Source organism: Acidiplasma sp. MBA-1 (assembly GCF_000949015.1).
GTDB lineage: Archaea > Thermoplasmatota > Thermoplasmata > Thermoplasmatales > Thermoplasmataceae > Acidiplasma > Acidiplasma aeolicum.
The window spans coordinates 57,672-115,342 of sequence record NZ_JYHS01000002.1 but is presented as its reverse complement, the minus strand read 5'-3'; the positions used below and the strand labels follow the sequence as shown (position 1 = coordinate 115,342).

Here is a 57,671-nt window from a genome sequence, read left to right as displayed (position 1 = left end):
ACACAAAGGTTCTTGATGATTCAAAAAAGCCATTCTACAGATGGTTTATAAATGGAAAGACGAATATGTCATATAACTGCCTTGACAGGCATATAAACACGTATAAAAGGAACAAGGTTGCATTTATCTGGGTATCAGAATCGGGGAATGAAAAGGTTGTAACATACTATGGATTATACAAGAGGGTAAATGCATTTGCCAGGGCATTATTAAACCTTGGAATAAAGAGGGGTGATAATGTTACAATATATTTACCAATGATTTTAGAGGCACCGGTTGCAATGCTTGCATGTGCAAGAATCGGTGCGGTGTTCAATGTTGTATTCTCAGGCTTTGGAGAGGAGGCACTTGCACAGAGGATAAATGATTCAAGATCAAAAACAGTAATAACAGCAGATGGTGCATACAGAAAGGGCAAATTAATAGATTTAAAGAATATAGTGGACCGTGCTGCTGATTTAAGCACCGGCATAGACAATGTAATAGTTGTAAGGAATGCAAATAATAAAATAAGCATGGTCAGTGACCGTGATTATTACTATGATGAAATTCTGGAGGATTCATATGTTGAACCCGAAAGGATGGATTCAAATGACCCATTATTTATTCTATACACATCGGGAACAACAGGAAAGCCAAAGGGCATAGTGCATGGCAATGGCGGATATCCTGTGTGGGTTGCAAACACACTTAAATGGGCATTTGATCCAAAGGACGAGGATCGCTGGTGGTGTGCTGCTGATATAGGGTGGATTACCGGTCACAGCTACATTGTTTTCGCCCCACTCCTTCTTGGATTAACATCAATAATATACGAGGGTGCAATAGATTATCCAAAACCTGATAGAATGTGGGAAATCATAGAAAGGTATGGTGTAAACATACTATACACATCACCAACGGCAATAAGGTTATTAATGAAATATGGTGAAAAATATCCGGAATCACATGATTTATCAACTCTCAAGGCACTCGGTACTGTAGGGGAGCCAATAAACCCTGCGGCATGGCACTGGTACTATGAGGTAATAGGCAAGAATCGGTGCCCAATAATAGACACATACTGGCAGACTGAAACCGGTGGCTTTACAATAGCACCATCCATATATCTTGGGCTTCCAGACCTTAAACCAGGTTCTGCAACATTTCCAATGCCGGGCATAGAACCTGATGTGCTGGATGAAAATGGAAAGAGGGTCAGGGATGGTGAAAAGGGATATATGGTAATAAAAAGGCCATGGCCAGGCATGATGCTTACAGTAAATGGTGATGACCAGAGGTATATAGATGTCTACTTTTCAAAATTCAAGAATATATACCTTATGGGAGATTATGCCATAAGGGATTCAGATGGATATTATTGGCTGCTTGGAAGGAGTGATGAGGTATTAAAGGTCTCAGGGCACAGGATAGGTACAATAGAGATAGAGGATGAGCTTGTATCCATGAAAGAGATAGCAGAGGCTGCAGTATTTGGAAAGCCTGATACTGTGAAGGGTGATGCAATAATAGCATTTGTTACATTAAAGGACGGCTATGAAAAATCCTCGGAGTTAATAGAGAAAATAAAGAGGAAGGTTAGAAATGACCTTGGCCCAATAATGGTTCCGGAGGAGATACACATAGTGAATTCACTTCCAAAGACAAGGTCAGGAAAGATAATGAGGAGGGTAATTAAGGCGGTTTACCTTAACCAGCTTCCAGGGGATATAAGCACCCTGGAAAATGAGGCGTCAGTTGATGAAATCAAAAGGGCAATGGATCTAATAAAAAAACAGAGTGGTAATTAATGGAAAATATAAAGGAAATTGATAATGAAAATAAGGCAATGATAAAAATTGCCGAGTCCAATCCAATGGAGGTTAATCAGATAAATAAGTCCCTGCTTGCTGATCCTGCACCCCTTGGACTTGCAGCCTTTGGTTTTACAACATTTTTATTGAGTTTTGTCAATGCCGGAATATTATCCGGCACTGCAGTATCTGTTGTTATGCCACTGGCATTTTCCTATGGCGGATTTGCACAGCTTCTAACCGGTGCATTTGAAATGCGCAGGGGGAACACCTTTGGTTTCACAGCCTTTACATCCTACGGTTCATTCTGGTTCTTTTACGGTCTTCTGGTCTTCTTCAGCTATTTAAAAATTATAACAATTTCTGTGCATGCACTTGGCATAGCCCTGATCCTATGGGGGCTTTTTACACTTTATATGTGGGCAAACGCAATGAGACTAAATTTGGCCCTAAATATGACATTTTTATTCCTGTGGCTTGCATTCATGGCCCTTGGTTTCGGTGCATATTATTCAAATACCACACTTACCAGAATAGGTGGAATATTTGGATTCATCACCGCATTTTTCGCTGTATACACAAGCTTTGCAATAATAAGCAATTCAATAAAGGAAAAAACCCTTCCCCTTGGCTCTCCATGGTTTAAAAAATAATCATTTAATTTTTTTTATTGTTTTTAACAGCATGCCGGTTTTTATTAACGTATCAGGGCTGTCAATAATTAAATGCCTCACTGGATATTTTTGAGGGTCATATGAATCAACATGAAGCTCATAATGATCAGTAAATTCAACAAGATGGATTCCCATTGTGGACTTATATATGCCTGATCTGTAATCACGTATCTGGCCCCTTATCTTTCCAACAGATCGCCTGAAGATTCCAGATTCCTCTGGTTTATTGTCAATATTCTTGCTTATCTCAATTTTCCCCTCAAGCACTGCCAGTGCACATAAGGAGTTCCATATATCATACATGAACATTATAATATAATAAATAATAAAAATCTATTGCAATGAAAAATGTTTAAATATGTTAGTGTAATACTAATTTTATATGTATGATAATAAAAAAGCCACAGAATATGAAAACAGGCTAAAAAAAGGGCAGGTTGGGACCTGGGGTGCCATAGCGGAGGAAATATCAGCAATGGCCCCAGCATGTGATGCAATAGCCTTTGTGGTATCCTCGGCAATTTTCGCATTCTTTTTAACACCATTATCATTTATAATCGCAACATTAACCATGTTTTTGGAGGTAAATACATTATATCATTTATCAAGAAGACATGCCAGCGCAGGGGGGTATTACGGTTATATTGCCAATGCATTTGGCCCTGTTCCTGCAATAAGTGCAGGATTAATGTATCCGATGTACCAGATAGTGAGTACCGCTGCAATTCCGGTTTTCGTTGCCGGTGTTGTGCTGCCGGGCGTTGTTAAATATTTCCTTGGAATTGGCATGCCAGCATGGATATGGATACCATTCATACTTGCATTTATAATTATACCCATAATGATAGCAATAATAGGAATCAGACCACAGATGAAATACATAAAATACGCATCATTTTTTGAGTTGATTTTCCTTGCCACATTATCTGCAATTATAATAATAAAGGCTCCTGATAACACAGTCAATGTATTTAATCCATTTGCGTGGCCACAGTACTCATCATGGTTTGCACCTGAGGGTGGCCCTATAGCAGGTGTTGGCCTTGGCATGATATTTGGTTTAACAAGTTTTATAGGCTACGGTGGATCAGCCCCTCTGGGTGAGGAGGCCACAAACCCAAAGGCCATAACAAGGGCACTGACAGTTGGCCTTCTGATCGTTGGTATTGTATTGACAGAGGTTGCATACGCTCAGATCGTTGGCTGGGGGATACCAATGATGCAAACGTTTTCATCCAGTGGTATTCCTGGAATTATTGTGGCAACTGCATACACAGGTATAGTTGGCGGTGTTTTATTTTCTCTTGTTGCATTTAACTCTGCATTTTCTGATTCTGTTGCAATGCAGGCCAATGCGGGTAGAGTGTATTTTGCCATGGGCAGGGACGGAGTTATACCAAAATTCTTTTCATATATACATAAAAAATATGTGACACCATCAAAGGCCCTTATATTTGTGGCTGTTTCATCCTCAGTTATGGCAATTATATCAACATTTTTAATTGCAATGGGTGCCGGGGTTAATCCATACACACTTTTAACGAGCAGGGCCAGTGATCCGGTTATTGTTAATGCATTAACCGATTCCTTCCAGTTTTTAACAACCATGGCACTTGCCGGATTAATTATTACACACGTCCTTTTAAATACCAGTGTTATGACAATGTTCATAAGATTAAAGGAAAAACATGGAAATATACTGGATAAAATAAAACACTTTACAGAGCATTATGCATTTCCAGCAATTGCCACCGTCATATTCCTTTTTGTTCTCTATGAATCAGTGGTGCCACCAGTGTACCCAATAACAGATGCAATCATAATAATAGGTGTTTATACATTATTTTCAGTAATTTATGCATTTTACATAAAATATAAAAAACCTGATGTTGCAAGGAGGGCGGGAAAGACCGTAAACCTGGTTGATGAGGAGCATAACAAAATTTAAATTCTTTTTTTATAATCCGGTGAGTATTCTATTAATTTTTTTGTATATTCATTTTCAGGTTTATTCATGATAGTATCAGTATCATTTTCCTCAATGATTCTGCCTTTATTAAGTATATAAATATAATCGGATGCGAAGGCCACACGGTTTATATCATGGTCTATATAAATTACAGAAATGGTTTTCCTTATGCTTTTTAAGAGTGAGAGCATATAAAATAAATTAATGGGGTCAAGCATTGAAAAAGCCTCATCCAGAACTATATATTTTGGATCAGGAATAATTGCAATTGTAAATGCAAGTTTCTGCATTTCTCCACCGGATAGTGTATTTACATATTTTGATCTATAATCATCATAATCAAGCCTGGTGGATTCAAATTTTTTTATTGAGCTTTCAATATCCACATTGTTTAATTCTGATGCGGTCATTATGTGCCATTCCACTGTCTTAACCATATTTAATGAAATGTAAGGGTCCTGAAACACATAGCGTATATAATCATATTTTTTCTCTTGGGAATTATCATAAAGAACCTCACCGGAATAATCCCTGTCATAACCAGATATTATATTTGCCAGTGTTGTTTTTCCAGAACCAGATGAACCAGTTATTCCATTTATAATATTTTCCTTAAAAATCGTTGATATATTATCAAGGGCATAAAAATCGGAATATCTAAAATTCCCGGTTTTAATTTTATATTTTTTTGTTAAATTAATTATTTTTATCATCCTTCCACCCAGGATATCTTATGCAGCGGTAACCATGACCATTAATGTTTTTATACGGTATATCGTTTTCACATTCATTATTTATGTATGGACAGGAATTTATAAAAACGCAGCCACCGTGCCTATCATTTTTTACCGGCCTGTAAACCAGATTTTTATTGGAATACAACGGAACATATTTCAGAATCATATCAGTGTATGGATGGAACCTGCATTTTAACAAATCATTAAAGTTTGCATCCTCTATAACCATGCCGTTATACATTATGTATATTCTATCTGCTATTTCAAAAAGTGCATTGACATCATTGCTTGAAATTATTATGGACGTTTTCTTTTTTATTTCCTTAAGAATTTTAAGTAACTTATATGTGGATATTGAATCAAGGCCTGTTGTGGGTTCGTCCAGCATCAGTATTTTTGGTTCCTTTAGCAGTGCCATGGCAATCACAACCCTGTGGCGCATGCCATCACTTAACTGTAAGGCCTTCATTTGAAGTATTGCAGGGTCAAGTGACAGTTCAGAAAATAGTGATTTAACATAATTTTCATCAAATGATTTCCAGTCATATAATTTACCAATCTGGAAATTAATGCTCTTTAATGGTTTAAGGCTGTTAAATGAATCCTGCTTAACATATATTGCATTATTTCTAAATTCTGAATAATTGCCCTTTTCAAATATGCTCTGACCATTGTATATTATATCACCGCTGCTTGAATAAATTTCACCCATTATGGCCCTTAACAGTGTTGTTTTACCTGATCCATTTGGGCCGAGGATGCCTATTATTTCATTTTCCCCAACAGTGAGATTAATATCTTTTATAACTTCATGGTATTTTTTATCCTGATAATAACCTGAGGATAGGTTTTTAATAATAAGCACGGATTATTATTGTAAATGTATATATAAATATTAGTATTATACTAAAAATTAGAATGTTATAACTGAATAGCCCTCATCAACCCTTTTGGCTGTTTCAACACCACCCATAACATCCCTTATTCCATCAAATATTATTTCAGGGTTTAATCCGAGGCCCTTTAAAGAAACCTTGCAGTACATAACATCTATATTTAATTCCTTCATATTATTGATCATATCCAGCATTGGTTTGGAACCGCCTGAATCCTTTAACAATGTTTCCACCCCACGGCCCAGGAACATAAAGGCAACGGTGGCGCCTGCATTCTTAACTGCATTGTATGCAAAATTCATGGCCATGTTGGCCCTGTTTATATCATCCTTTCCTGCTGTTGATATAACAAATAATTTAGCCATATATGGTAATAGTTTAATCGATAATAAATTTTTATTACATTTTTAAATCATATAAATGCAGGCAATTAAATATCAATGTATTAAAAACTAAACAGTATCCCAACGAAAACCGCCATGAGTGTTGAAGCAGCATTGACCTGCCCCTTGGTCATTTTATTTTTATTTTCAAATACCGCACCAAGTATGCTATCAAACTGGCATCCAAGGAATCCTAAAAATGTAATAATCAATATACTTATAATATTTATATTATGAAAATTAAGAACTGAATAAGAAAATGCAATAATAAAGGCACCAAAAACCGCCGCAAGCTCTCCCAGCAATGAAATCCCGCCATTAATTCCGGGCACAATTTTTTTAAAGTTTGTTATTAATCTAACATTCTTATCGAAAACCCCTATCTCAGATGCGAATGTATCTGCATTTACCGACGCAAATGATATGCTGAAGAGTTCAAAATAGGGCAGATTGTATACCTTAAATACGTTAAAAACTGCTATGATTAACCCAATCAGTGCGGCATATATAACATTGGATGCATGGCGTTCCCCATCGCGCCCCTCCTGAAGCTTCATTTTTGCCTTTTGTTGTATCCTATATTTTGTTGCCATAAACGCCGTGGCGGCAAATATAAGCATTAAAATAAGCCAGTAAATTGAACCCGCAAATGTTATAATTATTCCGACGATAAGTGCTGCAATTGTGCCCTTTAGATCAAAAACGTTGAAAACAAGTGAAAGAACAAAGAAGGACGAAAGGATTAATATTGCAGCGACAATATAGTCTACGCTAATTATCATCACCGGTTTTGATTTTATTTTTAAACTTATTTATTGTCAGACACATAAAACATAAATGCAATACAATATGCTTATAAATAATTTTGTTTTGGCAAATTTTTTAAATAATATATATTTTATTAAAATTTATATAGAAAAGTCTTAATATATATAAAAAATATTAATTTATGATGGAGATAAAAGAAATGGAAAATGTATATAAAGATATTAAGAAATTAAATGATATTAAATTGATAGTATTTGATATGGATGGTGTGCTGTTAAAGAACAGAAATTCATGGGATGTTTTAATCGATAAAATATCTGGAAATAAAATAAAAAGAGATAAAATGATTTATACTTTTGATTACCTTTACAGGCATAATATACCCGCACATCTTTATAATTCCTTAAGATCTGGAAATATGGCCAGATATCTTAATCTAAATGATATATCGCCCAATCTGCATATGACAATGGAAGAAATAAAGAAAATGGGCATAAAAACTGCAATAGTTTCCGCCGGTGTTCATGAATTTGCAGAGTATCTTGGCACCATGTATGGATTCGATTATGCAATAGGCAATCAAATAGATACTGAGAACATGAAAATTGTCAAAAATGTTGACCCGTTAAAAAAGGATTACAATGTAAGACTTATACAAAAGACATTTGGAATAGATAAGGATGAAACATTATCTGTTGGTGATTCATTCATGGATTTATCAATGAAAAGGGCGTCCAGATATTTTATAGCATTTAACCCCTCAAACGTGGAAATGTTAAAGTATTCTGATTTTTCAGTCAAATCTAATAATTTATTTGAAATTATAAAAACCATTAAATGGAACATCCATTAGAAAAATGTTAATAATCAATCAAAATAATCTGTTATGGATATAAAGGTTATTGGCACGTGGAGTGCAAAAATAGAGAAAAATAGAAAAAATACATCGTTTTTAATTGATGATCATATACTACTTGATTGCGGCCCACACACTGCAGAGTCAATAATAGATAATGGAATCAAACTGGAGAAAATTGATCTTGTATTAATCACGCACATGCATCTGGATCACTTTTCCGGCCTGCCCGATCTTTTATGGCAGAGGGCATTAAGGAATATTGATGGCGATATAACAATCATGGGTCCACGCAATATTGAAAAATCAGTTTTTACTCTTTTGGATATATTTAATTCGCCTGATGATTTTAAAAAACATTTCTTTTTTACAGATAATTATGAAAATATTGAAACTGGGAATGGAATTCATACAGTTGAGGACATTACATACAGAATAAAATCTGATAAAATTTTATTTTATTCAGGGGACACATCATATTCAGAGGATGTGATTACATCAGGCCATGATTCAGATATTTTTATACATGAGGCTACATTTCCGTCAAGACTTTCATCCGAGGCCCCAAAATTTGGGCATTCATCTGTTAAGGACGCAATAAATGCATTTAAAAAAAGTGAATCCAGAATCTTTATGCCAACACATTTATCAGAATTTTCATACAGGGAACTAATTAAAAATAATAATGTTAATATGATAATACCGGAAGAAAACAGTTTATACAGGATTTAAAAATGAAAATAGGATTCTTTGTAAACCCGCTTGCGGGCTATGGTGGTGAGATCAATAATAAGGGCTCAGATAACCTGAAGCTTGAAAGTATTGAAAAATCTTATTCTCTTGGTGTTGCAAGAAAATTTTTATCAAAAATAATTCCGGGTGATTCCTTATTTTATGTTCCCTATGGTTATATGGGGTCATATCTGCTTGATGAATTCTCATATAAATATGAAATAACATATTATCCAGAATATCCATCATCATCTCAGGATACGGTAAATTTTATTAAATCACTTGTAAATCCAGATTTTGTCTGTTTTGTTGGTGGTGACGGAACTGCCCGGGATATCGTTTCATGCGGCACCGGATTTTTATTTATCGGAATACCTGCAGGTGTAAAAATGTACAGTTCTGTATTTTCAATAAACGCTGAACACGCCGCATCACTTTTTAACAGTCTGGTATCATCAAAAAACTATGAAACAACATACGCTGAGGTAAATGACATAACTGAGGAGGATTACAGAAATGGGAAACTTTCAATAAAAAATTATGGTTTAATGAAAATTATAAAATCAGGCGATGTTGTAATTAATTCAAAGGCAGAGTATTCTCAGGGTTCTGCAGGGGATATAGCAGAGTATATAATTGACAATATGGATAACAATACATATTATCTGATAGGTCCTGGAACCACATGTAAGGAAATACTGTTGAACCTTGGAATAAAGACAAACATACTTGGCTTTGATCTTATTTTAAACAGAAGCCTTGTTGCATCGGATATTGATGAGCCGACAATTTATCATTATGTTAGCCAAAAAAGGACTGTTATGATAATATCACCCATTGGTGGCCAGGGCTTTTTGCTTGGCAGGGGGAATAAACAGATATCAGGGCGTGTTTTTGATTTAATTGGATTTGATAATATAATAATTGTTTCCACTGAGGAAAAATTAAATGATATCAAAGACCTTTATATAGACATCAATACCAGTAAAAAACTTCCAGAGTATGTAAGAATTTTAACAGGTTATGGTTATTTCAAGATTAAGAGGCTTGTGCACTGATTATTATAAATTCAAAATAATGTAAAAAATATATTTATATTTAATAAAATAATCCGGTGGTAAATGGAAAGCAATAAGACCCTGGCGGGCATTTCAAGATACATTAAAAAATCACCGAAATGGTACTATTTCATATTTCCAGTACTTTTTATTTATATTATAAATTTTCTTTTAATAAAAAGCATGGTTAATTTTATTTTTTTATCAATAATTCCATTTTTTGTTTTTATTGCCATGGATGTTATAACAATAAGACTGACAAATAAATCATTTAACTCAAGAAGGATAATATATCTGGATTTTATGTCATTTCTTTCAGCATCCCTATTTCTTTGGATTTTCCTTGCACTTAATTCAATAATCGGCCTTAATATTGTATATTTAATAGGCATATCAACATCAATAGCAGTGTTCCTTCGTTTTTTGATTCTATATGTTTATTATCCAGAAAATATGCATTATGCAATTATACTATCTCCAGATTATTCATACTCCATTTTAATATCCTCACTCTTCATATTTTTGAAAACACCGTACCTGCCCATGTTTTTATTTACAGTATCTTTTTCCTCTGCAATATTTCTTTTATTTTCTTATCTATTTATTACATTAACCACAAAAAAATTCACCAGAAAGTACAGTGCAAGTGTTCCAGAAATAATCAATTTTTTCCTTAACAGATCTCAGGATAATAGTGTTGGTGAATCATTTTTTGGGAAAATATATAATAAAAGGGTAAAAATACCAGTTAAAACAGTTGATATAAAGGACTGTGAAAAAAGCAAGGTTATTTTAATATTTCCGTATGTCCATCCCGGCCCATTTGGAAACCTCTGCAGCAGCAATCTTCCTGAAAAATTAAGCCACGAGCTTAACATGGATAACATAATGGTATTTCACACCGCAACAACAAACAGCAATAACTGTGGTGGTGAATCAGATATAAAAAATATTGCCGATGCTGTTAAACAGGGTTTGAAGGATATGCACTATTCGGGCACAGTATCTGAAATGAAAAAGATAAATGTTAATGGTTATGAAATATCAATGCAAAAGTTTGGTAATTATGGGTTCTCAGCAATAATTCCAGAAAGTGAGAAATTCGACGATATCTCACTGGAATCCGGATTAAAATTAATCCGCGCCATGAGGGATTCCGGCATGGATGATTTTGCCCTGATTGACGCACAGAATGATTTTACCAAAAATGCCCCTGAACTTGATAACTGTTCCCAGTTTATCCCGGAAATGAAACGGGCCTTTTCAAAATTGTCTGATGCATATCCTGCAAGAATTGGCTATTCCAGAATATCGGCCAGAATTAGTGGGCTGGCGGCCATGGGTATTCAGGCACTTGCAATGGAGATTAATGGAAAATATAATGCAATAGTACTTACAGATTCCAATAATATAACACATGATATTATGGAGAAATCAAGGAATGAGCTTAGTGATATTGTAGATAACCTTGAAATATACACCACTGACAATCACGTTGTAAATGCAAGCAATCTTGATATAAATCCTCTGGGCCTTAACTGCAATCCTGATGATGTGGTGAATCTAATAAAAACTGCTGTTAAAGATGCAATAAATGATATCTCTGACGTAAAAATCGGAATGAAAACAGTTTATACAACGGTTCATATGGGCCGGGAGGATAGCTTCAAAACCTTAATGGACACTGTATTAGGAGCGTTTAGAATTGCAAAATATTCCATAGGCTTTATCCTGATTGCATCCATATTAATTGCCATCTCCTCTGTTAAATATATCCCATTTCTTTTGAGATGAATCTGACATAATAAGATCAAGTATTGCAAATCCTGTTAATGCCTGAACCACAGGAACAGCCCTTAGGGTTATAAAGGGGTCATGCCTGCCAATCACCTGTATTTCTGATGGCTGGTGTGTTTTTAGATTAACAGTTTCCTGTTTCTTTCTTATTGATGATGTTGGCTTCATAACAACACTAAATTCCAGCGGCATGCCGTTTGTAATCCCACCAAGTATACCACCAGAATTATTTGTTCTGGTCTTTATTTTATCACCGTCGTAATAAAACGTATCATTGGCCTGTGAACCGGACATTGAACCAAGCTTAAAACCGGCACCAAATTCTATGCCCTTTAATCCCGGTATGGAAAACATTAAATGGGCTATTGTGCTCTCCACAGAGTCAAAAAATGGCTCACCTATACCCGGTGGAATATTATATGCAATGGTTTTTATTATTCCACCAAGGCTGTCACCATCCTTTATGATCTCAAGAATTTTGTTATAAAGTTTATCATCAAGATCAGGGTCTGGCATTCTGGTCCTGAAGCTGTATGAATAGTCCTCATCAGATATATTTTCATTTTGAATATTAAATCCGCCTGCAGATTTTATATATGAAACTATGCTTATATTAATATTTTTTAATATATGCATGGCAATGGACCCTGCGGCAACAAGAGGCAGGGTCATTCTTCCGGAAAAAAAACCGCCACCCTCGTAATTTCTGTATTCACCATATTTATAATACATTGTAATATCTGCATGCCCTGGTCTGGGATTGTCCCTAATATAATCATAATGTTTGTTGATATAATCCTCATTTCTAAAAATAAAGCCAAGTGGAGATCCATCAGTATAAAATTCCTTAAGCCCTGAGATAAATTCTATTCTGTCTGATTCCTTCCTCTGTGTTGTTATTGAATTTATCCCGGGCCTTCTACGATCAAGCCATTTATTTATATAATCCATATCAATATTAACACCCGCCGGAAGCCCATCCAGTATGCCACCTATGTAAGGGCCGTGCGATGAGCCAAAAATTGTTAGCTTAAGCCTGTTTCCCGCTGTAAACATTAAAACTGTAATTGGTTTAAGCCTATTAACATTTTTATATTTAATTGTAATACATTTTTAAAGCTCCGTGGTGTAGCGGCCAAGCATTACTGGCTCTGGACCAGTCGACGGCAGTTCGAATCTGCCCGGAGCTATGTTTTTCTGTTAATTAGATTATGGCTACATTTTGATACAGGGTTATTTAAGGAGAAATCAGGACTTTATTAGAGGATAAAAATTCTCTGTAAATAAGGACCCGCTGACATGGCACTATGGCTCATTATGTAAATATTCGTATTAACATAATATATTTAATAGTCATAATAAATAATGTGATATGGATTCCAATTTAAACGATATAAAAAGGCTGGCCGATCAGTATAACATTAATCTGGATTCACTAAACGTGGATAAAAACCTGCTGACCATGGACTATATTAAAAAATATATAGCTGAGAATTTTTATCCCCATGTAATTGAAAGAAAGCCAATTACCGGAATAAGGAAGATGATTGCTGACCATCTTGTTTCCGGTTTAAAAGAATCGGCAATTATATCATTGTATTCAGAAATTTTAATGGATGACTTTATGGCAGCATACAAATCTGCAGGCGTATCCATGAATGTTTTACTAATAAAAATTATCAGTAATACATTAATGCATTATCCATACATGAATTCTGAAATAAAAAATAACAAAATAATTACATACGATAGCCATAATATAGGAATTGCAGTTGATTCAAAAATAGGTTTGATAGTTCCAGTTATTAGGAATGTTAACACAAAGGATATTAAAACACTTGATAATGAATACAGGGAATTAATTGCGAGGGCAAAAAATGGTATAATAAAAGAAATTGATATTACCGGTGGCACATTTACAATAAGCAATCTTGGAAGCCTTGGTGTATCATATTTTATGTCAATACCAAACTGGCCACAGGTTGCAATTTTAAGCATTGGTAGTACAGAGGACAGGCCTGTTGTACTTGATGGGAAGATTGAGATAAGAAAGGTAATGACCGCATCAATTACTGTTGACCACCGTGCAGTTGACGGTGCACCTGCGGCCAGATTCCTATCGGAACTTAAATATAATATTGAGAACTTTAGACCATAAATGCAGTTTGATATCGAAAGACTTGAATTAAAAACAGGATTTGGCGTCATTTCATATCTACATAGAAACGGTCAATTTCCATTAATATTACTGCATGGTCTCGGTGGGATATCCAATAACTGGATAAAACTATTTACAAGACTGGACAGCCGTTTTGAAATTATAGCGCCGGATCTGCTTGGCCATGGGAGATCTGCAAAACCAAAAATTGAATACACGCTGGATTTACAGTGCAGTGTTGTGGATGAAATAATAAAAAATACGGTCAATAAGGAGTTTGCACTGGCAGGCAACTCCTATGGTGGCTGGGTGGCGGCCTATTACTCAATTCATTTTAAATCCCCGGATTATTTGATACTTATTGACTCTGCAGGTATATGCTGTGACGGCATACCAATGGAAGGTATTAATGCATTTCTTGATAAACTTAACAGGCTGGAACCTGGCAACGATCTTGATATAATGAAAAATATATTAATTAATTCCAAAAATTATATGATAAAAGCAGATGACCTAAATAAAATTAAATCAAAAACAATAATTATATGGGGCGATGATGACCCAAGAATAAATATTAAACATGCCAAAATCCTCGAGGAAAATGTCAGTAATGGTAAATTATTTATTATTAAAAACGGGGGACATGTACCAATGATCAATAAACCTGATGCTGTTGCTGAAATTATAAACAAAAATATTTTTTAATATTTAAAAAATATAAAATTTAATGTAACTAAATTTGCCATTAATTTTATCATTCAACATCCATTAATGGGTCCCCTGGGGATATTTCCTGATTCATTTCAGCCATTATCTTTTTAACTGTACCAGTGACAGGTGATGGGACCTCAACGGTAACCTTTGCAGCCATAATCTGGCATACCGGGTCCCCCTCCTTCACAGAATCCCCCTCCTTTACATACCACTGTGTTACCACAGCCTTACCAAGTTCCTCAAAGTTCCATATGGATGGCATTTTTATTAGCGTCACATTATCATCTCTTTCACTGTTTTTATTATTTTTTCGCTGCTTGGAAGTGAGAATGATTCCATATTCCTGCTGTATGGCACGGGTATATCCGGATATGCAATTCTTCTTGGTGCGGTCTTTAAATCCTTGAACCCAAGTTCCGATGCAATGGATATTGCCTCAGAGGTGAGGCCATAACTCTCATAATCCTCATCAACAGCAAGCATATATCCCGTTTTTTTAATGGAATTCAGAATTGTTTCCTTATCAATTGGTTTTACAGTCCTGAGGTCTATTACCTCAGCATCTATTCCATCCTTTTTAAGCTCATCTGCAGCCTCAAGTGCCATATGGACTGTTGATCCAACGGAAACAATTGTAATATCATTACCAGTTTTTACTATTTTTGCCTTTCCAATTGGCACCGTATATTCCTCCTCAGGAACCTCAACAACAGAAGATTGCGGATAGGGCATCCATGGAAGTCCCATAAGACCCTTATGGAACATGTAAATTACAGGATTATCATCCCTTATTGCAGAAATCATTAGCCCCTTGGCATCATAGCTATTGGACGGAACAACCACCTTTAATCCGGGTATATGTGCGAATATTGGGAATAGTGTTTGAGAATGCTGTGCAGCATCACCATATCCACCACCAATTGCCGTTGTAATTACTATTGGCATCTTTACATTCCCACCGGACATGTAATAATTTTTTGCTATATGGTTCATAATTGGGTCAAATGTTACTCCAAGGAAGTCTGTAAACATCAATTCAACTATTGGTCTCTTTCCTGCTGCGGCCAGACCTGATGATGCACCTATAAATGCTGACTCACTTATTGGTGTATCCCTGACACGTTCAGGTCCAAATTTTTTATAAAGTCCGGTTGTGGCACCAAAAATTCCGCCGTATACGCCAACATCCTCACCCATGTAAAGTACCGAGGAATCTTTTTCCATTTCCTGTGATATCCCCTCGGATATTGCCATATACATTGGCAATTTTCTACCCCTGGACTTTGGTTCCTGTTCATAATAGCCAGGAGCATAAACATCAGCCAGTGCATCATTACCATCAGGGTCAGGGCTATCCTCGGCGAATTTAACCGCCTGATCTATTTCCTCAAGTGCAGAATTTTCAAGCCTTTCAATTTCATCCTCTGATGCAAGTTTTTCATTTAATATCTGATCTCTCAGGCGTTTTATTGGATCCTTTGCCATTAAATTTTTAACCTCATCCTTTGGTCTGTATACCTCCGGATCACCCTCAAAATGCCCGTAATACCTGTATGTATCTATGCTTATTAGCGTTGGTCCCTTTCCTGATCTTGCCCTTTCAACAGCCTCCTTGGCAGCGAGGTACATCTGTATAGGGTCATTATCTGGAACATATTTTGATGGCATGTTAAAACCAAGTGCCCTGTCAGAGTCTCTTATTAGTGGTGTTGAATCCTTTACATTTACAGAAATTGCCCACTCGTTATTTTCTATAATGAAAATTACAGGCAGCTTCCATAGGGATGCTAAATTCATTGATTCCATGAACATGCCCTGGTTAAGCGATCCATCACCACCAAAGGCAACAGCCACGTTATCCTTTCCATCAAGTTTGAAACTTAATGCCGCCCCAACAGCAGGAGGGAACGAGGATCCAACTATGCCAGCGCAGGCAAAGTGTTTTTGTGGATCAAATAAATGCATATGTCCGCCCTTTCCATGGCCAAGTCCTGTTTTTTTGCCCATGATTTCCGCAGTCATTTTGTTTAAATCAACACCCTTTGATATTGCAGTGTGATGCGGCCTGTGCGTGCTGTAAACGAAGTCATCATCCCTTAATAAAACGGACATCCATGCTGCGGTTGGTTCCTGACCTGCTGATAAATGCATCTCCCCCGGAATTTTACCTGCTGCTATATTAAATAAAGGTTTTTTATCATTAAGATAAATCTCCCTTATTTTTTCTTCATAATGCCTGCTCTTCACCATTGTATAATAAATTGTTAGCATATCCTCACTTTTTATCCCTTCCTGCAAAAATATCACCATAAATATTATATGAGGTTTTTATATAAACATTATTTAAAATACAAAAGTATTCAAAAAATATAATATTAAATTATTAAAAGCACCATTAAGTTTAACTATTAAGTATAAATATTAAATTATGAAAACAGCTGTAATAGCAGGTACTGGATATCTGGGTGAGGCCACAGCATATGAATTTTTAAAAAATAATTACAATGTGATTATCAATTCAAGAAAGGAGGACCACCTTTTAAATATAAAGAAAAAACTGGAAAAATATGGAAGGATAGATTATATAGCACAGGAGCTTAAGGATGATCAATCATGTAAATCATTATCAGATAAGGTTAAAAATATTTCACAGAATGTTGATGCGCTTGTAATAACCATAGGTGGATATATTGAGGATACTGTTGAGGACCTTTCAGGGATTGATGAAATGTTTAAAAATCATTTAAAAATACCAATGCTTTTGATTAAAAACTTCCTTAATTTACTGACTTCAGGTTCTTCTATAATACTGGTAAGCAATTCGGATGTGGATAATAAGAACAGATCAAATCTGCTATCATACACAGTTATAAAATATGCCCTAAATAAATCAGTTAAAATTATTGCTGCTGAGTTGATTAAAAAGGGTGTAAGAATTAACGCTGTGGCGCCAGAATATATAATTCAGAGCTTCATGCCAGAGGAGGATTACACAAAATTAAGGACCCTTGGAGATCTTGAAACTCCCCCTGAGGATATATCCAAGGTGATATATTTTCTGTGCAGTCCTGATGGGTCATGGGTAAATGGTGCCATAATACCCGTTGATGGTGGCCACAGCCTTATAAACTAAATGAAAGCATTTTTACACTTTAATATTTAAAAATTTATAATATATGTTAACATTTTATTGCAAAAAATTCAATTCTTTGAGTTAAAATATTTTTTTATTCTTGAAATCCCCTCTGTTATAACATCATCGGATGTTGCATATGAAATTCTGAAATGCTTTTCAGCTCCAAATGGCAGTCCTGGTGTTATTATTACATTCTGGTTATTTAAAAGATCCATGGCAAGCTCACTTGATTTTATATCCTTATTATACCCCGGAAATATATAAAATGCGCCTTCAGGTTCATAAACATTTATGCCATCAATCTCCTTTAATAATGATAATGCAAGCATGCGTCTTTTATTAAAAACATTCCTCATCTCTATTACATCATCCTCATCATCTAGTGCATTCAGTGCCGCATACTGGGATACTGATGGCGCACATGTAAGTGTTTGCTGCTGTACCTTATTCGCTGCCTTTATGATATCCTCGGGTGCAACCATATACCCTATGCGCCATCCAGTCATTGCATAACTTTTTGAAAATCCACTTAAGGTAACTGTTTTTTCTTTCATTTCTTTTATTGAACCGGGTGAGAACATCTTCCCCTTGTAAATTAAATCCTCATAAATTTCATCCGATATTAAAAATAAATTATTTTCTAATATAAAGTCAGATAACTGCCTTAATGTCCTCTCTGAATATACCTTTCCCGTTGGATTTACAGGATTATTTAACATAAACGCCTTTGTTTTTGGGGATACCATTTTGCGCATTTTGTCAAAATCAAACTCATAATTTTCATCAGTATCAAATATAAGTGCCTTTCCCTCATTTAATTTTATTATATCTGTGTAGGATACATAATATGGTGCAGGAAGCATGACCTCATCACCGGGGTCTATTATTGTATAAAGGGCAAGGTTTAGTGAGAATTTTGTAGGTGTAACAAGCACATTTTTTGATGAAACATCAATATTATTCTTTTTTTTCATTTTCTCCGCAATTTTCTCCCGGAGTTCGGGGATTCCTGCAGATGGTGTGTAATGTGTTTTTCCCTCACCTGCCATTTTATATGAATAATCAATAATTGATTGCGGTGTCTTAAAATCTGGTTCACCTATACCAAAATTATAAATTTTTTTCCCCTCGGCCTTCAATTCTGCAGCCCTGTTTGACATACTTACAGTTGCCGACTCGTTTATTTTATTTACCCTTGCCGATACCATGGATACAAATGCCAATTTCATTTATAATGTTTTTTTATTTTTTAATTTTTTATGAGTATATAATAAAATTATATTTTCGTATTTATACATAAATTTTTATATCCCTTAATTTATTAATTTATATGAATAGTAAAATAAAGTATACGATAGTCGTAGTGGTCGTCATAATCATCATTGCTGCAGGTGCGTATTACTATATAGCCTCCTCGGAATCACACTTTGGTTTCCCAAGCCAGTCCACAGTAAAAGGCATCACCGGAAATTCATACAATGTTTCAAAGGTAATGTCCCAGGGCCCAGCAAAAAATACAACAAAAACCGAAATAGTTTATTACAATACAACAGGTTCATCTCCATCCACGGCTTTTTATGTTTATGAGGCACAATTTAACAACACATCACTTGCAAAATCTGGTTATAAAACTATTCTTACTGAATTGCCCGCTGGGATCAAGTTTATAATGAAGAATCAAACATACAACGGCTTTGAATACAGTGTTATTAATGCCAGTAATGCCAGCTATTTACATGCTTACCTAGGATTTGGATACAAGAAAAATATGGCATTTTTATTCCTTGCAAATATTAGCCTTGCCAATGTGCTCAAAAAAATTGCATACTCAATTATAGATTCAATGACATCTGTCTTTGGGGGATCATATGGATCCTCAGGGAGTTCTTCAGGATATTTAATGGCTGCAAGATTTTAATTTTTTTTAAATTTTAAAAATTTTAATTTTTTTATTTTATTCAGTGGCCTGGGCACCCGTGTCATCGTCCTTTTTTACAGTTCCAAGCTGTAACAACACCTCCCTCTCAGAGACTGTTCCGGTGCATTTCCCAGAGGCATCTATTATTGCAAGCAATGGCACATTATTTTCCTTCATCAATCTTATTGCATCTGTAATGTTTTCATTCTCACCTATATTCACAACCTTTTCTATTCTAATCTGATTAATTTTACCCTTTTCTATTGCTATCTGTGGCAGCAATAATATGTCTATTAAATAAACTGTACCTATGGGCTTACTCTCATTATTTACAACTATTGAGGCGGGCATATTCTTTGATAGCATTTTTTCCATTGCAGACCTCAATGTATCATTTATATTTACAATCACATCTGTGGCAGGATTTCTGGCCTTTGCAACGGTCATGCTGGTAAGATTCTCTGCAACTATTTTCCCCTCCCTGCCTATATCAGGCATGTATGGTGTTTTTGTAACTATTGCCTTTACCTCAGATAAAATAAATCCAATAACGACCCATGTAAGAAATATTGTTGTATAATATGGAACCGTGGAGTATGCAGAATAAACAAGGACTATTGAACTTATTAATGCACCCACAGAGGCAAGAATAAACTCGCGGTAGTCAATTATATAATTCCATAATTTTCTTTCCATTCTGGATATTAATCTTCTTCCACGCCTGTATCCTATCCTCATCAGTGAGAAGTTGGCGCTTAAATGAATAAAAAGTCCTGCCAGTGAGGCAACTGTGCCAAGGAAGATAAACACTATCTCTGGACTCATATACCTGAACATTAGGGCAGGTATAATCATCATTACAATGCTAACTGTAATAACTGAAACTATTGGGTTATTTTTGACATTTTTTGAGAATATTGATGGAATTGTTCTATCATAGCCCATTCTAAACAATGTCCTGGATGCCGCTGACCCAAATGATAGGAATGCAAGAATCGCATCATTTACCGTTGCTATGGCCACCGCATAATATAAATATATACCATATTTTCCAAAATCATAACGTATTATGTCTATAATTGGCAGCTTATCTGAAAATGGTATGGAGTAATGTGTTTGCAGGACGATGTTTGCAAAGGCATATATAACAACAGTTGCCAGAATGCCGCCGGATAGTATCACTGCTATTACACTCCTTCCTATGACCCTTTTGGCATCCTGGGCCTCACCAGATATTGGTGTTATGGTTCCATAACCTGTTGGTATACCCATGGCGAATAAAATACCGAGAAACAGCCCTGCTGATGTTATTGGATACCTTGAAAATGAGGGTGTATAAAAATTCCCGTGGGTTATGAAAAACGATAGAACTACCATTATGGCCATAAATGAAACCTCAAGTGTAACGGCGTATATTGCATACCTTGATGAGGTTTTAATGCCAATTATTAATAATATTACAGATGGTACAGATATAATAAGGAATGAAAAATAAACCGGTATTCCGAGGATTAATGAAATTACAAAAACTGCACCTGCAAGGTATGCAAGGCCGTATAATATTGAATAAAACATATACATCCAGCCTGTATCAAACCCAACATTGGCTGAAAGGGCCTGAAATGCATATGTGTAATATCCTCCAGATGTGGAAAATCTTTTTGATAACTGGTTAACTGAAAGCCCGTTAATAAGAACAAGCAATGTTCCTATAACCATAACAATTGGTGCATCATAGCCTGCAAGTGTGAATGCAAATGCTCCGTATGTAAGTATACTTAATAATGGGGACATCCCACCAAAGGATAAAAAGAAAATATCCTTGAATGTCAGGTGTCTTTGAAGTTCACCGGAATTTGAGTCATTCATTTAAAATCCATCTCTCTTTGCCTAATAAATTTAATGGATAATTATTTTATGCATTTTACCAGAAAATCTGCCAGATCATTTACATTTCCATTTCTGGATAGTGAATAGGAGCATATGGGGCATGCCGTGATAATATTTTGCGATTTCTCAATGAGCTGGTTATACCTGTTTTTGGAGATGTTCATGGATAGGTCTGGATATAGGAGTTCATCAGGTCCTCCACAGCAGTACGTTAAATTTGAATTTCTCTCAGGCTTTACAGCCTTGGCAACACTGGATATAATATTAATGGCACCATTATATTCCGTATTGCCCTGAAAATGGCATGGGTCATGGAATGCAACTGTTTTTCCTGAATTAGTAAACATTGATTTGTTTAAAAAATCTGTGTAATAATAAACATCAATATTAAAATCTGGTATGTATTTTTTATACTCATATCTTAATATATTATATGTATGCGGGTCAACTGTTATTACTTTTTTATAATTTTTTAAAATGTTGTAAACGCCGGTAATATAATCCTTAAAATCATTTATATATCCATAATCATATAAAAGTGTGCCCGGATACGGCTCATTATATCCAAGCACATCAAATGATATCCCTGATTTGTTTAAAAGCTCCACAATATGTATTAATGTGTTATTTGTCCTGTCAAGCATCCTTTTATCAGGCCTTCCAAATCTCGAAAATACCGGAATCACCGATGCCATAGATATCATAATATGAAATAATTTATTTCCTAATTTTTTTCTCATTCTCTCCATATTTTCAGTATACGGCATGAGCTGGTACATTAAACCTGTATAAAGAAGGGTGTCAGATCTCCCATATTTTATATGGCCTAACCATTCATATGATACCTTTTTTAATGGAACCGGACTTTTATATTTTTTAATATTTTCTATTATTAAATTAACCTCAGGCTTCTGAAGTTTTTTGTATTTTTCAGAGATAATAGCCTTTACTATATCACTAATTTTTCCGGCATCAACCCCTGTTGGACAGACCTGAAGGCATACATGGCAGTCCAGGCATGAATAAAATGTATCTGAAACGTTCAGGCTTAAATCATTTAATGTAATTTCCCTAAAAACATTTAGTCCGGTCTGCGCCCTTCCACGTGCTGTTTTTGCCATGTCATATCCTGAACTTTTATATGTTGGGCATACAGAATCACAGAATCCACAGCTGATACATTTTGAGCTCTCATTTTTTAAATCATTTAAAATTTTTTCAAATTCAGTCAAAGAAATTACCCCTGTTTAAAATATTTTTTGGATCAAACATCTTTTTTAGATTTTTCATTATAATAATTGTTTCATCCTGCTTTTTGTATTTTAACTGTTTTAATAACAAATCTTTTTTAATTCTTCCAATTCCATGCTCACCGCTTATTGATCCACCAAGCCTTACAGCCTCAATGTTTATATCATCCATGGCAAGCAAAACGTTCCTCCAGTTTTCATGGTCATCAGGATTTCCACCAATCTGTGGATGGAGGTTTCCATCCCCAGCGTGCCCGCATGTTGCTATGTATACACCGTATTTTTCCCTTGTTTTGTACACAAAATTTATCATATCCTTTAATTTTGAAAGCGGTACAACAACATCACCATCTATAAATCCGGGGAATAGAATTCCAGGGGCTGTAAAGGCAATTCTTCTAACCTCAAAAATATTGTTGAATTCATCCTTATTTTCAGGAATTATAATTTTGCTTGCATTTTTTTCCATGATCTTTTTTATGTCTTCAAGATAGGATTCATCAAAATCTGTATCTGCTAATACCATGCCACCGCGTGTTTCAGGGTATGAAAATCCTCTAATTTTATTTGCCGCCACTATGCCATAATAGTCACTGAACTCAAGTATGAGCGGATTTAATTTTCTAATGGCCAGTATGGCATCCATTGCATCATTTATATTATCATAAAATCCGGCAATGCGGTAAATTTTTTTGGGCATTGCTATGATTTTTAGCCATGCCTTCTTGACAATACATAATGTCCCCTCGCTTCCAGCAATCAGGTCAATTATGTTAAATCCCCCTCTATTTTTATATATGGCCTCACCGAATGTGGTTTCACTGCCATCTGCAAGAACCACATCCAGTTTTAATATCCAGTCCTTAACCACACCATAGCGTGCACATCTCATACCTCCAGAATTTTCGTTTATGGCGCCACCAACAGTTGAAACACTCACACTCGATGGGTCAGGCGGAAAGAAAAAATTATATTTTTTACACTCCTCATTAACCTCCTGAAGTGTTGCACCAGCATAGGCCTCAACATATCCATCCTCAATTGAAACGTTTATTTTGTTAAGCGGCCTTAAATCCATTATTAATGTATTATCATCAGGCACAACAGCGCCTGTTGGGCTTGATCCACCTCCCCTGGCTATAATATTAATATTAAATTCATTTGCTATCTTTATGACCCTGGAAATATTTTTTTCATCTGTAATTTTTACAACTGCCAGTGGCATGTGTTTTAAAGGGTCTATACTACCGCGCTGGTATATTATCAAATGCTCATTATCGGTAAATACATTTTCCTTTCCAGCAGCATCAATTAATTTTTCAATTAATAATTTATTGTCCATGGCTTCCTAAAAATATATAATATACTATTTTTTAAATTTTTGTACAAAATTATTTTTTGTTAAATATTATAAATATTATTGTATTTATTGCATATCAGGGATTTCACGTTTAAACCATTTCCTTTGAATAAATAATATTATTAATTCAAATTTTCTACGGATATATTTGTATTTAGGTTATTGCGTCAAATTATATATTCAGTAAATTTTTAACCAAAATGCTGCAGGAACGGGCGTTAACCATGATGAATATCAGGGATTACATTCACATAAAAATTTATTTGATTAAAAACGATTAAAAATTTAAACCATGATGAAATATTAAATTATGTCAAAAAATAATGAATCCAGCATCAAAACCACGCTTTCAGGTAAAAAAATCGTCCTTGCAACATCAGCCAGCATAAATATATACAGAATTCCAGATCTAATCAAGAATCTAAGGAACGAGGGTGCTGAGGTGTACTGCGGAATGAGCACAGCATCGGCTGAACTTATTAATCCAGATCTTCTGCAGTGGGCCTCAGGCCATGATGTAATAACCAGAATATCTGGAAATATAGAGCATATAACATTGTTCGATAAAAATACTGTTCTTGTAATAGCACCTGCCACATACAACACCATTGGAAAGATAGCCTCGGGGGTTGCAGATAATATCCCATCACTGTTTTATTCCTATGCAATGGGAAATAAAAATCCCGTTGTAATTGCGCCGGTGATAAATAAAACAATGTTAGAAAATCCGGTGAATAAGGAGAATATTAAAAAATTGAATGACCTTGGTGTGCATATGGTTGATTTTACACCATCAGATGACGACATAAAATTGTGGAGTGATAAGATTATAGATTATATATACCGCGCATTGTATGGTGATAAACTTAATGGAAAGAACATTATGCTTGTATGCGGTAAAAGCGAATCCGCTGTTGATCCTGAAAGGGTAATCACAAATAAGTCTGATACATTAACCGGGTACATGCTTGCCAGATACGCCTTCAGATTTGGTGCAGGAATTATTACATATATAGGAAACTCTGAATATAAATTACCGTCATATGTTCAGTTGATTGAAAAAACAGATATAAAGGATATAATAAGGGAGATAAACACCTTCCTCGGGGTTTATAATTATGATTATGTAATAATATCATCATCATTAAGCGATTTTGACGCTGTTGAGAACAAGACCAAGCTTGACAGTTCTGAACCCCAGACCCTATCATTGAAGCCAAGAAATAAGGAAAGGAATCTTATAAGGAAGCTTGATGCAGGTGTTACAATGGTATTATTTACAACGAAGAATGATAAAACATATAACAGCGAGGCTTTTGAAAAATCCGATCCAGATCTTGTTATTATGACCGGAACAGGTGCATTTACCTCAGGTGATGTTTCAGGTGATTACACATTTATATACGGTGAACATAAAGATGAGATAAAATCAATTACAAAAGAAGAACTTGCCATAAATATATATAATTACCTTGAAAATAAAATCAGGAGAAATCAAAAAATGGATTTTAAAATTTAAGTGTATTGTTTATAATTTCGGCAATTTTATCCGGCCTAATATACTGCGGTGTATGCCCTGCACCATCAATAATATATAATTTGCTGTTTTTTATCCTTTCATTCATCATTTTTCCGTATTTAATATCAAGTGTTTTATCCTCAGACCCCCAGATTATAACAGTATTGCAATTAATCTCCATAAGATCATTATCTGTAAGCTTTTCCGTAGAATTCTTATTTATTTCCATTATATTTATTAGTGCATTCTCATTTTTATAATTATGAGTTCTCACAATATTTTTAATTATATCCTTATACGTATCAGGATATTCCTCACTTAATGTCGGGGATATTCCTGCCGAGTCTATTAAAATTAAATTTTCCGGATTTTTTAAAATGGCAATTTTTAAGGCAATCCAGCCCCCATATGAATGACCAACAATTGAGAATTTATCATATTTTTGAGAATTTATGAATTCAATAATTGCATCTGCCATATTTTTAACTGTATACTGTATATCAGGTTTATCAGAGTGTCCGTGGCCAAGCAGATCAATATAGAATGGCATTATTTTTTTATTAATGTATTCATCTGTTTTTAGCCACACATTTCCAGTACTGCCAAATCCATGCAGGAAATATACTGGATATTCGCCGTCCCTGGTTAAATATGATATTTTACCAAATGTTGAATCAAAATACTTTCTTTCCATTTTTACTCCTTTGATCTTGCGGCAATTTTCATGGCCTCATCTATATTTTCAAGCTCCATGGCTATGTCAGATGCAGCATCATAAATATATGAAAGACTTGACTTAAACTCCTTTTTGTCCTTTTTGGTTTTAATTTCATCCATTATTTTATCAATTTTGTCCAGGGATTCCTTTGCAAGACTGAATGCTTCATCAATATCTGTTGATCTTAATATGTTTATTTTTCCATAAACAGCCTCAAAATAATTCTCCCAGTCACCTGAACTTTCTGTCATTTCTATAACCTTATTATAAATATCAAGCGCCTCCTTATAGCCGCCTTTTGTTGATGATAGGGCCTCAGCCTTGGCATTGTAGGCCATGGCTATTAACTGTCCCTCCTTTAATCCCTCAGCTATTTTTATTGCCTCTTCAAAATATTTAATTGCATCATCCCTTTTTCCTGAATCGAGATTTATATAGCCTATATTCATTAAATCCATAATTTTCATATCATCTTCGTTTAACTTATTATGTATATCAAGGGATTCCTGTGCATATTTTAATGGATTTTCTGTATTTTTAGGCTCCAGCGCAAAATATGCCTGTGATAATTTATAGCATATCTCTGCCTTTTCATCACTGGCATCTGTCATTCCATTGTACGCCTGTGTATAATATCTAACAGCATCCATGTATTTTTCCTTTCCCATGGCCTTATCCCCATTCTCTATTAATTCATCTAAATTTTCCATTAGTTACCACCATTATATTTATTTATTAACTCTTTTGCACTGGAATAACTTATGCTTTTATTCTTTATCATTTCATTAACAATATAATCAATATTTTTCTCTGTTGCACCGGCAGCAATGGCAACATTTCTAGCGTGCAGCTTCATATGCCCCTGCTGTATTCCCTCATCGGACAATGCCCTCAATGCTGCAAGATTCTGTGCCAGTCCAACAGAGGCCAGAACACATGCAAATTCCCTGGAATCCCTAACATTTAATATCCTTAAGAATAATGAGGCTTTTTTTGAGGTTTTTGTTGCGCCTCCAATGGTTCCAACAGCCACCGGTATTTTAATGGTTCCAACCAGATTACCATTTTCGTCCTTATAATAATCTGTTAATGGTTTATAACCATCCATGGATGCATAGGCGTGTGCATTTGCCTCCTGTGCCCTGAAATCATTCATTGTTGCAAGTAAAACAGCGTCAATGCCATTCATTATGCCCTTATTATGGGTTACCGCACGGTATATATCCGCTTTTGCCATATGAGATGCCATAATTATTCTATCAACTATTTCATCCCCACCAAGAAGATCCCTGCTAAACACTGCATGTGAATATGCAACCCTTTCTGTAGTAAGGTTACTCATAATTCTGAGGTTAATTTTGCCCCCTGTGATACTCTCTATATATGGTGCAATAAATTCAAGCATTGTATTTATTATATTTGCACCCATTGCATCCCTTACATCTATAATTAAATGCATTATTATATAATCATCCTGCATAAAAATTTTTATATCCCTGGCACCGGCATTCATTGAACTTAGTGTTTTTGATCTTGAGTTTGCCATTTCAAGTATCTCATTTTTATGGCTTAATATATTAATCACCGCAAGCCCCGGGTCCTTTAAGTTATAAATCTGTAATTCACCACGCATTACAGGATCTGAGGCAAATGCAGTAAATCCACCAAGGGGTCTGGCCATTCTTGCACCATTGGAGCATGCAGCAACCACTGAAGGCTCCTCAATGCTCATTGGTATTAAATAATCCCGTCCATTAATTCTGAAATTGGTTGCTATTCCCACGGGAAATCCTATTGTTGATATGGTATTTTCTATCATGTTTTGCAGGTCTTTAATGGAATCCTCATGGGATAAAACTTCTGTTTCCTCCTTGGAGAGCGATGAAAATTCAGAGACTATTCTAATTCTTTCCTCAACAGACATTTTGTGAAATCCATGAATCGCTGAATCCATAGAACTATATACTCATTCATATTAATAATTTTTTTATTGTTAATTTTAATATTTGTTTTTATTAAGCTCCTTCTGGAATTTTGGCACATCCTTAAAGTATACCTCAAGTATGAACGTGCCAACATAATTGCAGTCATCACATTTATAAACCGGCCCGCCAATGCCACCATTTATCCAGTTAACCTTCATGGAGCCGCACTGCGGGCATATTTTAACTATTTTAAAGTCATCTCTCATTATTTATAAATCATATAATCAATATTTAATATTATCCATTTGTATATCAGGATACATTGAAACTGTTTAATTTTTATTATATTAGAACATTTTTAATTGCATTAATTTAAATTTGATAATATAATTACTTATCAATGGCTAGAAATTTTTCAAAAAAGGAGATAAATTTCTCATTTTTAAAAAAATATGGTAATTTCTCGCTTCTTTCCTATTTAATAGAAAATAAAAGGGTTCAGGAAAATTTTGAAAACATTACAGAGGTCATACTAAATTCTGAAATTTCAGCAATTAATACAAAATTTGGCACACCCGCAAAATATGATGCAATAATAGCCCTAAAGCAGGGATATATAAGTGCAAAAAATGGGCTTTTAAGCGCCGCATTTGAAAACAGCAGGTTTTTTCTTGAAAGATTATCGTTGTTAAAAATCATTTCATGCATGGACATGGAATATAATCCATATGAGCAGGCCATTATTAACCGTGACTGGCATGTTTTAATAGATAACAAGTTCACAATATATAGCATCACACAGTTTACCGGCAGGCTTAACCATTATTTTGGCAAAAATTTTATGGCCAGGTCCAGCTCTATTTATTCAACCGGAATTCCACTATGCGGAATACATTCAAAGCATTTTAAAAATTATTCCTATCCAATTAATGAAATTGAAAAGGACTATGCCATTACAATAAACGAAAAGTGTGCAAAATGTGAAAAAAAGGCCACAAGATTTGTAATTTCACTTCCCAAGGCCGGTGCAATTATAGGCCTTCTTGGCTATTACACCGGTGCAGATACACGTGATTTGGGGAAAATATATGCTGATTATTCAAGGGTTCTTCACCCATATGGATTTTATAGCTACTCAGAGGAGAATGTATTTAATCTATGGTCTCTGGATATAATAAGGCTGGTTCATCTTATTAATAAGATAGTTTTTTAACCTTAAACCCTGATGTGGGAAGATCCCGATAACTGCAGGGAATGATGTCACACATTTTGTCCGTCAAAATATGTATGCCTTCTTATGGCCTTTCCATTCCTGAATGTGTATATATCTGCAAATTTTGTATATGAATCACTGCCGTCCTTTAATTTTCCATGGAATTCTCCCTCAACTATTACATATGGCTCACTGACAATTATATTATTTATTGTATGATGCCCCTCAGAAATTATCCTTGTATCCTCATAAAATTTCTTGAAATTTTCCATTCCACTTATTGGTGGATACCCTGGACGTTCGTATACAATATTCTCATCGAATATTGAAAATAACGTATCAAGGTCATTTGCATCAACCGCTGTATAGTATTTTTTTACAGTATTTTCAAGGTTTTCCATGCCTTATTAATTTATTAATCATTTAAAAACTTTTGTTCCCCCCAAACAATAAGATGGAAACAAAAACTTAATGAAATTATAAACGATTACAATTTAAATGTTAAAAAATAAAAGTCTAATCTCAATTGCAGACCTGGAGGATGATGATATAAATGCCATTTTTGAAAAGGCAGATTATATTTCCGGACATATGGATGAGGTTCTAAGGACATCTCCCATGAAATCCAAAATTCTTGCCACATTGTTCTATGAACCAAGCACAAGAACCCGGCTTTCCTTTGAGGCTTCCATGGAAAGACTTGGCGGCTCTGTTATTAGCATGGCAGATTCAAAGACATCATCATTTGCCAAGGGGGAAACGCTTGCGGACACGATAAGAATTGTTGAGTCATACTCTGATATCATAGTTATCAGGCATCCACTTGAGGGTGCGAGCCTCCTTGCATCTAAGTTTTCCTCAAAGCCAATAATCAATGCAGGTGATGGTTCAGGGGAGCATCCAACACAGACATTAATAGACCTTTACACTATTAGAAATGAGACCGGCGGCATAGATGATAGGGAAATTACAATTGTTGGTGATCTTAAATATGGAAGGACAGTTCACTCGCTTATACTTGCACTATCAAGGTATAACGTAAAAATTAATCTTGTATCGCCACCATCTCTTGCACTGCCCAACTATGTTTATAATGGCATAAAGGATAAACTAAACATAGAAACATATAATAATCTTGATGATGTAATATCAGGAACAGATGTTTTATATGTAACCAGAATACAGAAGGAACGTTTTGTTGATAAAAACGAATATTACAAGCTCATAGGTTCATATAAAATCACATTAAACGAGGTCAATAAAATGAAGAATGGATCCATTATTATGCATCCCCTTCCAAGGGTTGATGAAATTGACCCTGCCGTTGATTATACAAAAAATGCAAAGTATTTCCGGCAGGCTGCAAACGGCATACCGGTTAGAATGTCATTAATATCAATCATACTGGGTGATTAGAATGGAAAGAACCTTAAAAATTTCAAAAATTAAGGATGGAACGGTCATAGACCATATACCATCAGGAAAGGCTGTAAAGGTGTTAAATATATTAAAAATTTCTGAAAATACCTCTGTAAGCATTGGCATAAGGGTGCCCAGCAATATGATGGGTTTTAAAGACGTAATTAAAATTGAAAATAAATTTCTCGAAAAAATAGAACTGGATAAGATTTCATTGATAGCCCCAAGCGCCACAATTAGCATAATTAAGGATTATGATATAACTGAAAAATTTAAGGTCGATCTGCCAGAAAGCGTTATAGGAATAGTAAGATGCACAAATCAGAATTGCATTACAAACGCAGGTGAGCCTGTAAGTCCAGAGTTTAAGGTTATATCAGCAAATCCATTAGCCCTAAAATGCATATACTGCAAGAGGGAAATGTCCGAATCTGATGTAATAAACAGCCTGTAATATAAAATTATATGTATAAAATAAAAGTATAAATTTTTATAAAATCTTTATGGTTATGCAAATAACCAGTAATGTTCAAAAAATTGATGGCACAGTTGCAAACTGTTATTTAATAAAAGAAAAGGATATGGACATTCTCATAGATGCCGGAACAAAGTCTTCAGGAAAAAAAATTATAAGCTTTTTTGAAAAGATAAATGAAAGGCCGGATTATATACTTATTACTCACAGCCACATGGATCATATTGGTGGCCTTCTGGAACTTTACAACAAATTTAAACCGGTAATATATGTTCCAGGGCTTGAGCTTAAGGTTATTCAGGGAGCAGATAAACTTCATCCAGCAAATATGTTTCAGAAGATTATATATGCCATGTTTAAAACAGAGCCTGTAAATGATATTAAACCTGTATATGATATGAAAATTCCATTTATGGACTATTATGATACCCCGGGGCATACAATAGGGAGTGTGTCATATCTTTACAAGCCCGGCAATATACTATTCTCAGGCGATGCTGCCATAGAACGGCATGGTGGATTGATTGTGAATAAAAAATTTTCATGGAATTATGCAGATGCCATGGAATCACTTAATAAAATAAACAGAATTAATCCTGATATGGTATGTCCCGGCCACGGCAACCCTGTAGGAAATAAAAAATAAACAAATAAATAAAGCATATTGTAATTCATAAATACCTTGAAGGGATCAATTTACAGGAAAAGGTACATACTCGCATATTCGGAAAATGGTGATGAACTCGATAAATACCTGTTTTACTCCATGGGCATTAAAAGGAAATATAGATATAAAAATTATAGGATATACCTGGCCAACCAGTTCAACCGTAATAACGTGATTAAAAAGATAGAATACCATGGCGGCAGGGTAGAATATGTAAGTGGAACCATAAAAAAATGCAAGAAGATATTGGGCAGTGAAATCATAAAAACACTGAACTAAAAAATATATTTATTCAAGGGCATTTTTTTCCTTATCTGTTATTTCAAGTATTTTTATTATATCAGAAAACAGTTTCCTATCATGTTTTTTTATGAATTTATAAAACCATAGATATTTGGCCATCTCATTTGATGGCATATGGTTAACCAACGCAAGTTTTTCCAGAACTGTTTGTATGTTATATCTTTCAGTATTGCCCTTTCTTGAGCTCATATTTTTAATAAAGGCCGGAAAATTATATTTTACATAGTGTTCATTCCTTTCATTTGCCTCAAAGGATATACCACCCGCAATCTCCATGGAATAGCTGGAAAGCGAATAATCCCTTATTCTCATATTATAGTATATATCAGCCTGTGAAAGTATATCAAATATATTTTTAAGATCCTCAGGGTTTTTGTATTCCATGCCAGCATTTTCTGCAAGCCACTGCATGTAAAAACCTGGAAAATCAGTATCACCATTAATTGCATAAAGAGAATTAATTATATCATTATAATTTCCGGACTTAAATGTCTTTGAAACCACATAGTATATGGATTCCTGCTCATCCCTGTATGCATCCTCTGCATTATTTCCCCCGCGGTAAAGCTCCAGGTCATTCAGTGTTGCCCTCATATCGGGCTCATCCTTTTTTATAATTTCCATTAACTGTGAATCATTTATTTTAATATTCTCATTTGATGCTATATATTTCAGCCTCTCAAGGAGTTTCTGTATATAAATATGATAGTTTCTTTCGCTCCTTTTTTTATAAGGCGTTATTTCCATGCTAATTGATAGTGATATTATTTCCCTTGCACTGCTCTTTCTCTTGAATTCATAAAAATCATTCATTGTTAATATAACCGGATTCAATGTATTTTTAATAATTTCAAGCAGTTCAGAAATCCCACCGCTATCCCCGCCCTTTGCCGGGTCCCTGGATTCAAATATATTATCAGCCTCATCAATTAATATTATTCTGTCAGGATAATTTTGCTCATAATTAAATAAATCCCTGTATTCTGCGGCCATCAATGCCACTTTTTTCATGTTTTCCCTGTTCCTCTGATCTGATCCATTCATCTCTATTAATGGAAGGTTATAGCACCTTGAAATAACGCCTGCCAGAGTTGTTTTACCGACACCCTGGGTGCCATAAAGTATTAAAGCCTTTTTTGTCTCCTCATGTCTCATCCATGAATCCATCCAGCTTTTTATCTGATTCTTGATATCATCAGGAAGTATGATATCATCGAATTTTTCCGGGCGGTACTTATCGGGGAGTGGCATTAATGCACCTTTGAACCCCTTTCCACCTCCCTGTCCGGTGTTAAAAGTGATACGCCCTTATCATCCTCAACTGCAAGAAGCATTCCCTGGCTTTCAAGGCCCATAAATTTTGCCGGTTCAAGATTATTTATTATAACCAGCTGCTTTCCTATCATTTCCTCAGGTTTATAATATTCATATATGCTGGAAATTATCTGTTTTTTTTCATCCCCAAGGTCCACAATTATTTTTAAAAGGCTTCTTGATTTTTCCACCTTTTCACATTCAATTACCTTTCCAACCCTAAGGTCTATATTATGGAAGTAGTCTATTGATATTTTGTCCATATCCTGTATTTTAGAAATTAAATATAAAGTTATTCATTTTTCAGCGTTCTGGATAATTTAAATGGATTTAATTCCCTTATAAAATCAATAATAACCGATTTTTTTATTTCTCCCATTTTTATTGACAGAGAAAAAAATATGGCAATTGATATAATTGAAAATATTAAAAACAAAAATACACTGTAGGGCCTTACATAATATGCAACTAGGTATAAAAAGATAAACTGCACTGATGCAGGAATTATCTGCCTGAAAATTTTCATGTTTATTTTTGATTTTTCTATTTTAATAACATAAAATCTAAAAAGTACAGCCTCAATTATCATTGCAATAAATGTGGCAACAGCGGCACCAATAACGCCAAGTGAGAAAAATGTTATTCCAAATATGCTTTTTGGAATTAAAATAAAATCAAGGATAATATTTGAAGATATTGAAATTAAGGTTATTTTTCCAATGTTAATTGTTAGCCCCCTGACAATTAAACCGGATGTGTACGGTGAATTTATTACATTAAGATAATTCGCCAGTGACATAAATATTAAAAGTGTTGAATACGGAATAAGATTGGCGCTCCAAAGGTTTGCAACGAAAATTCTCAGTGCTATAAATATTATGACCAGTGGCAGGATAAACAGGGATATGGTTCTTTCAAATACTGATATATTATCATTAAAACCATTTTTTGTCTCCTCCCTTGTTAATAATGGTATGAAAAAAACACTCAATGCCATCGAGAATGTGATTATTGGCATCGTTATTCTCTGCAATGCCGCATAGGCCCCGGTTGCGGAGGCATGCCAGAAAAACTGTATAAGCACCTTGTCTATATTTCCGCTTATAGTTGCAATTATGGATGAGGCTGCAAGGGGCAGTGCCAGGGTTATGTATTTTTTTATTATTGTTTTTTCAGGTTTTTTAATATGCCAGGGCCTGCCCAAAAAATATGAAACAATAAAAAAGATAAAGTATGAAAAACTGTATATTATTGCAAATATAATTGCAGCACTTACATGCATAAATATGGAAATCCTGAATTTATACATCAACCCCATATAAATGAAGGCGGAGTTCCTGAATACAGCCTCAACAATCTGTGGCAGCATCATACGTGCAGCCTGCATTTTTGCATTAAAAGTTATGTAATAAAAATCCTTTAACCTGTTAAAGGCAAAATATGGTATTAAAATTAGAATTGAATAATATTCAACCGGGCTCTGAAAACCCCTGTGAAGCACATCAACCCATATATATAGTGCAGCAAGTATTATTAGCACTGTTCCAAATGTTGTTATGAATTTCAATGTCAGGAATGAACCATTGTATTTTGCCCTGTCCGGATCATTCATGGACATAAACCGCAGATGGGCAGAATTAAATCCCAGATCCGAAAAAATACTTAAAACTCCAATGAATGCCAGTGAAAAACTTAGAAAACCCCACTGCTGAAGACCTATAAACCTGATTATAAAAAAAAGACCTATGTATCCAAATAGCGAATTTATAATCTGGCCTTCCAGTATCAGCGGGGACTTTTTTGCAATCAACGTTACGGTATTAGAATTCAGTAAGTTAAAGTTTATGGTTAAATTTTATTTATCAATTCTATTAAAGCACTTTCATACTTTTCTGCTATTTTTCCATCCGAATTAAGGTATTCCCTTGAAAATACTGATGGCTTCGGCATAAGAATTCTGGTTTTTCCATCATTTTCTATTAAAACAAGCTTGCATGGTATAAAAGCGCCTATGTCAATTGAATCCCTTATCAACTCCACTGCAGCTGGTGGAAAGCAAACGTCCAGTATATAATATGGATTTAATTTTTCCTTCATTTTAGAAAAAATCTCCTTAACATCTATATATGACATTATTACCCAGTTGTTTTCTTTTAAAATTTTATGCAGCTCTCCAAATACCTGTTCAGCATTTTTATCCACTGTTCTTTCATATGAATACATAAATTGAAATTATAGGATGATATTTAAATCATTATTTTATTACATAATATTTATTTATTTCTTTTCGTCATCCGATATCATATATTGAATCTTTTTGCCCTGTTTTATATATTTATATAATGATGACCCTGTATCACTGTTTATTCTTAGTTTTATCATTCCCTTGGATGATGATCTTGCCTGCATTATTAATATGCCGTCAACATAGATTTTGACAGGTTTATTTCTTGATCCAATATCAATGAATATTGTTTTATTTTTAATTTCAAAAACCGCATCCTGCAATACATTTACGTCCTCATCAAGGGTATCAACATCAAGCTTTACCCCAAATATATTTTCAAAATTCGATATTGTTTCACCCTTCTTTCCTATTAACTTTGGTATTAATGTGTCCGGAATTTTTATGATTGCACGGTTATCAGAAATTAGGTCAACAGAAACCTTCTCAGTGTTAAGGAATTTTGATATTTCATCCTTTATTTTTCCTGCAGCAAGAGAATAAAGCGGATTTTTGCCCTGAACCTCGCCAACCGGAACAACCACAACCTGATCCCCGAATGTGTATATCTCACTTACCGGTTTATTCTTCATGAAGTCCTTAATAACTATGACAGGCCTGGCCAGATCCTCCTGATTAAGCCCATATGGCACCTTTACAACATATTCAGTGGTTAATACCTGTGATATCTTACCGCTTTCTATAAAGAGTATTGTATCTATAACCTGTGGTATTAAGCCCAGCTCGATTCTGCCTATAAATCTCTGAATTGCATCGGTGGCCTTTGTGGCATGCACAACGCCTATCATTCCCACCCCTGCAAGCCTTAAATCTGCAAAAACCTTAAAATCTGATGTTACCCTCATTTCATCAAATACTGTGTAATCCTCCCTTACCAGTAATAATATGTCACCGGTTTTTTCCATATCCCCCTCAAGGCTTGTATACTGTGTTATTTTATCACATACCTGCAAATCCCTTGGTTTTTCCATTGTTTTAACGATCTTTTTCTTTGATGCATAAAATTCAGCAAGTGCAGTGACAAAGGTACTCTTGCCTGCACCCGGGGAACCGGCAACAAGAATTCCGTTGGCCCTGTTTTCCAGCCTTTCATATAATTTTTTATCTATATTATAATCACTTATTGTTGTTTTTTTAACCGGCCTGACCGCTGTTATTTCAAGTGAATCTGAAAACGGGGGCCGTGTTATGACAATTCTTATGTTTTTTAGCTGTATAACAGTGGCACCGAACATATCCATTTCTATAAATGATTCATCCTCGAATTTACCCCTTTTAACAATATCACTTGCAATGCTTTCCAGCTCCTCCTTTGTTACAATGTAACTTAATTCCTCAAGTACAATGCTTCCAGGATACCCATTTTTTAACAATGGCTTCATATTCGCCTTCAAATGAACAGATGTTGTATTCTCCTCAAAAAATTCCTCTATTGTCTTAAATTCCTTTTCAAGTGATTTAAGGTATTCAACATTAATACCCTTAATTATTGCAATATCCCTCTGTATGTTGTCCCCGGTTACAAGGGTGGCGTTATATTCAAGCGCCACATCCCTTATTATATTATCAATTTCCCCACTGTGAGCCCTTCTAATCTGCCAGTCCTGTGGCCTTTTTCCATATATTTCTATGTAAATTTTTCCAGCATTTTCAAGCTCCCTCAACCTTTTTAGCTCCTCGAGGGCAGCGAATCCTATGGACCTCCCCTCATTTGCCTGATGCTCAACCTCAGCAAGCATGGCCTCGGGAAGTATTACCCTGGAACCCTCATGATCCTTAATGAAGGAGGTAAACCGACCGTCAATAATAACCGATGTATCAGGTACGTAATCCACATACTTTAATGGTATATTATTATTTAAATAATTTCCCATAATAATAAAAAATCATGTTATTATAATTTCATAATTTTTTAATATCATCAGGATATATTGATACAATGCAGGGCACCGGAATTAGTTACAGCGAATATCTGGTTTTAAAATATTTAAAGGAAAATGGAGAAAAATCAGAATATGAAATTATTATAGATGGTCTTGATCAGAGAAATATATCAAGCGCAATATCCTATCTTATTGCCAAAAATCTTATAAAAAGTACGGAGAGAAAAAAAACAACCTACATTGTAACAGACGAGGCAATGGGATATCTAAAAGATGGTTTTCCTGAGGAAAAATTGTATAAATACCTAAAAAATGCTGGAAGGGCAAAATTAAGCGATATTAAAACCATGTTTAAGGATTGTTTTGGAATTGCATTATCAAATCTGGCAAAATATGGAATAAAACCTGTAAATGGTGAGCTAATATACAGGGATACCAGATTATTGGATTATGTTGAAGACCTTAAAAAGGGAATAAATGAAATAATTTCAGGCAGCGTTCCTGATGCAGGTATCATAGATTTTTTAAAAAAACGAAATCTTATAAGGGAAAAAACAAACATTGATAGAATAATAAGCATTAATGAAAATGGCTTAAAGGTTCTTTCAGGTTACACAGGCAATCAGTATTCAGGCCAGCTGACATCCGAAATGATAACATCTGGAAGTTATAAAAATATTGTTTTCAGGCCATATGATTTGAATATGAGGCCGGAGGAAGCCTCAGGTGGGGGCCTTCACCCTCTTACACAGCTAATAAGAAACATAAGAAGGATATTTACAGAAATGGGATTCACAGAAATGCATGGACATTTTATAGAATACACAGCATGGAATATGGACATGCTTTTTATACCACAGGATCACCCTGCCCGTGACCTTCAGGATACATTTTACCTTGATTCAGACAGATTACCGGAATTTGAAAATCCTGAAATAATTGACCTGGTGAAAAATGTCCATGAAAATGGCTATAAAAGTTATTCTGGCTGGAATTATAAATGGTCTGAGGAAGAGGGCAAAAAAATTATTATGAGAACTCACACAACAGTAAATACAATAAGATACCTGTATAATAATAGAAACCCACCACAGTATATATTTTCAATAGAAAAGGTATTCAGGCATGAAAGTGTTGACTGGAAGCACCTTTCTGAGCTTTATCAAATAGAGGGTGCAGTTTATGCCAGGGATGCCAACCTGTCAACATTAAAATGGCTTTTAAGGGAATTCTACTCAAGGCTTGGTTTTAATAAAATAAGGCTTATTCCATCATATTATCCATACACAGAACCCAGCATGGATGTTGTTGTTGAAATAAACGGAAAGGAGGTTGAGCTTGGTGGATCGGGCATATTCAGGCCCGAGGTCACAGGGCCAATAGGCTTAAAATATCCAGTTCTGGCCTTTGGTCTTGGCCTTGAGCGACTGGCAATGATTTACTATGGCCTGACAGATATACGCGATATATATAACAGTGATATAGAATGGTTAAAAAATTATAAAATAAGATTATACTAATTATTTTAAGAGGCATTTTTTAATTTGTCTGACTCCTTTTTGTTTTTTGGAAGCAATGGCAGGAGTATAACGGAAATTATTGCAAATATAAGCATGTATACAAATGAGGTAAACAGTGTCACCTTAAGGAACAGAAGCAGGGTTACTATGGCTATACCAACTGACCCGCCAACTATGTTTCCAAAACTCCATATAAGCGCATTTGACTCTGTTGAGAATTCCGATGGTATTACCTGTGCAACGTATCCAAGGAGCACCGGGAAGCCACTGAATGCAGCAAATACATATAATAGATAAACCACTGTTAGCAGGGCAAATGTATGAACAATTAAAAAAATGCCAAAAAATATTGTTGATAAAATTGTGGTTAGTGCCACAGTGAATCTTCCACCGCGTTTTCTTACCATTGACCCAAAATATGGCTGGCCGGCAACTGCACTTAAAAAGCTTATTGAAACAACATCACCCATTAATATTTTCGAATTAAGGACATCATCCAAATAGTCTGGGACAAATGTAACAGTACCCATCATAAATATTGACCTTATAAATACTATTAACGTAAGGGCAATTAAGAATTTTTTATAATCACCGAGTTTTGGTTTTTCCCTGGTGATTTTGGTGACCTTTCCCTCATCAATTTTATATTTGCTTCTTCTGAAAAAGCTAAGGCCTGCCAGTATAATAAAGGCTGAGGCAAATGTATAGACGCCTATTATATAAAGTCCATTTACCTTACCAAAGAAATCAATTGAATATACAAGTATAAACGGTATCACTGCCCTGCCTATGCTTCCAAAGGAACCATTATAACCCATTGCTGTTGGTGACCTTTTTTTCCCATATGTGAATGAAAGTATTGATGCGCCTATCGGATGATAAAATGCCTGTCCTATGCCAAGAAGAACGGCTGCAATAAGTATGGTATAATCAATTATGTTATGGCTTACTATAAAGGAAACACCAAAGAGCATTACCGATGTTGCCTCAATAAAAATGCCTGTGAATATAAGGAAACCATCATGATCAATCCTGTCAGCAAGCCTGCCTATTGGTGAACCCAGGAACCCTGAAATTAAATTATATACAATTGCCATTGCACCTAGTAATGGAACGCTGACCCCAGGAATTAACTTATAATACGCTATTAAAGTTGGAAATAACAGGAAATTACCATCGTTTGTAAAATGACCAAGGGATGTAAATATTAAAGATCTTAAATCCTCCTTCATGGATAAGTAATTTATCTATATTATTTAAACTATTTGATTGATAAAAAGTTTATTCATAAATTATTTGAAATAATCCTCTATATTCTTTTTCTGTTTTGGTTTTTCCTCCCTGACCTCAGTGAAATTATCAGTTAGCTTGGCCTGCGGATCCTTAAATATTTTTATCTCCTTATCCAGACTCTCAAGAACCCTGTTAAGTGTTTCCTGCAACCTCTTGGAGTAATATTCATAATCCGGCCTGTAATTGAATGACATTCCGTCAATAAACGGTTCAACCTCCTGCGGTGTCTTTTTGGAATTTGTGACAATCCATGAAACCTTCATTCCCGGAATAAATGTTTCCCCACGTTCAATCATTTTTCTGGCAGCATTTACATTTGCCATTGAATCTGCATTCTTATATGTGGAGAATTCCTTTACGCTTCTGGATATTACAAGCTTTTCAATATCAACATCGCCGTTTGAAACCTTTTTAATTAAATCCTCAGCATATTTTTTTGCCCCATCAATGTTACGGTCAAGAACAAGCTCAAATACATTATTTAATGCCTCGCTCTGGAGATCAAATGAATCGGTTCTCCTTGTTTCATATCCCCTGACAAGTATTTCGCCCCTTTTATCCTCAGGGTATACAATTTTCCCTGCATATCTTTTTTTTGCCCCATGTGAAAATAATGGGTCCATAATTTTTTCAAATTCCAGTGTAAGATTATTTTCCTTAGAGATGCTTGAACTTAAATCATTTCCAAATTTAACTGCCTCATCAAGTGTTTTTTTGCCAGACTCAATAAAAATGGAATCTGTATCGCCATATATTACCCTTAACTTTTTATTTTCTAGTTCTTTTATTATTGTCGTTATTGTATCTCGGGCAAATGCGGTGATGGCACTGCTGATCTCCCTGTTAGTAAATCTGTAAAATGACGTACCCAGAACGCCATAGAATGTATTCATAAGAACCTTTATTGCAGCCTGCAATCCATCAAGGTATTCATAATTCTCCTTATCGGTTTTCATCTGTTTTTTTACAGAGTCTCGATCCTTCATTAATTCTTCCAGTATTTGAGGAATCAGCCCTTTTTTAACCTCTGGGGAAAGAAATCTGGCACCGTTCGGTGCAACAATTGTACCCTCAGGGCTTAATGTTGTAAAACAAATATTGTACTTTATTATCATTGATGGGTACATGCTTTTAAAGTCCAGAACAACAACCATATCATATAAACCCGGCTCTATGCTGTGAACATATCCACCCTCGTAGGTTTCATTTGAGGCTGATCTTGCGCTCATTGGAACAGCAATATTTAACCTGTCTGCTCTCCTAATTAAAATTGAATCCACATAGGTACTGGTGCCGCCGTTTGTAACATCATCCAGTGGAAGCATTGATACCGTGGACATGTATAAATTCCTGTCGAGTATCCTTATTTTTCTGTAGATTTCCAGTGCAAGGTAGGCATCCTTAATGCAGTATTTTATTACATCATCCTTCCGGTTCTTCCATTCATCCTCTATATTTAATCTGTCAACGTTTTCCTTGCCCTCATTTAAAAGATAATTTGCAACATAGTTTAGGCTTTCATGCTTTGGCTTTAAAACCTTTTTTACCTCCCACCATGCATCATCAACAACCCTGCCATGGAGCCTCCAGAACTGGTTCATTATTCTTCTTGGTGGAAGAAAATCACGGCCGATATTGAAGCTTAAATGATGCTCCCTCATCCTCTCTTCAAGTAAGGGCAGGTCATAGCCATCTATATTGTATCCGGTTATTATATCTGGGTCCTCATCCTGTATCAGTTTATTAAAATTCCTTAATATGGATTCCTCATCAGATGATATGGAGCCCTGCCTTATGGACCCATTAAAATATATTGCATAACCAATGACATATATTTCCTTGGATTTTATTGAATTCTCAATATCAAATGATAATATCTTAAGATCGGGATTAAATGGTTCTGCATTTTTTATTTCATTTATTTTTATAACATAATCTGTCGTATAATTATTTTTTTCATCGTCTAATTCTTCCCCATCTATTTCTACTGATGGACCCAGATCAAAATCATAAAGAAACCTGTGATGGAACGGTATATCTGCAGCAAGAGCCTCACAGCTGCATATTTTTCTCATTTCAGGTACCTTCCAGGGAGATTTTATGTATATTTTTTTTACATTCTGGTTCCGGCCATCAAGAAACAATGTTTTATCCTGCATATCCAGAAACTCAGGATTCTCCTTAATTTTTTTAATGCATTCATCATCTGGGTTAACATAATAGAAATATGGCTTAAATCCAAAATATAAAGCGGTTACAGATTTTCCATCAGCAGTTCTTCCATACAATTCCACTGTAACATCGCTCTGCCTGTATGAGGCGGTTATTAAACGCATTTTTAAATTCATTTATTTCATATTCATATTTAAAATAAATAGTTTATTATATTGGGTCTTCATCAGTATTCGCAAGTTCCCTTATTCTGTTTATCCCGTCAAGGCAATTTGTTATTATATTATAAACTGTTTCCGGAACATCATCCTTCCAGTCCAGTCCCTTGATCATCTTCTCCCTTATTCTGGTTCCAGACCATGATTTTCTGTTAAGCAGGGGAAGACTCCTGACCTCGTATTTTTTCTCATAAAACAATCTTTTAACCAATGGATTATTTGTATAAACCCTTGAAAATGGCGGTGTTAATGATTCAACATGGGCAACCCACATTGGATTGGAGTTTACATCCTCTATTGGTACAATATAGAAATTTTTTATGTTGTTTGCCTCCAGTGTATTTGATATCATTAAGTATCTTTCACCTGCTGTAAATGGATTTGTAAGTGTATGTGAGAACTGTGCGCTTCCGATACCTATGATAACATGATCATTATCCTTAAGTATTGTTTTTATGATTTCCAAATGCCCCTTATGAAATGGCTGAAATCTTCCAATAATAAAGGCTGTCATTTAAACATTATGATAAATATATAAATAAAATTTCCCACTTATTTCCCATAAAAAATATGTGATTTAATAAATATAAATTATATTTTATTCTTATATTTGGCCGATTTCTTTAATAATTCCTTTGAACAATCGGATATTGTTGGTTTGTCTGTTGATTTTAGCTTATTTAATAAATAATTTTTAATGCATTCTGTTTCCTCTCCGCCTGAAATATATACCTTTATTTTATTATCCAAAAAATTAAGTCCGGGCTCTCCAATTCCAGGCACTATTAATGTGTTCACACCATACTTAAACAGTGTTTCAAGCATTGGAAGGCCACCATCGGATTTTATCTCCAGGGCAGGATTTTTATATTTTTTAATAAGATTGCATTTATTCCTGTTATCAGATATTTTAAAGATATGGACCTCCCTGGCCTTCCCCGGCATGTCAACCATACCATCTGTAACAGGCATTGCCAGTATTTCCATGTTTAGAATATAAGTGTTATTGGTTTAAATACTTTATGCATAATTTAAAAATCTTCATTAATTTTTAATTACAAACACATATTGTTTTGGCGCATTAATTTTTCTATATTATAATTTTTATATAGTATTTTATTACTTTGGATTATAGCATATAATATATAGAAACCCTTTTATAGTATGAAATCTATATATATAGATATTATGAAACAAAGATTCATAATAATTGTACCTATAATAGTTTCATTACTGTTTGTTATGATGGCATTTTCAGGAAATTTTGATAATAATAGGAACATCATTAATAATGAAAACCCATCCAATAATTATGTTAGGATATGAAATATTACATTCATGAACATTTTTAACATATCAAATAATGGAATAATATCATTTAATAATATTAATAAAACTAATATTAACAGTATAAACAATTATGAAAACAATGATATTAAGAATAATAATATAATACCACATAAATATAATTATATAAAAACAAACAATACAAATTATTTATTACAGTATTACAATAATTCCAATATAAGATATACAATAGCATTTACAGATACATTTAAAGATTACAAGGTCGAAATAGGTGATATAATATACAATAACAACAATGAAAATATTTCATACATATATGCAAATATTGTGCCAATAAATTCATCAAAAATATTATTGGGAAATGAATTTACATTAAATTATAAATCAACATATAATAATGAAATGAAAAACTTAATAAACAGTATGGAATTAATTTCATTTACTTATATGAATTCCAATAACAATACACTAAATAAATTCGGAATAGAATATTCATATATTGCATTGGCAATGAATAATATACTGAAGTTAACAAATAATAACATAAAAAATATGGAAATAAATAAAACTTAAGGAATAGCTATGGCCAATAACAGGTGGTTTGCAGTATGTATTGTTGGTTATATAGCATTAATCATGATTGTTGAACTTTATGTACTTCTGACATTGGGCTCTCTTATAGAAGCACTGGTTGGTTTGGTTTTTGCTACACTATCAGTAATACATAGTTCTTATAATGGCTTTAATATATCAGTGATAAAATGGAAAAGATAAAAAAATCTTTGTATTTTAACATGGCTTTACTAATTTTAATGGTTTACGAGTTAGTAGCTGCAATACTAACTAAATGGCTTTTAGGTATATATCTTGGAGCTTTTATAATTATAATATATTCGTTTGCTTTAATATACTATATTTACAAAATAAAAAAGAATAATAATAAAATAAATTAATGAAAAGTGATAAAAATGGATAAAATAAAATATTCTATATATATTGCGATATTTCTAATATTTTCAATTTCTTATGAATTAATATCATCAATAGTTTCAAAACATAAATTAGGTATAATTATTGGCTCAATACTTTTAATAATAGATTTTTTGTTATTAATATATTATACCATAAAATTACAAATCAGAAATCATGAAAAACGATAATATAATATTTTTACTGTAAATTCAAAATGACTCTTTGCAATATCATAAATCCATCATGAAATAATGATAAAAAATTTTAATTGCCAATTATGAAAAAATATCTAAAGTCAAAAAAATTAAATGCTATGTATCAATATCGAATAACAAGGGCACGTGGCCTAGCATGGATAGGGCAACAGCCTCCTAAGCTGTAAATCAGGGGTCCAAATCCCCTCGTGCCCGCTCAGGATTCCATTCTTGGTGCCAGCAAAAATCTCCCTTTAATTCTGGCATTTTCATTTCCAGATCCGAGATTAAACTCTATTGTTAATGGATAATCACTTTTAAATGATATCTTGATATCCTCATTTGATGATATTGACTTAACAAGTTTTAACAAATATTCAAGAGGATATGATGATTTTATTGGTTCATTGCATACAAGTTCCTTAACCATGTCCTTTGGCAAAATCATCTCACTCTCATCAGCATCTGATGTTGACTTTGCATAAAAGTTATTTTTATCAAGGGTTAATCTTATTGCATCCGATACATCCTCGGCTGCCCTGAGTCCCTTCTCAAAATCGGCCTTTGTTAACACAACATAATCATCAGATGCAATCTGCGGAACCCTGGGATTTGTTATCTGATCGTTATCTATTAAAGAAATGCTTTTAATTATTGTCCCTATTTCAAATTTTAGTTTATCTTTATCCTTTGTTATTATAACAGTATCAGCAGACGATGCTAGTTTAATAACAGACCTTATTTTTTCAAGGTCAACTGATATTTCCTCATCCGCAGGCACGTCATATTCAGAAAATACAGTTTTTGGGACCTCTAATGACACCATTGCCACATGTGCAGGGTCAACTGCATTAACTGAAACACCTGAAATACCAATTTTAAATTTAGCCTCTGTAACCACAGTACCAAGCATATCTACTATGTCCTTGAGATTTTTTATGGAAATACTCATTCTTGTCATAATCATCTATCATTAATATAACCCTTATAAATATTTTTTTTGTTAAAAATAATAAATGATTAAAAAGAATAAAAATATAAAATTTTATTAATAGATTCCCCTAAGCTTCATTGCGTCCGCAACACGCTTGACTGCTATTGTATAGGCAGCAGTCCTTGGGTCAACATTGTATTTTTTATATGTTGCGAGGACATCCTGTGCGGCCTTTGTCATCTTGGCATCAAGTTTCTTATAAACCTCCCCCTCAGTCCAGTAATCTCCAGTAATGTTCTGTACCCACTCAAAGTATGATACGGTTACCCCACCAGCATTGGAAAGAAAATCTGGCATTAAAAGCACACCCTTCTTAAAGAATATTTCATCAGCCTCTGGCGTTGTTGGACCGTTTGCAAGCTCCAGGATTATTTTGGCCTTTACCTTATCTGCATTGGCACCTGTAAGCTGGTTTTCTATTGCTGCAGGTATAAGCACATCAACGTTTAGCTCAAGAAGCTCCTCATTTGTTATTGTTTTGCAGTTTTTAAATCCCTCCACCTTTCCAGTTTTTTCTTTATATTCAAGCAATTCCTGGAAATCTATTCCATCCTCTGAATAAATGCCGCCCATTGAATCGGATACAGCAACAACCTTTGATCCAAACATTTCTTTAACAAATTTTACAGCAAACTGTCCGGCATTTCCGAATCCCTGAACGGCGACTCTTGCCTTTGAAAGATCAAGTCCTATTGACTTTGCAGCCTCCCTTAGGACATACATGCCTCCCTTTGCTGTGGCATCACCCCTGCCCAGTGAACCACCAATTTCCACTGGTTTTCCTGTAATAACACCGGGTGCTGAATGCCGTACTATCTTCTCATATTCATCCATCATCCATGCCATTATCTGCGGTGTTGTGTAAACATCCGGTGCAGGTATGTCTATATCCGGCCCTATGAAATTTGCAATTGCATCTATATAACCCCTGCTTAATCTTTCAAGCTCACCCCTGCTCATTTTTTTGGGATCGCATACAATACCTCCCTTGGCACCACCGTATGGAAGGTCCAGAAGGGCTGTCTTCCATGTCATCCATGCTGATAGGGCCTTAACCTCTGAAAGTGTCTCCTTTTCATAGTACCTTATTCCACCTTTCATTGGTCCCCGGGCATTGTTGTAATGAACCCTAAAGCCCTTAAAGACCTTGGTTTCTCCACTGTCCATTTTTACAGGTATGGAAACCTCAAGTATCTCCTTTGGAGAACTTAAAATTTCAAGAGCCTGTTTATCTAAATTTATCACGCTGGCAGCCTTTTTTAGCTGCTTGAGAGCTATATCAAATGGGTCTAAATCCTCCATTGTAACACCATACATGAATTGTTCAGAAGTAGTTTAATCTTTTTGTGGGGGAATTAAATTGACCTATTATAACGAACATGAAATAAACATATGACATGATAAAAAAATATTCTCATCATTTTTTATATAGACCATGATTTAATAATAAATCAAGTCCATCCCATGATTTTATAATAAAATATAAAATGTATTATAATATAAATTAATATTCAACTGTGGTGTAATCATGGAAGATGATGAAATAATTAAAAATCTTGTATTTGATAATCAACTTTTAATGGTATTGCAGCATTTTAATCTGGCAAAACTGGATTATGCAAAAAATATAAAAATTTATACAAGCATACCCCAAATGAATGTAAATATTTATCTGGAGCGCCTTGAGAACATGGGGTTAATAGAAAAATATTCCGGTTCTTCAATAAAAAGAACTGAAGCAAAGCTTAAAAAAACAAATGAGGTGCATAAGCATCATACATATTATTTACTTACAAATAAGGGGCATTATATTCTGAAAAGCATAGGACCCCGGGAATATATAAAATATCTTGAACTTCCCTGCCTTAAGATGCTCGCATATAAAAAGAGAAGAAATGATGACCCATCAAAAAGGGCAAAGCTTATTAATATGGGGCTTCTAGATAAATATGGTGAAATTACCCCCATCGGGGAATCCGTTCTGGACCTAGCAAAGAGAAGGCAGATAAATCTGTCTGATACTTAAAAGTTAAATATAAATTTTAAATAAGGTCTGTAGGCGACTGTAGTGTAGCCTGGTATCACAGTGGCTTCCCAAGCCACTAACCCGGGTTCAAATCCCGGCAGTCGCATTATTATAAAGGTTTAATGCTTTAACCAATACATCATTAAATTTTTTTATTTATATACTCTGGATCCAGATTTTATAATATAAAAATAACATTATATAATTTATATCTTATAATTAATAGAGAATATAATTAATCGGAGATGTTATAGAACAGTTAAAAAGAATTCCAAGCAATTCAATAGACCTTGCTATAACATCTCCACCATATTGGGGCCAAAGAGATTATGGCATTAAGGGTCAGATAGGTATAGAAAAAGAACCGGAAGAATACATAAACAAACTCTTAATTGCTTTTGATGAGTTTAGCGGAACCTAGTATTAAACTCAGAGGGCCAAGCAAATTTTATTATTTTAAGTTCTCAATTTAAAATGAAATATCCGAACCTACTATCATTATCAAAATCCACCGCTATTTTATCAGTACTTTTATTGCATTCTTCTGGAAGGCTATCAAGCATGCTTATTAAATCATCCCTGCTGGTTATGGAACCATCGTTTGCTGAAACAAAAGCCACAATATATGCAGGGTCTGGTTTTGCACTCTTTAGTTTGTCAATATCGTTTACAATAGAAGAAGAATTATAATTCTTGAAATAAAAGTCAAGTTTAAAGGAATTTTATTTATTTATTTGATTGCCTATTAAAAGATGCTTTAATTCGATCCAGCAACAATCCCCATTTAATTTTATTTTAAAGTCTGCTTTTTTTCTCTTTCCTGGTTCTTGATTAGGTATTTTTACCTCTCTATTCTTATTAGTCAATTCATGAACATTGCCATCAAAATATTTCATTAATTCTCCTCTAAACCATCCCTCTATCTGAATTTGAAGTTTAGAAAATAATTGTAAATATTCCTTTTTACTGTTAATCAATTCATTATAAAACAAACTTATCTCATGCTCGAATTTATTATTTTCCATTATAAATGATAGCATAATTTATAGGCATAAAAAACTTTGCAATATCATAAATTTCCTCATTTTACATTCCAAAATTTTAAAACCGTTCAATAAAGATTTATATAACAAATGGATATATTTATAACAGATAATCTCAGCATGGAATCATTATTAAATGAATATTATAAACCGATTACTTATGTTTTTGATAGAAAAAGTATTTTCTTTATATACTTTTGAAAATGAAAGCACTTAGTGGTATAATTCTACCTAAAACATCTTTCAATCTTTAAAACTCCTTTATAACGTATCTAAATTTTACAAATAAACGTATATATTTAGAAGGCCTTAAGGTATTATTTCCACAAAACAAATAGCAACATAAAGATCAGGGAGTATATTAGGAGAAAATTAAATTAATTTTTGAGAGATTCGATTGCGGAAATAAGGAATGTACCAGATATTAGATCTAAAGCATACCTCTTAACTTGGTTAGATCCCTTATTTTCCTATTTCATCCTTCTATTATAAGCAGTGAAATTTATATGATACTTTCAGATGTATTCTTATGAATTCATTAAGATTCAAGGAAACGTTTTACGTTGATTATAGCCTGGCATATACTATCATTAAACAGTATGGCCTTACAAGCAGGGATAAGGACAAAATAGAAGGCATGAAGATGGATCCAGGCATTAAAGATGCGATATACAAAATACTGAATATAGCTTGATTTATTATAAAACTATGATTATAAAAATATGCGAAAATTTATATATAGACATAAGATAATTTATTATGATTTCATCAGAAACAAAAGAGCCATTATCTGTAATTATAAAAGAGTCCTTATTTCGCAACTATTCAGCTGCAGAGTATCTTATTAAAAAATACAATTTAACAAAAGCGGATAAAGAAAAAATAGATAAAAACATTACAGATGAAAAACTTAAAAAAGCTATATATGAAATCTTGGGCATTAATTCTGGTAAGTATTGATTTCTATAAATTATCTGTTAAATTTTTTATAAAATTATTCTTTCACAGTCTTTTTGGATGGAACTGCATAAACTCCGGAAGCAGTATCTGCCCTCATTGAATTTATTGTCATTTTAATATTCTTATCATTGTTTAAAATAGATTCTATAAGCCTGGACCTGCTTATACCCTCACCATCGGCTAAAACATCTATTGCGTTTTTAAGCTCTTCATTTATTGATATGGATATTTTTTTTATTCCTACCACAGTATTACATCCAATGATATTATTTAAATATTATCATCTATCTTCTTTTTCATTGGAAACAACAAACCCCAGTCCTCATCGTAACAAGGATCAGCATAAATCTCAAAACCACGGCTTTTATAAAATTCTACCTTATTCTCCACAGCCTCAAGATAGATTTCCTTAAAATTCAGCTGTTTTGCTATGCTTTCTGCTTTTATCATCATGCTTGTGCCGGTGCCTGTCCCCTGCCTTGTTACATCTACTTCAATCATCTCTATAGTAAACTTTTCATCCATAATAATTTCAATTACACCTACAGGAATATTCTTTTCTGTTTTAACAACAACAAGATAATTGTCATATAAAGAATCATTATAAAAATCATTTAATGTATAATCATCCATAGTTGCATTCCCAGATTTGATTGTGTACCTGCAATCATTTTTATTAATTATATGGTAAGTTTTTCCAAGATGCAAATTATGATATTTTGTATTTGCCATACGATTAAAGCAATTTCGGATATATATTTATTTCAATTCATTCCTGAATCTATTTAACATCTCTGGATCCTTTAATATTTCCTCAAGAACATTTTCAATTAATTTATATTTAAATGATTCCGGTGCATTCTCTATCATCTTCTTTGCAATTCCTGGTATTATATTAGATTTTTCTATTTTATCCTCTATTTCCCTTTCCCTATTTTCATATTCTAAAGCTAATTTCTCATCGAATGGAAGCCAGCAGTTATGGCAGTACTTTGCATTTAAAGGATTTAAATAATCACATCTCGGGCATTTCTTAGGTTTTTCCTCTATTTCATTTTTCTCATTGATGTTTATTCCATAGGCCTTTAAAATTGCATTGTCCTGATCCCTCATTGATAAATGCACATATATGGATGTCATTTTTGAACCATGGATCCACCCCATTTGAGATTCCAAAGGAGATTCCGGAACCTTGGATGCCAATATGGAAGCCCTGGTATGCCTGAACAAATGTGGATATATCCTTTTGTCTATTCCGGTCCTGGCCTTTAAATTCAATAATAATTTCCTGGCATCATAGTATTTCATTTGTTTATGCATATTCTGCTTCTGCAATCCAGTAAACAGGTATTCATCGTTATCATCCTTTGACTTTAAATAATCCTTTAAATATGCTATGGAATCGCCTATTATCCTCACGTTTCTATTTCCTGTCTTTCCATGCACATTTAATATTAATCCGTATTCGTCAAAGATTACATCCCTCATTCTTAAGGTTAATATTTCACCGATCCTGCATCCAGAATCGTATAATAATGATACCAATGCCTTATCCCTGGTGTTATTGCATGCGCCTATTAATCTCTCAATGTCATATCTTGTTATTAAATCCATTTTTTTATCATGGCTTGATTTATGGTTGAATTTAATATCCATAAAATCAGGCAATGACTTGTAGTACCATTTATAAAATCTTTTCATGACATTTTCATAATCCATTATTGTTTTATCAGTGTATATTTCCTTGAACCTTAAAATCATGTCGATAATATCCTCCTTGCCAGGATTTAGGAATTTATCCTGCAAATTATTGTAGATGACCCTCAGCCTTGTTAAATAGAAATATTCCCTGTGCTGGGTTATGCCTGTTATCTTTATTTCCTTGACAAATGAGATAATTGTTTTCCTTTCTTTTTCAGGTATTTTATTTATTCTTTTATATTCTGCATTAAGATCCCTGTCAATAGAGTATATATCCATAATGTTTTATTGTCTGGAACGGTATTAAACCTTTAGGCTAAGTTTCGGCACTCGCATTATTAGAATTTTTATTTATCCATTATCCAGATTTTATTAATATAAAAATGGTTTAAATTGTCTTTAAATTAAAATAAACGCACCGATTCCATTAGGAAAATAATAAAATTATATTCCCATCATAATATCAAATTAATTACACTTAATCTTTTGGTTCAAGTTTTTCCCTCAATATAGATGTCACATATTTTGCTGCAACCTTAAATTCAAGTTTTGGTGGCATTGGTGTTTCATTTGTTTCTGTTACAACGTCAAGAACCACAGGACCATTATATGAAAAGAACTCATCCAGTTTGGAATCCAGTTCAGACACACTGTTAACCCTTATACCTTTTATTCCCACAGATTCAGCAAGCTTTGAAAAATCTGGATTGTATAAATCGACGCCATATTCTGGATATCCCATAACCTCCTCCTCAAGCTTTATCATTCCGAGTATATGATTATCGTACACTATTAATTTAACAGGCAGGTTGTATTTTTTCATCGTTATTAACTCCATTGATGTCATTGCAAAGCTGCCATCTCCTATTATTCCGTAGACCTTTTTGCCTGATGCAAAGGCCAGCCATATGCTTCCCGGTATTCCCGCACTCATTTCAATTAATTCATTATAATAAAATTTTGATAGTAAATCCGGCTCTATTATGCCTGCATTTTCATCCAGTATTGCTGTTTTTATTGAATCTATATCCATTATATTCTTTGTCTCATTATCTATATTTATATTAAAAAATTCTGATAAATCATCGTATATTATCCTTGAATTTGGATATTTTGAAACAAAATCATTTCCGTATTCTTTATCAAATAAAAATAAATAACCGCAAAACTTCATTCCAATATCAATGTTTAAATCATTCTGCAAATGCCTATAAAAATTTATCGATGCCTATGCCATTACCTGGTTTTCTCTTAATGAGAAAAAATCCCTGAATGCAGCAGCACTTTTTGCTGTATTACCCTGTGAGAATGTTTTAAATTTATCCACAATAAGTATTTTTAATGATGGATTATCCTTTTTAAATGGTATGCAGAGCTTAATCCTGTAATTCCGGCACCTATAACAATAATATCATATTTCATAGTAAAGAAAAATCAAAACTTTATATAAATATATCCTTAAAGAATTTAATAAAAAAATATAATTTTAAAATAAAAAATAAATTTATTATATTAATTTAAATAATTATGGAATTACATTTGTGTTATAATCTATAAAAATTCTGTTTCCTGTTATTTTAAATCCAAGGTTTTTATATAAATTAACAGCATTATTATCTGATCTTACATATATTATTATATTTTCAGTTTTATTTGAGCAGTATTTTACCATTGATGAAATTAAAGATTTTGCATAACCCCTATTCCTGTAATTAATTAACGTGTATATATTTCCAAAAACATACGCCTTAAATGATTTTGCAGCTATTATTCCTGATGAGACAATTTTATTTTCGTAGAAATAGCCAAAAACATCAAAGTTTTTTATATAGAATTCCTGATCTATTTTAATATTTGCAGTGTTTATAAATTCCTTATATTTAATAATATCATCATTATTTAATTTTCTTGAATTATTATCATTATTAAAAATAAAATCCTTTATTTTTAATCTCATTATATATTCATTATAATATTTTATTTTATATTTTGATTTTATAATATCAAGATTCTTTTCATCTATTATCATTATAAATTTGTCATAGTTTATATTATTAATAACGGCCTTGAATGAATCCCTGTTTCCATAAAACCATATTATTTTATTATTTCCATTGTATATAACCAATATGCCCTTTATTATATCATTTTCATAAACTATTTTTATTTCAGAATTATCATTATTTAAATCGTATATAATATATGCATTTTTGTATGGCTCCTTCATCAAAAACTCTTCGGCCTTATATTTATTTTCATTACTTAAATTAACTATTTCAATCATTAAAAGAATATATAATTATTATATTTAATTATTAAAAAAATTAATCCTTTGGCTCCAGTTTTTCCCTTAATATTGATGTTACATATTTTTCTGCAACCTTAAACTCAAGCTTTGGCGGCATTGGCGTTTCATTTGTTTCAGTTATAACATCAAGAACAACAGGGCCATCATGGGAAAAGAACTCATCCAATTTAGAATCAAGCTCTTCTATACTATTAACCCTTATGCCCTCTATTCCTACTGATTCCGCAAGCTTTGAAAAATCTGGATTATATAAATCAACGCCGTATTCGGGATATCCCATGACCTCCTCCTCAAGCTTTATCATTCCAAGTATATGGTTATCATATACTATTAATTTAACAGGCAAATTATATTTTTTTGCTGTTATTAACTCCATTGATGTCATTGCAAAGCTGCCATCCCCTATTATTCCGTAAACCTTTTTTCCGGATGCAAAAGCAAGTCCTATTGCTCCTGGAATGCCTGACCCCATTGTTCCAAGCCATGAAGAAAAATAAAATTTATTTTTATTTTTTGCCCTAATAAATCTGTTTGTCCATAATGTCACATCGCCGGTATCTGTTATTATTATTGCGTCGTCCTCAATTCTTTTTGATATCTCATTTGTTAATACCTCTGCCCTTATAGGATTTCTTTTGTCATTTATCATTTTATTAAGGCTAGCAAACCATTTTTCCCTTTCATCCTGAAGTTCATTGTAATATTTTTCATCCTTTTCATTAACATTTATGTTATCAATAAAATATTTTATATCACATAAATATGAATAATTTGCCTTCATAATTTTATTTAAATCATCTATATTATTATTTACCTGTATATTATTGACCTTTTTTAAAAATGATGTGTACGGAAATATTGTTCCAAGGAATATCATTAAATCACAGTTTTCTATGGCCTTTACTGATGGCCTTGTTCCAAGCAGGCCTATGCCGCCCATTACCTTTTTATCATCATCATTAAATGTTCCCTTTCCATCAAGTGAATAAACTATAGGAGCACCTATTTTTTCCGCAAAATTATTTATTTCATCATGATAATTTCTAGAACCACCACCTATGAATATTAATGGCCTTTTGCTTTCATTTATTAATTTTGCTGCCTCTTCCATGCCATCTTGTTTATAGCTTACAGGATTAATATAATATGACAGGTCCTCCTCAGCTGCATTTTCCCTTAATATATCCACAGGCATGTCTATGTGTCCCACGCCTTTTTTCAATATTGCCTCCCTGCATGCCCTCCATATTAAATAATGGGCATTTTTCGGATTAACTATTCTTGCATTAAATACAGAAACATCATCGAATAATTTTATTAAATCAACCTCCTGAAAATAATCATGGTGCAATAAATCTGTTTCAATCTGACCTGTCAATGCTATTACTGGAACATGCTGCATTTTTGCATCATATAAACCATTTAATAAATGAATAGACCCTGGTCCTGAAGTGCCCATGCAGGCAGATAATTTACTGGAGTATTTTGATTCAAATGATGCACTTAATGCGCCGCCCTCCTCGTGCCTAACCTGCACATACTCAATATCCTTATTTCTCCTTATTGCATCGATGATTGGATTTAATGAATCTCCTGGTATTGCATATATTCTCTTAACTCCAAAATTAACTAATGTTTTTATAATGATATCTGCCACCGTTGCCATAAATTAATATTATGATATCATTTATATAATTAATGTAGTTATTAATAATTATAATGAACAAAAATTACGGTTAATGCAGAAAAAATTACACTGACTGAAGCCTAAATATTAAAGAAAATAATTTTAATTAGTTTGAATAACTGGTTTTTATTTGATACACTAATTATTTAACAAATAATAAAATGCATTTAAATCAAAATTTATTTTATAATAAAATATATACATAATTGCAATATCAGAATATGGAAAAATATTGGAGATATATATTATCTGCATTTTTTGGTGTTTTATTATTTGCATTCGATTTTGAAATGTTCCTTGCAAGCATACCGGGATTGATAGCGTTATTTAATTTTAATTTAAATGATATAAATATAATAAACGATACCGCATTTATTGTTTCCGCCATAGCTGCATTCTCCTTTGGTTACCTTGCAGATAAGTATGGGCGAAGATTATTATTTATGATTACTGTTTTATTATATTCATTTGGGTCTTTAATAACCGGTTTTTCCTTTTCTGTTCCAACCTTTATGTTTTCACGCGGTTTAACATCTGTAGGTGCAGGAACAGATGAACCGCTGGGTTTCACCTTAACGGCAGAGACCGCACCGCACAAACTTCGTGGAAGACAGATGCTAATAACATCACTGGGTTTTCCTGTGGGCCAGACATTTGGTGCTGCAGTGGTTTATCTATTTGAATTATATAATATACATTTAACATATGTATTTTTTATAGGCGTTCTGCCCGCCCTGTTCATATTATATTTCAGAAAATCACTGCCTGAAACAGACAGATTCATGGATTTAAGGAAGGCAAAAAATGATTATATTCAAAATAAAAAGGAGGAAACAACAAGATACAGCGCCAATTTGAGGGAGGCAATAAAAAATCCCTTTGTACAAATGTTCCACAGGGATTTAAGGAGAAAATCCATACTCATTGCAATTTATGCCGCAATACTATCGGGAAGTGCAACAATATCTCTTGTGGCATTGCCAATATATTACGTTGAAATAAAACACATAGCATTCCTTGACACATTATCCTTTGAATTTATATCCTTTGGCATAGGTATTATTGGATACATATTTGCAGCATATCTTGGCAATAAAATAGGCAGAAGAAACGTCATGGCAGTATTCATGTTTATAACATCAATTTCCGTTGCCGGAATAATATTATCAACATCATATTATTATGTACTGCTATTTAATATTGTATTTATTTTCTTTTTATTATCACAGTGGGCTGCATGGCCATTTTACGTAAACGACATGTTCCCAACAAGAGTTAGGGCGACTGCAAGCACATACGGTTATGCCTTTATGTGGATTGGCAACATAATAATGCCAACATCTTTACTTTCACTCGTTTACATAATAGGCTGGAACCAGTCAATAATATACATCTTAATGATTCCTATAATATTTAGCATTATAATATCTTCACTGTTAAACCGTGATATACCAAACAGAATACTTGAAAAAAATGCTGTCTGACCAAATATATCTGGTAACATA

General features: G+C 33.8%; 63 protein-coding genes and 3 tRNA genes (1 of these 66 only partly in view). 30 read left to right on the top strand and 36 right to left on the bottom strand.

The genetic code is table 11. The features are described 5' to 3' along the window. Together acs and TZ01_RS03775 are read left to right on the top strand one after the other, a co-directional pair. Positions 1-1,790: the 3' portion of an acetate--CoA ligase gene (gene acs, locus TZ01_RS03780; RefSeq protein WP_048101484.1), read on the top strand. 136 nt of this gene lie to the left of the window's left edge; only the last 1,790 of its 1,926 coding nucleotides appear in the window; the start codon falls outside the window, past its left edge; its stop codon occupies positions 1,788-1,790. Further along, the gene (locus TZ01_RS03775) at positions 1,790-2,446 is read left to right on the top strand and encodes an acetate uptake transporter (RefSeq protein ID WP_231563415.1); all 657 of its coding nucleotides are present in this window, start codon (positions 1,790-1,792) and stop codon (positions 2,444-2,446) included. Before acs ends, TZ01_RS03775 begins: the two co-directional genes overlap by 1 nt. Here the strand turns inward: TZ01_RS03775 and TZ01_RS03770 are convergent, their stop codons facing one another. Next, positions 2,447-2,770: a hypothetical protein gene (locus TZ01_RS03770; protein ID WP_052656742.1), complete on the bottom strand. Its 324-nt coding sequence runs from the start codon at positions 2,768-2,770 to the stop codon at positions 2,447-2,449. It abuts the gene before it with no gap. 79 nt (positions 2,771-2,849) lie between these two features. Here TZ01_RS03770 and TZ01_RS03765 point away from each other — a divergent pair, with 79 nt between their 5' ends. Continuing rightward, complete coding sequence (locus TZ01_RS03765) at positions 2,850-4,415, top strand: APC family permease (RefSeq protein ID WP_048101483.1); 1,566 nt, start codon at positions 2,850-2,852, stop codon at positions 4,413-4,415. On the opposite strand, the gene TZ01_RS03760 is transcribed toward TZ01_RS03765, so the two are convergent. From TZ01_RS03760 to TZ01_RS03745, 4 genes are all read right to left on the bottom strand, one after another. After that, a complete protein-coding gene (locus tag TZ01_RS03760) occupies positions 4,412-5,149 on the bottom strand; it encodes an ABC transporter ATP-binding protein (RefSeq protein WP_048101482.1) in 738 nt (245 codons plus the stop codon). The genes TZ01_RS03765 and TZ01_RS03760 overlap by 4 nt on opposite strands. Then, a complete protein-coding gene (locus TZ01_RS03755) occupies positions 5,133-6,038 on the bottom strand; it encodes an ATP-binding cassette domain-containing protein (RefSeq protein ID WP_048101481.1) in 906 nt (301 codons plus the stop codon). The genes TZ01_RS03760 and TZ01_RS03755 overlap by 17 nt, the downstream gene beginning before the upstream one ends. A gap of 48 nt (positions 6,039-6,086) precedes the next feature. Further along, positions 6,087-6,434 (bottom strand): DsrE family protein, encoded by a 348-nt coding sequence (locus TZ01_RS03750; protein ID WP_048101480.1) that lies wholly within the window; start codon positions 6,432-6,434, stop codon positions 6,087-6,089. A gap of 80 nt (positions 6,435-6,514) precedes the next feature. Further along, positions 6,515-7,234, bottom strand: coding sequence for a DUF92 domain-containing protein (locus TZ01_RS03745; protein ID WP_048101479.1), 720 nt, complete (start codon positions 7,232-7,234; stop codon positions 6,515-6,517). A gap of 167 nt (positions 7,235-7,401) precedes the next feature. On the opposite strand from TZ01_RS03745, the gene TZ01_RS03740 reads away from it, so the two are divergent. From TZ01_RS03740 to TZ01_RS03725, 4 genes are all read left to right on the top strand, one after another. Beyond that, positions 7,402-8,073: an HAD family phosphatase gene (locus TZ01_RS03740; protein ID WP_048101478.1), complete on the top strand. Its 672-nt coding sequence runs from the start codon at positions 7,402-7,404 to the stop codon at positions 8,071-8,073. 33 nt (positions 8,074-8,106) lie between these two features. After that, on the top strand, positions 8,107-8,808 hold the full coding sequence (locus TZ01_RS03735) for an MBL fold metallo-hydrolase (RefSeq protein WP_048101477.1): 702 nt from the start codon (positions 8,107-8,109) through the stop codon (positions 8,806-8,808). A 2-nt stretch (positions 8,809-8,810) separates the two neighbouring features. Beyond that, positions 8,811-9,866, top strand: coding sequence for an ATP-NAD kinase family protein (locus TZ01_RS03730; protein WP_048101476.1), 1,056 nt, complete (start codon positions 8,811-8,813; stop codon positions 9,864-9,866). Positions 9,867-9,929: 63 nt separating this feature from the next. Then, positions 9,930-11,660: a DUF2070 family protein gene (locus TZ01_RS03725; RefSeq protein WP_048101475.1), complete on the top strand. Its 1,731-nt coding sequence runs from the start codon at positions 9,930-9,932 to the stop codon at positions 11,658-11,660. On the opposite strand, the gene aroC is transcribed toward TZ01_RS03725, so the two are convergent. Then, positions 11,613-12,719 carry a chorismate synthase gene (aroC, locus tag TZ01_RS03720; protein WP_048101474.1) on the bottom strand — a complete coding sequence of 369 codons (1,107 nt, stop codon included), beginning with the start codon at positions 12,717-12,719 and terminating at the stop codon, positions 11,613-11,615. The genes TZ01_RS03725 and aroC overlap by 48 nt on opposite strands. A 61-nt stretch (positions 12,720-12,780) precedes the next feature. Between aroC and TZ01_RS03715 the strand changes: the two genes are divergently transcribed. From TZ01_RS03715 to TZ01_RS03705, 3 genes are all read left to right on the top strand, one after another. Then, positions 12,781-12,853: transfer RNA gene (locus TZ01_RS03715), tRNA-Gln, on the top strand. 182 nt (positions 12,854-13,035) lie between these two features. Continuing rightward, positions 13,036-13,821, top strand: a complete 786-nt coding sequence (locus TZ01_RS03710; protein WP_048101473.1) for a 2-oxo acid dehydrogenase subunit E2 — start codon at positions 13,036-13,038, stop codon at positions 13,819-13,821. Next, entirely contained in the window at positions 13,822-14,526 is a 705-nt protein-coding gene (locus TZ01_RS03705; protein ID WP_052656740.1) for an alpha/beta fold hydrolase, read from the top strand. Between the two features lie 49 nt (positions 14,527-14,575). Here the strand turns inward: TZ01_RS03705 and TZ01_RS03700 are convergent, their stop codons facing one another. Both TZ01_RS03700 and TZ01_RS09400 read right to left on the bottom strand, forming a co-directional pair. Next, a complete protein-coding gene (locus TZ01_RS03700) occupies positions 14,576-14,812 on the bottom strand; it encodes a biotin/lipoyl-containing protein (protein ID WP_048101472.1) in 237 nt (78 codons plus the stop codon). Then, on the bottom strand, positions 14,809-16,833 hold the full coding sequence (locus tag TZ01_RS09400) for a pyruvate dehydrogenase complex E1 component subunit beta (RefSeq protein WP_197065853.1): 2,025 nt from the start codon (positions 16,831-16,833) through the stop codon (positions 14,809-14,811). The genes TZ01_RS03700 and TZ01_RS09400 overlap by 4 nt, the downstream gene beginning before the upstream one ends. Before the next feature lie 130 nt (positions 16,834-16,963). On the opposite strand from TZ01_RS09400, the gene TZ01_RS03690 reads away from it, so the two are divergent. Further along, positions 16,964-17,668, top strand: a complete 705-nt coding sequence (locus TZ01_RS03690; protein WP_048101471.1) for an SDR family oxidoreductase — start codon at positions 16,964-16,966, stop codon at positions 17,666-17,668. A 68-nt stretch (positions 17,669-17,736) separates the two neighbouring features. Here TZ01_RS03690 and TZ01_RS03685 read toward each other — a convergent pair whose 3' ends face one another. Next, positions 17,737-18,894, bottom strand: a complete 1,158-nt coding sequence (locus tag TZ01_RS03685) for a pyridoxal phosphate-dependent aminotransferase (protein ID WP_231563414.1) — start codon at positions 18,892-18,894, stop codon at positions 17,737-17,739. 107 nt (positions 18,895-19,001) lie between these two features. On the opposite strand from TZ01_RS03685, the gene TZ01_RS03680 reads away from it, so the two are divergent. Next, on the top strand, positions 19,002-19,589 hold the full coding sequence (locus tag TZ01_RS03680) for a hypothetical protein (RefSeq protein ID WP_156150298.1): 588 nt from the start codon (positions 19,002-19,004) through the stop codon (positions 19,587-19,589). Positions 19,590-19,625: 36 nt separating this feature from the next. Here TZ01_RS03680 and TZ01_RS03675 read toward each other — a convergent pair whose 3' ends face one another. The 3 genes from TZ01_RS03675 to TZ01_RS03665 are packed head-to-tail and all read right to left on the bottom strand — an operon-like array spanning position 19,626 to position 24,071. Continuing rightward, positions 19,626-21,458, bottom strand: coding sequence for an amino acid permease (locus TZ01_RS03675; protein ID WP_048101469.1), 1,833 nt, complete (start codon positions 21,456-21,458; stop codon positions 19,626-19,628). 41 nt (positions 21,459-21,499) lie between these two features. Further along, positions 21,500-22,711: a (Fe-S)-binding protein gene (locus TZ01_RS03670; RefSeq protein WP_052656738.1), complete on the bottom strand. Its 1,212-nt coding sequence runs from the start codon at positions 22,709-22,711 to the stop codon at positions 21,500-21,502. Continuing rightward, on the bottom strand, positions 22,704-24,071 hold the full coding sequence (locus TZ01_RS03665; protein WP_048101468.1) for an FAD-binding oxidoreductase: 1,368 nt from the start codon (positions 24,069-24,071) through the stop codon (positions 22,704-22,706). Before TZ01_RS03665 ends, TZ01_RS03670 begins: the two co-directional genes overlap by 8 nt. 328 nt (positions 24,072-24,399) lie before the next feature. On the opposite strand from TZ01_RS03665, the gene TZ01_RS03660 reads away from it, so the two are divergent. After that, positions 24,400-25,608, top strand: a complete 1,209-nt coding sequence (locus tag TZ01_RS03660) for a flavoprotein (protein WP_048101467.1) — start codon at positions 24,400-24,402, stop codon at positions 25,606-25,608. On the opposite strand, the gene TZ01_RS03655 is transcribed toward TZ01_RS03660, so the two are convergent. The 4 genes from TZ01_RS03655 to TZ01_RS03640 are packed head-to-tail and all read right to left on the bottom strand — an operon-like array spanning position 25,598 to position 28,517. Beyond that, the gene (locus TZ01_RS03655; RefSeq protein ID WP_048101466.1) at positions 25,598-26,302 is read right to left on the bottom strand and encodes an alpha/beta fold hydrolase; all 705 of its coding nucleotides are present in this window, start codon (positions 26,300-26,302) and stop codon (positions 25,598-25,600) included. The genes TZ01_RS03660 and TZ01_RS03655 overlap by 11 nt on opposite strands. A 2-nt stretch (positions 26,303-26,304) precedes the next feature. After that, positions 26,305-27,036, bottom strand: a complete 732-nt coding sequence (locus tag TZ01_RS03650; RefSeq protein ID WP_048101465.1) for a tetratricopeptide repeat protein — start codon at positions 27,034-27,036, stop codon at positions 26,305-26,307. Further along, complete coding sequence (locus TZ01_RS03645; protein WP_048101464.1) at positions 27,036-28,280, bottom strand: hydroxymethylglutaryl-CoA reductase, degradative; 1,245 nt, start codon at positions 28,278-28,280, stop codon at positions 27,036-27,038. Before TZ01_RS03645 ends, TZ01_RS03650 begins: the two co-directional genes overlap by 1 nt. Before the next feature lie 45 nt (positions 28,281-28,325). Then, positions 28,326-28,517, bottom strand: coding sequence for a hypothetical protein (locus TZ01_RS03640; RefSeq protein WP_048101463.1), 192 nt, complete (start codon positions 28,515-28,517; stop codon positions 28,326-28,328). A gap of 134 nt (positions 28,518-28,651) precedes the next feature. Between TZ01_RS03640 and TZ01_RS03635 the strand changes: the two genes are divergently transcribed. Then, a complete protein-coding gene (locus tag TZ01_RS03635; protein WP_048101462.1) occupies positions 28,652-29,464 on the top strand; it encodes a hypothetical protein in 813 nt (270 codons plus the stop codon). A gap of 47 nt (positions 29,465-29,511) precedes the next feature. On the opposite strand, the gene TZ01_RS03630 is transcribed toward TZ01_RS03635, so the two are convergent. Continuing rightward, positions 29,512-29,865 carry a nuclear transport factor 2 family protein gene (locus TZ01_RS03630; protein ID WP_048101461.1) on the bottom strand — a complete coding sequence of 118 codons (354 nt, stop codon included), beginning with the start codon at positions 29,863-29,865 and terminating at the stop codon, positions 29,512-29,514. Between the two features lie 97 nt (positions 29,866-29,962). On the opposite strand from TZ01_RS03630, the gene pyrB reads away from it, so the two are divergent. From pyrB to TZ01_RS03610, 4 genes are read left to right on the top strand one after another with little or no spacing between them, the layout of a single operon-like run. Next, positions 29,963-30,880, top strand: coding sequence for an aspartate carbamoyltransferase (pyrB, locus tag TZ01_RS03625; protein WP_048101460.1), 918 nt, complete (start codon positions 29,963-29,965; stop codon positions 30,878-30,880). 1 nt (position 30,881) lies between these two features. Continuing rightward, positions 30,882-31,337 carry an aspartate carbamoyltransferase regulatory subunit gene (pyrI, locus tag TZ01_RS03620; RefSeq protein ID WP_048101459.1) on the top strand — a complete coding sequence of 152 codons (456 nt, stop codon included), beginning with the start codon at positions 30,882-30,884 and terminating at the stop codon, positions 31,335-31,337. Positions 31,338-31,392: 55 nt separating this feature from the next. Then, complete coding sequence (locus TZ01_RS03615; protein ID WP_048101810.1) at positions 31,393-32,004, top strand: MBL fold metallo-hydrolase; 612 nt, start codon at positions 31,393-31,395, stop codon at positions 32,002-32,004. 36 nt (positions 32,005-32,040) lie between these two features. Further along, positions 32,041-32,304, top strand: a complete 264-nt coding sequence (locus TZ01_RS03610; protein ID WP_048101458.1) for a hypothetical protein — start codon at positions 32,041-32,043, stop codon at positions 32,302-32,304. A 9-nt stretch (positions 32,305-32,313) separates the two neighbouring features. Here TZ01_RS03610 and TZ01_RS03605 read toward each other — a convergent pair whose 3' ends face one another. From TZ01_RS03605 to TZ01_RS03585, 5 genes are read right to left on the bottom strand one after another with little or no spacing between them, the layout of a single operon-like run. Further along, positions 32,314-33,579, bottom strand: a complete 1,266-nt coding sequence (locus TZ01_RS03605; protein WP_048101457.1) for a replication factor C large subunit — start codon at positions 33,577-33,579, stop codon at positions 32,314-32,316. Further along, complete coding sequence (metG, locus tag TZ01_RS03600) at positions 33,579-33,905, bottom strand: methionine--tRNA ligase subunit beta (protein WP_048101456.1); 327 nt, start codon at positions 33,903-33,905, stop codon at positions 33,579-33,581. The genes TZ01_RS03605 and metG overlap by 1 nt, the downstream gene beginning before the upstream one ends. Positions 33,906-33,934: 29 nt before the next feature. Next, the gene (locus TZ01_RS03595) at positions 33,935-35,452 is read right to left on the bottom strand and encodes an oligosaccharide flippase family protein (RefSeq protein WP_231563413.1); all 1,518 of its coding nucleotides are present in this window, start codon (positions 35,450-35,452) and stop codon (positions 33,935-33,937) included. Positions 35,453-35,490: 38 nt separating this feature from the next. Next, positions 35,491-35,865 carry a DUF302 domain-containing protein gene (locus tag TZ01_RS03590; protein WP_048101455.1) on the bottom strand — a complete coding sequence of 125 codons (375 nt, stop codon included), beginning with the start codon at positions 35,863-35,865 and terminating at the stop codon, positions 35,491-35,493. 54 nt (positions 35,866-35,919) lie between these two features. After that, positions 35,920-37,761, bottom strand: coding sequence for a PINc/VapC family ATPase (locus TZ01_RS03585; protein WP_231563412.1), 1,842 nt, complete (start codon positions 37,759-37,761; stop codon positions 35,920-35,922). Positions 37,762-37,826: 65 nt separating this feature from the next. Here TZ01_RS03585 and TZ01_RS03580 point away from each other — a divergent pair, with 65 nt between their 5' ends. Next, entirely contained in the window at positions 37,827-39,290 is a 1,464-nt protein-coding gene (locus TZ01_RS03580; RefSeq protein ID WP_048101454.1) for a phenylalanine--tRNA ligase subunit alpha, read from the top strand. Between the two features lie 5 nt (positions 39,291-39,295). On the opposite strand, the gene TZ01_RS03575 is transcribed toward TZ01_RS03580, so the two are convergent. The 4 genes from TZ01_RS03575 to TZ01_RS03560 all read right to left on the bottom strand — a co-directional run bounded on the left by TZ01_RS03575 (position 39,296) and on the right by TZ01_RS03560 (position 43,960). Next, positions 39,296-40,522, bottom strand: coding sequence for an MFS transporter (locus TZ01_RS03575; protein ID WP_048101453.1), 1,227 nt, complete (start codon positions 40,520-40,522; stop codon positions 39,296-39,298). 60 nt (positions 40,523-40,582) lie between these two features. Next, complete coding sequence (locus TZ01_RS03570) at positions 40,583-42,931, bottom strand: DNA-directed DNA polymerase (protein ID WP_048101452.1); 2,349 nt, start codon at positions 42,929-42,931, stop codon at positions 40,583-40,585. Positions 42,932-42,965: 34 nt separating this feature from the next. After that, positions 42,966-43,487 carry a nicotinamide-nucleotide adenylyltransferase gene (locus TZ01_RS03565; protein WP_048101451.1) on the bottom strand — a complete coding sequence of 174 codons (522 nt, stop codon included), beginning with the start codon at positions 43,485-43,487 and terminating at the stop codon, positions 42,966-42,968. 77 nt (positions 43,488-43,564) lie between these two features. Then, positions 43,565-43,960, bottom strand: coding sequence for a NifB/NifX family molybdenum-iron cluster-binding protein (locus tag TZ01_RS03560; protein WP_048101450.1), 396 nt, complete (start codon positions 43,958-43,960; stop codon positions 43,565-43,567). 177 nt (positions 43,961-44,137) lie between these two features. On the opposite strand from TZ01_RS03560, the gene TZ01_RS09560 reads away from it, so the two are divergent. The 5 genes from TZ01_RS09560 (at position 44,138) to TZ01_RS03535 (ending at position 45,663) form a co-directional block, all read left to right on the top strand. Further along, on the top strand, positions 44,138-44,299 hold the full coding sequence (locus TZ01_RS09560) for a hypothetical protein (RefSeq protein ID WP_156150297.1): 162 nt from the start codon (positions 44,138-44,140) through the stop codon (positions 44,297-44,299). 12 nt (positions 44,300-44,311) lie between these two features. Beyond that, a complete protein-coding gene (locus TZ01_RS03555; protein WP_048101449.1) occupies positions 44,312-44,854 on the top strand; it encodes a hypothetical protein in 543 nt (180 codons plus the stop codon). Positions 44,855-45,042: 188 nt separating this feature from the next. Then, positions 45,043-45,234, top strand: coding sequence for a hypothetical protein (locus TZ01_RS03545; RefSeq protein ID WP_048101447.1), 192 nt, complete (start codon positions 45,043-45,045; stop codon positions 45,232-45,234). 15 nt (positions 45,235-45,249) lie between these two features. Then, positions 45,250-45,441 (top strand): hypothetical protein, encoded by a 192-nt coding sequence (locus TZ01_RS09850; protein WP_055032333.1) that lies wholly within the window; start codon positions 45,250-45,252, stop codon positions 45,439-45,441. A 147-nt stretch (positions 45,442-45,588) separates the two neighbouring features. After that, positions 45,589-45,663, top strand: a tRNA-Arg gene (locus tag TZ01_RS03535). Position 45,664: 1 nt separating this feature from the next. On the opposite strand, the gene TZ01_RS03530 is transcribed toward TZ01_RS03535, so the two are convergent. Together TZ01_RS03530 and TZ01_RS03525 are read right to left on the bottom strand one after the other, a co-directional pair. Beyond that, positions 45,665-46,408 (bottom strand): DNA polymerase sliding clamp, encoded by a 744-nt coding sequence (locus tag TZ01_RS03530; protein ID WP_048101445.1) that lies wholly within the window; start codon positions 46,406-46,408, stop codon positions 45,665-45,667. Positions 46,409-46,495: 87 nt separating this feature from the next. Further along, positions 46,496-47,743, bottom strand: coding sequence for a Glu/Leu/Phe/Val dehydrogenase (locus tag TZ01_RS03525; RefSeq protein WP_048101807.1), 1,248 nt, complete (start codon positions 47,741-47,743; stop codon positions 46,496-46,498). A 226-nt stretch (positions 47,744-47,969) separates the two neighbouring features. On the opposite strand from TZ01_RS03525, the gene TZ01_RS03520 reads away from it, so the two are divergent. The 3 genes from TZ01_RS03520 to TZ01_RS09550 all read left to right on the top strand — a co-directional run bounded on the left by TZ01_RS03520 (position 47,970) and on the right by TZ01_RS09550 (position 49,157). Then, positions 47,970-48,467, top strand: coding sequence for a DUF2250 domain-containing protein (locus TZ01_RS03520; RefSeq protein ID WP_048101444.1), 498 nt, complete (start codon positions 47,970-47,972; stop codon positions 48,465-48,467). A gap of 33 nt (positions 48,468-48,500) precedes the next feature. Beyond that, positions 48,501-48,573 (top strand) — tRNA-Gly (locus TZ01_RS03515). Positions 48,574-48,941: 368 nt separating this feature from the next. Beyond that, on the top strand, positions 48,942-49,157 hold the full coding sequence (locus tag TZ01_RS09550; protein ID WP_156150296.1) for a hypothetical protein: 216 nt from the start codon (positions 48,942-48,944) through the stop codon (positions 49,155-49,157). 32 nt (positions 49,158-49,189) lie between these two features. On the opposite strand, the gene TZ01_RS03510 is transcribed toward TZ01_RS09550, so the two are convergent. Then, positions 49,190-49,492 (bottom strand): hypothetical protein, encoded by a 303-nt coding sequence (locus TZ01_RS03510; protein ID WP_048101443.1) that lies wholly within the window; start codon positions 49,490-49,492, stop codon positions 49,190-49,192. A gap of 547 nt (positions 49,493-50,039) precedes the next feature. Here TZ01_RS03510 and TZ01_RS09720 point away from each other — a divergent pair. Together TZ01_RS09720 and TZ01_RS03505 are read left to right on the top strand one after the other, a co-directional pair. Then, entirely contained in the window at positions 50,040-50,204 is a 165-nt protein-coding gene (locus tag TZ01_RS09720; protein ID WP_169749846.1) for a hypothetical protein, read from the top strand. Between the two features lie 65 nt (positions 50,205-50,269). Further along, the gene (locus TZ01_RS03505; RefSeq protein WP_048101442.1) at positions 50,270-50,470 is read left to right on the top strand and encodes a hypothetical protein; all 201 of its coding nucleotides are present in this window, start codon (positions 50,270-50,272) and stop codon (positions 50,468-50,470) included. 34 nt (positions 50,471-50,504) lie between these two features. Here the strand turns inward: TZ01_RS03505 and TZ01_RS03500 are convergent, their stop codons facing one another. The 7 genes from TZ01_RS03500 to TZ01_RS03475 all read right to left on the bottom strand — a co-directional run bounded on the left by TZ01_RS03500 (position 50,505) and on the right by TZ01_RS03475 (position 56,145). Further along, positions 50,505-50,717: a ribbon-helix-helix protein, CopG family gene (locus tag TZ01_RS03500; RefSeq protein ID WP_048101441.1), complete on the bottom strand. Its 213-nt coding sequence runs from the start codon at positions 50,715-50,717 to the stop codon at positions 50,505-50,507. A 23-nt stretch (positions 50,718-50,740) separates the two neighbouring features. Then, positions 50,741-51,202: a GNAT family N-acetyltransferase gene (locus TZ01_RS03495; RefSeq protein ID WP_048101440.1), complete on the bottom strand. Its 462-nt coding sequence runs from the start codon at positions 51,200-51,202 to the stop codon at positions 50,741-50,743. Between the two features lie 27 nt (positions 51,203-51,229). Next, positions 51,230-52,450, bottom strand: coding sequence for a site-specific integrase (locus TZ01_RS03490; RefSeq protein WP_048101439.1), 1,221 nt, complete (start codon positions 52,448-52,450; stop codon positions 51,230-51,232). Positions 52,451-52,649: 199 nt separating this feature from the next. Continuing rightward, entirely contained in the window at positions 52,650-53,375 is a 726-nt protein-coding gene (locus TZ01_RS09170; protein WP_052656734.1) for a thiamine pyrophosphate-dependent enzyme, read from the bottom strand. 134 nt (positions 53,376-53,509) lie between these two features. Then, positions 53,510-53,593 carry an FAD-binding oxidoreductase gene (locus TZ01_RS09985; RefSeq protein WP_156150322.1) on the bottom strand — a complete coding sequence of 28 codons (84 nt, stop codon included), beginning with the start codon at positions 53,591-53,593 and terminating at the stop codon, positions 53,510-53,512. A gap of 103 nt (positions 53,594-53,696) precedes the next feature. Continuing rightward, entirely contained in the window at positions 53,697-54,455 is a 759-nt protein-coding gene (locus TZ01_RS03480; RefSeq protein WP_048101438.1) for a GNAT family N-acetyltransferase, read from the bottom strand. Between the two features lie 40 nt (positions 54,456-54,495). Then, on the bottom strand, positions 54,496-56,145 hold the full coding sequence (locus TZ01_RS03475) for a thiamine pyrophosphate-dependent enzyme (protein WP_048101437.1): 1,650 nt from the start codon (positions 56,143-56,145) through the stop codon (positions 54,496-54,498). A gap of 242 nt (positions 56,146-56,387) precedes the next feature. On the opposite strand from TZ01_RS03475, the gene TZ01_RS03470 reads away from it, so the two are divergent. Beyond that, positions 56,388-57,650 carry an MFS transporter gene (locus TZ01_RS03470; RefSeq protein WP_048101436.1) on the top strand — a complete coding sequence of 421 codons (1,263 nt, stop codon included), beginning with the start codon at positions 56,388-56,390 and terminating at the stop codon, positions 57,648-57,650. Positions 57,651-57,671: the final 21 nt, after the last annotated feature.

Coding starts and splice junctions, on each gene's coding strand:
- TZ01_RS03775 (WP_231563415.1), top strand. CDS start 1,790: ATGGAAAATATAAAGGAAATTGATAATGAAAATAAGGCAATGATAAAA.
- TZ01_RS03770 (WP_052656742.1), bottom strand. CDS start 2,770: ATGTATGATATATGGAACTCCTTATGTGCACTGGCAGTGCTTGAGGGG.
- TZ01_RS03765 (WP_048101483.1), top strand. CDS start 2,850: ATGTATGATAATAAAAAAGCCACAGAATATGAAAACAGGCTAAAAAAA.
- TZ01_RS03760 (WP_048101482.1), bottom strand. CDS start 5,149: ATGATAAAAATAATTAATTTAACAAAAAAATATAAAATTAAAACCGGG.
- TZ01_RS03750 (WP_048101480.1), bottom strand. CDS start 6,434: ATGGCTAAATTATTTGTTATATCAACAGCAGGAAAGGATGATATAAAC.
- TZ01_RS03745 (WP_048101479.1), bottom strand. CDS start 7,234: ATGATAATTAGCGTAGACTATATTGTCGCTGCAATATTAATCCTTTCG.
- TZ01_RS03740 (WP_048101478.1), top strand. CDS start 7,402: ATGATGGAGATAAAAGAAATGGAAAATGTATATAAAGATATTAAGAAA.
- TZ01_RS03735 (WP_048101477.1), top strand. CDS start 8,107: ATGGATATAAAGGTTATTGGCACGTGGAGTGCAAAAATAGAGAAAAAT.
- TZ01_RS03730 (WP_048101476.1), top strand. CDS start 8,811: ATGAAAATAGGATTCTTTGTAAACCCGCTTGCGGGCTATGGTGGTGAG.
- TZ01_RS03725 (WP_048101475.1), top strand. CDS start 9,930: ATGGAAAGCAATAAGACCCTGGCGGGCATTTCAAGATACATTAAAAAA.
- aroC (WP_048101474.1), bottom strand. CDS start 12,719: ATGTTTACAGCGGGAAACAGGCTTAAGCTAACAATTTTTGGCTCATCG.
- TZ01_RS03710 (WP_048101473.1), top strand. CDS start 13,036: ATGGATTCCAATTTAAACGATATAAAAAGGCTGGCCGATCAGTATAAC.
- TZ01_RS03705 (WP_052656740.1), top strand. CDS start 13,822: ATGCAGTTTGATATCGAAAGACTTGAATTAAAAACAGGATTTGGCGTC.
- TZ01_RS03690 (WP_048101471.1), top strand. CDS start 16,964: ATGAAAACAGCTGTAATAGCAGGTACTGGATATCTGGGTGAGGCCACA.
- TZ01_RS03680 (WP_156150298.1), top strand. CDS start 19,002: ATGAATAGTAAAATAAAGTATACGATAGTCGTAGTGGTCGTCATAATC.
- TZ01_RS03675 (WP_048101469.1), bottom strand. CDS start 21,458: ATGAATGACTCAAATTCCGGTGAACTTCAAAGACACCTGACATTCAAG.
- TZ01_RS03665 (WP_048101468.1), bottom strand. CDS start 24,071: ATGGACAATAAATTATTAATTGAAAAATTAATTGATGCTGCTGGAAAG.
- TZ01_RS03660 (WP_048101467.1), top strand. CDS start 24,400: ATGTCAAAAAATAATGAATCCAGCATCAAAACCACGCTTTCAGGTAAA.
- TZ01_RS03655 (WP_048101466.1), bottom strand. CDS start 26,302: ATGGAAAGAAAGTATTTTGATTCAACATTTGGTAAAATATCATATTTA.
- TZ01_RS03650 (WP_048101465.1), bottom strand. CDS start 27,036: ATGGAAAATTTAGATGAATTAATAGAGAATGGGGATAAGGCCATGGGA.
- TZ01_RS03645 (WP_048101464.1), bottom strand. CDS start 28,280: ATGGATTCAGCGATTCATGGATTTCACAAAATGTCTGTTGAGGAAAGA.
- TZ01_RS03640 (WP_048101463.1), bottom strand. CDS start 28,517: ATGAGAGATGACTTTAAAATAGTTAAAATATGCCCGCAGTGCGGCTCC.
- TZ01_RS03635 (WP_048101462.1), top strand. CDS start 28,652: ATGGCTAGAAATTTTTCAAAAAAGGAGATAAATTTCTCATTTTTAAAA.
- TZ01_RS03630 (WP_048101461.1), bottom strand. CDS start 29,865: ATGGAAAACCTTGAAAATACTGTAAAAAAATACTATACAGCGGTTGAT.
- pyrB (WP_048101460.1), top strand. CDS start 29,963: ATGTTAAAAAATAAAAGTCTAATCTCAATTGCAGACCTGGAGGATGAT.
- pyrI (WP_048101459.1), top strand. CDS start 30,882: ATGGAAAGAACCTTAAAAATTTCAAAAATTAAGGATGGAACGGTCATA.
- TZ01_RS03615 (WP_048101810.1), top strand. CDS start 31,393: ATGCAAATAACCAGTAATGTTCAAAAAATTGATGGCACAGTTGCAAAC.
- TZ01_RS03605 (WP_048101457.1), bottom strand. CDS start 33,579: ATGCCACTCCCCGATAAGTACCGCCCGGAAAAATTCGATGATATCATA.
- metG (WP_048101456.1), bottom strand. CDS start 33,905: ATGGACAAAATATCAATAGACTACTTCCATAATATAGACCTTAGGGTT.
- TZ01_RS03590 (WP_048101455.1), bottom strand. CDS start 35,865: ATGTATTCATATGAAAGAACAGTGGATAAAAATGCTGAACAGGTATTT.
- TZ01_RS03585 (WP_231563412.1), bottom strand. CDS start 37,761: ATGGGAAATTATTTAAATAATAATATACCATTAAAGTATGTGGATTAC.
- TZ01_RS03580 (WP_048101454.1), top strand. CDS start 37,827: ATGCAGGGCACCGGAATTAGTTACAGCGAATATCTGGTTTTAAAATAT.
- TZ01_RS03575 (WP_048101453.1), bottom strand. CDS start 40,522: ATGAAGGAGGATTTAAGATCTTTAATATTTACATCCCTTGGTCATTTT.
- TZ01_RS03570 (WP_048101452.1), bottom strand. CDS start 42,931: ATGAATTTAAAAATGCGTTTAATAACCGCCTCATACAGGCAGAGCGAT.
- TZ01_RS03565 (WP_048101451.1), bottom strand. CDS start 43,487: ATGACAGCCTTTATTATTGGAAGATTTCAGCCATTTCATAAGGGGCAT.
- TZ01_RS03560 (WP_048101450.1), bottom strand. CDS start 43,960: ATGGAAATACTGGCAATGCCTGTTACAGATGGTATGGTTGACATGCCG.
- TZ01_RS09560 (WP_156150297.1), top strand. CDS start 44,138: ATGAAATCTATATATATAGATATTATGAAACAAAGATTCATAATAATT.
- TZ01_RS03555 (WP_048101449.1), top strand. CDS start 44,312: ATGAACATTTTTAACATATCAAATAATGGAATAATATCATTTAATAAT.
- TZ01_RS03545 (WP_048101447.1), top strand. CDS start 45,043: ATGGAAAAGATAAAAAAATCTTTGTATTTTAACATGGCTTTACTAATT.
- TZ01_RS09850 (WP_055032333.1), top strand. CDS start 45,250: ATGGATAAAATAAAATATTCTATATATATTGCGATATTTCTAATATTT.
- TZ01_RS03530 (WP_048101445.1), bottom strand. CDS start 46,408: ATGACAAGAATGAGTATTTCCATAAAAAATCTCAAGGACATAGTAGAT.
- TZ01_RS03525 (WP_048101807.1), bottom strand. CDS start 47,743: ATGGAGGATTTAGACCCATTTGATATAGCTCTCAAGCAGCTAAAAAAG.
- TZ01_RS03520 (WP_048101444.1), top strand. CDS start 47,970: ATGGAAGATGATGAAATAATTAAAAATCTTGTATTTGATAATCAACTT.
- TZ01_RS09550 (WP_156150296.1), top strand. CDS start 48,942: ATGAAATATCCGAACCTACTATCATTATCAAAATCCACCGCTATTTTA.
- TZ01_RS03510 (WP_048101443.1), bottom strand. CDS start 49,492: ATGGAAAATAATAAATTCGAGCATGAGATAAGTTTGTTTTATAATGAA.
- TZ01_RS09720 (WP_169749846.1), top strand. CDS start 50,040: ATGAATTCATTAAGATTCAAGGAAACGTTTTACGTTGATTATAGCCTG.
- TZ01_RS03505 (WP_048101442.1), top strand. CDS start 50,270: ATGATTTCATCAGAAACAAAAGAGCCATTATCTGTAATTATAAAAGAG.
- TZ01_RS03495 (WP_048101440.1), bottom strand. CDS start 51,202: ATGGCAAATACAAAATATCATAATTTGCATCTTGGAAAAACTTACCAT.
- TZ01_RS03490 (WP_048101439.1), bottom strand. CDS start 52,450: ATGGATATATACTCTATTGACAGGGATCTTAATGCAGAATATAAAAGA.
- TZ01_RS09985 (WP_156150322.1), bottom strand. CDS start 53,593: ATGAAATATGATATTATTGTTATAGGTGCCGGAATTACAGGATTAAGC.
- TZ01_RS03480 (WP_048101438.1), bottom strand. CDS start 54,455: ATGATTGAAATAGTTAATTTAAGTAATGAAAATAAATATAAGGCCGAA.
- TZ01_RS03475 (WP_048101437.1), bottom strand. CDS start 56,145: ATGGCAACGGTGGCAGATATCATTATAAAAACATTAGTTAATTTTGGA.
- TZ01_RS03470 (WP_048101436.1), top strand. CDS start 56,388: ATGGAAAAATATTGGAGATATATATTATCTGCATTTTTTGGTGTTTTA.